General features: G+C 49.4%; 57 protein-coding genes, 2 tRNA genes, 2 pseudogenes and 1 other annotated feature (2 of these 62 only partly in view). Of the genes and pseudogenes, 39 read left to right on the top strand and 22 right to left on the bottom strand.

Going from position 1 to position 56,710, the window contains the following annotated elements; all coding sequences use genetic code 11:
• Positions 1-1,380, top strand: the 3' portion of a protein-coding gene (gene pdxR, locus DXA55_RS05585; protein ID WP_117813289.1) for a MocR-like pyridoxine biosynthesis transcription factor PdxR. Its footprint begins 27 nt before the window's first position; the window shows 1,380 of its 1,407 coding nt (coding positions 28-1,407); the start codon falls outside the window, past its left edge; it ends in the stop codon at positions 1,378-1,380.
• 243 nt (positions 1,381-1,623) lie between these two features.
• Here the strand turns inward: pdxR and pepF are convergent, their stop codons facing one another.
• From pepF to DXA55_RS05570, 3 genes are all read right to left on the bottom strand, one after another.
• The gene (gene pepF, locus DXA55_RS05580) at positions 1,624-3,279 is read right to left on the bottom strand and encodes an oligoendopeptidase F (RefSeq protein WP_242998369.1); all 1,656 of its coding nucleotides are present in this window, start codon (positions 3,277-3,279) and stop codon (positions 1,624-1,626) included.
• Positions 3,280-3,361: 82 nt separating this feature from the next.
• A complete protein-coding gene (locus tag DXA55_RS05575) occupies positions 3,362-3,733 on the bottom strand; it encodes a hypothetical protein (RefSeq protein WP_117509744.1) in 372 nt (123 codons plus the stop codon).
• Between the two features lie 143 nt (positions 3,734-3,876).
• Positions 3,877-4,698: a Cof-type HAD-IIB family hydrolase gene (locus DXA55_RS05570; RefSeq protein WP_117813287.1), complete on the bottom strand. Its 822-nt coding sequence runs from the start codon at positions 4,696-4,698 to the stop codon at positions 3,877-3,879.
• Positions 4,699-4,872: 174 nt separating this feature from the next.
• On the opposite strand from DXA55_RS05570, the gene DXA55_RS05565 reads away from it, so the two are divergent.
• From DXA55_RS05565 to DXA55_RS05555, 3 genes are read left to right on the top strand one after another with little or no spacing between them, the layout of a single operon-like run.
• Positions 4,873-5,541 carry an HAD family hydrolase gene (locus tag DXA55_RS05565; RefSeq protein WP_117813311.1) on the top strand — a complete coding sequence of 223 codons (669 nt, stop codon included), beginning with the start codon at positions 4,873-4,875 and terminating at the stop codon, positions 5,539-5,541.
• A 23-nt stretch (positions 5,542-5,564) separates the two neighbouring features.
• Positions 5,565-5,828 (top strand): hypothetical protein, encoded by a 264-nt coding sequence (locus DXA55_RS05560; protein WP_022463086.1) that lies wholly within the window; start codon positions 5,565-5,567, stop codon positions 5,826-5,828.
• Positions 5,829-5,852: 24 nt separating this feature from the next.
• A complete protein-coding gene (locus DXA55_RS05555) occupies positions 5,853-7,247 on the top strand; it encodes an NAD(P)/FAD-dependent oxidoreductase (RefSeq protein ID WP_117813285.1) in 1,395 nt (464 codons plus the stop codon).
• A 79-nt stretch (positions 7,248-7,326) separates the two neighbouring features.
• Here DXA55_RS05555 and DXA55_RS05550 read toward each other — a convergent pair whose 3' ends face one another.
• Both DXA55_RS05550 and DXA55_RS17570 read right to left on the bottom strand, forming a co-directional pair.
• On the bottom strand, positions 7,327-7,905 hold the full coding sequence (locus tag DXA55_RS05550) for a helix-turn-helix transcriptional regulator (RefSeq protein WP_242998368.1): 579 nt from the start codon (positions 7,903-7,905) through the stop codon (positions 7,327-7,329).
• Positions 7,884-8,147 carry an AraC family ligand binding domain-containing protein gene (locus DXA55_RS17570; protein WP_242998367.1) on the bottom strand — a complete coding sequence of 88 codons (264 nt, stop codon included), beginning with the start codon at positions 8,145-8,147 and terminating at the stop codon, positions 7,884-7,886. The genes DXA55_RS05550 and DXA55_RS17570 overlap by 22 nt, the downstream gene beginning before the upstream one ends.
• A 161-nt stretch (positions 8,148-8,308) precedes the next feature.
• Here DXA55_RS17570 and DXA55_RS05545 point away from each other — a divergent pair, with 161 nt between their 5' ends.
• Positions 8,309-10,324: a beta-galactosidase gene (locus DXA55_RS05545; protein ID WP_117813283.1), complete on the top strand. Its 2,016-nt coding sequence runs from the start codon at positions 8,309-8,311 to the stop codon at positions 10,322-10,324.
• Between the two features lie 89 nt (positions 10,325-10,413).
• On the opposite strand, the gene DXA55_RS05540 is transcribed toward DXA55_RS05545, so the two are convergent.
• Positions 10,414-11,535: a phosphotransferase enzyme family protein gene (locus DXA55_RS05540; RefSeq protein WP_117813281.1), complete on the bottom strand. Its 1,122-nt coding sequence runs from the start codon at positions 11,533-11,535 to the stop codon at positions 10,414-10,416.
• Positions 11,536-11,679: 144 nt separating this feature from the next.
• Positions 11,680-11,955, top strand: a binding site (T-box leader).
• 71 nt (positions 11,956-12,026) lie between these two features.
• Here DXA55_RS05540 and ilvB point away from each other — a divergent pair.
• The 3 genes and pseudogenes from ilvB to DXA55_RS17260 all read left to right on the top strand — a co-directional run bounded on the left by ilvB (position 12,027) and on the right by DXA55_RS17260 (position 14,488).
• Positions 12,027-13,744, top strand: a pseudogene (ilvB, locus tag DXA55_RS19200) (biosynthetic-type acetolactate synthase large subunit).
• 12 nt (positions 13,745-13,756) lie between these two features.
• A complete protein-coding gene (gene ilvN, locus DXA55_RS05530; RefSeq protein ID WP_022463092.1) occupies positions 13,757-14,266 on the top strand; it encodes an acetolactate synthase small subunit in 510 nt (169 codons plus the stop codon).
• Between the two features lie 18 nt (positions 14,267-14,284).
• Positions 14,285-14,488 carry a hypothetical protein gene (locus tag DXA55_RS17260; RefSeq protein ID WP_055227113.1) on the top strand — a complete coding sequence of 68 codons (204 nt, stop codon included), beginning with the start codon at positions 14,285-14,287 and terminating at the stop codon, positions 14,486-14,488.
• 125 nt (positions 14,489-14,613) lie between these two features.
• Here the strand turns inward: DXA55_RS17260 and DXA55_RS05520 are convergent, their stop codons facing one another.
• From DXA55_RS05520 to htpG, 5 genes are all read right to left on the bottom strand, one after another.
• Entirely contained in the window at positions 14,614-15,306 is a 693-nt protein-coding gene (locus DXA55_RS05520) for an LrgB family protein (RefSeq protein WP_022461985.1), read from the bottom strand.
• Positions 15,303-15,674 carry a CidA/LrgA family protein gene (locus DXA55_RS05515; RefSeq protein WP_117813279.1) on the bottom strand — a complete coding sequence of 124 codons (372 nt, stop codon included), beginning with the start codon at positions 15,672-15,674 and terminating at the stop codon, positions 15,303-15,305. The genes DXA55_RS05520 and DXA55_RS05515 overlap by 4 nt, the downstream gene beginning before the upstream one ends.
• 71 nt (positions 15,675-15,745) lie before the next feature.
• Positions 15,746-15,916, bottom strand: a complete 171-nt coding sequence (locus DXA55_RS17035; protein WP_158565040.1) for a hypothetical protein — start codon at positions 15,914-15,916, stop codon at positions 15,746-15,748.
• Positions 15,897-17,222 carry a Na+/H+ antiporter NhaC family protein gene (locus DXA55_RS05510; RefSeq protein ID WP_199605747.1) on the bottom strand — a complete coding sequence of 442 codons (1,326 nt, stop codon included), beginning with the start codon at positions 17,220-17,222 and terminating at the stop codon, positions 15,897-15,899. Before DXA55_RS05510 ends, DXA55_RS17035 begins: the two co-directional genes overlap by 20 nt.
• Positions 17,223-17,406: 184 nt before the next feature.
• On the bottom strand, positions 17,407-19,482 hold the full coding sequence (htpG, locus tag DXA55_RS05505) for a molecular chaperone HtpG (RefSeq protein ID WP_022461988.1): 2,076 nt from the start codon (positions 19,480-19,482) through the stop codon (positions 17,407-17,409).
• 343 nt (positions 19,483-19,825) lie between these two features.
• Here htpG and DXA55_RS05500 point away from each other — a divergent pair, with 343 nt between their 5' ends.
• On the top strand, positions 19,826-20,392 hold the full coding sequence (locus DXA55_RS05500; RefSeq protein ID WP_022461989.1) for a TetR-like C-terminal domain-containing protein: 567 nt from the start codon (positions 19,826-19,828) through the stop codon (positions 20,390-20,392).
• A 219-nt stretch (positions 20,393-20,611) separates the two neighbouring features.
• Complete coding sequence (locus tag DXA55_RS05495) at positions 20,612-22,591, top strand: oleate hydratase (protein WP_117509736.1); 1,980 nt, start codon at positions 20,612-20,614, stop codon at positions 22,589-22,591.
• An 88-nt stretch (positions 22,592-22,679) separates the two neighbouring features.
• Here DXA55_RS05495 and DXA55_RS05490 read toward each other — a convergent pair whose 3' ends face one another.
• From DXA55_RS05490 to DXA55_RS05480, 3 genes are read right to left on the bottom strand one after another with little or no spacing between them, the layout of a single operon-like run.
• Positions 22,680-23,747 (bottom strand): ethanolamine utilization protein EutH, encoded by a 1,068-nt coding sequence (locus DXA55_RS05490; protein WP_117813277.1) that lies wholly within the window; start codon positions 23,745-23,747, stop codon positions 22,680-22,682.
• Positions 23,748-23,781: 34 nt separating this feature from the next.
• Complete coding sequence (locus DXA55_RS05485; RefSeq protein ID WP_055221274.1) at positions 23,782-24,288, bottom strand: DUF5721 family protein; 507 nt, start codon at positions 24,286-24,288, stop codon at positions 23,782-23,784.
• Between the two features lie 6 nt (positions 24,289-24,294).
• Complete coding sequence (locus tag DXA55_RS05480; RefSeq protein WP_022461993.1) at positions 24,295-25,176, bottom strand: magnesium transporter CorA family protein; 882 nt, start codon at positions 25,174-25,176, stop codon at positions 24,295-24,297.
• Between the two features lie 326 nt (positions 25,177-25,502).
• On the opposite strand from DXA55_RS05480, the gene DXA55_RS05475 reads away from it, so the two are divergent.
• Positions 25,503-26,342: a DegV family protein gene (locus DXA55_RS05475; RefSeq protein WP_117813309.1), complete on the top strand. Its 840-nt coding sequence runs from the start codon at positions 25,503-25,505 to the stop codon at positions 26,340-26,342.
• 97 nt (positions 26,343-26,439) lie between these two features.
• Complete coding sequence (locus tag DXA55_RS05470) at positions 26,440-26,811, top strand: hypothetical protein (RefSeq protein ID WP_022461995.1); 372 nt, start codon at positions 26,440-26,442, stop codon at positions 26,809-26,811.
• Between the two features lie 231 nt (positions 26,812-27,042).
• On the opposite strand, the gene DXA55_RS05465 is transcribed toward DXA55_RS05470, so the two are convergent.
• Positions 27,043-27,243: a cold-shock protein gene (locus tag DXA55_RS05465; RefSeq protein ID WP_022461996.1), complete on the bottom strand. Its 201-nt coding sequence runs from the start codon at positions 27,241-27,243 to the stop codon at positions 27,043-27,045.
• Between the two features lie 314 nt (positions 27,244-27,557).
• Here DXA55_RS05465 and DXA55_RS05460 point away from each other — a divergent pair, with 314 nt between their 5' ends.
• From DXA55_RS05460 to DXA55_RS05350, 24 genes and pseudogenes are all read left to right on the top strand, one after another.
• Positions 27,558-28,838 (top strand): dihydroorotase, encoded by a 1,281-nt coding sequence (locus DXA55_RS05460; RefSeq protein ID WP_117813275.1) that lies wholly within the window; start codon positions 27,558-27,560, stop codon positions 28,836-28,838.
• 37 nt (positions 28,839-28,875) lie between these two features.
• Positions 28,876-29,805 (top strand): orotidine-5'-phosphate decarboxylase, encoded by a 930-nt coding sequence (gene pyrF, locus DXA55_RS05455; RefSeq protein ID WP_022461998.1) that lies wholly within the window; start codon positions 28,876-28,878, stop codon positions 29,803-29,805.
• 107 nt (positions 29,806-29,912) lie between these two features.
• Positions 29,913-30,683 (top strand): dihydroorotate dehydrogenase electron transfer subunit, encoded by a 771-nt coding sequence (locus DXA55_RS05450; RefSeq protein WP_022461999.1) that lies wholly within the window; start codon positions 29,913-29,915, stop codon positions 30,681-30,683.
• Between the two features lie 24 nt (positions 30,684-30,707).
• A complete protein-coding gene (locus DXA55_RS05445; protein WP_022462000.1) occupies positions 30,708-31,610 on the top strand; it encodes a dihydroorotate dehydrogenase in 903 nt (300 codons plus the stop codon).
• Between the two features lie 295 nt (positions 31,611-31,905).
• Positions 31,906-32,802 (top strand): C40 family peptidase, encoded by an 897-nt coding sequence (locus tag DXA55_RS05440; protein ID WP_117813273.1) that lies wholly within the window; start codon positions 31,906-31,908, stop codon positions 32,800-32,802.
• A gap of 367 nt (positions 32,803-33,169) precedes the next feature.
• Positions 33,170-34,387 carry an iron-containing alcohol dehydrogenase gene (locus DXA55_RS05435; protein WP_055227104.1) on the top strand — a complete coding sequence of 406 codons (1,218 nt, stop codon included), beginning with the start codon at positions 33,170-33,172 and terminating at the stop codon, positions 34,385-34,387.
• Positions 34,388-34,604: 217 nt separating this feature from the next.
• Positions 34,605-35,282: an orotate phosphoribosyltransferase gene (gene pyrE / locus DXA55_RS05430; RefSeq protein WP_117802627.1), complete on the top strand. Its 678-nt coding sequence runs from the start codon at positions 34,605-34,607 to the stop codon at positions 35,280-35,282.
• A 33-nt stretch (positions 35,283-35,315) separates the two neighbouring features.
• Positions 35,316-35,468, top strand: coding sequence for a hypothetical protein (locus tag DXA55_RS17255; protein WP_055221261.1), 153 nt, complete (start codon positions 35,316-35,318; stop codon positions 35,466-35,468).
• A gap of 114 nt (positions 35,469-35,582) precedes the next feature.
• On the top strand, positions 35,583-36,059 hold the full coding sequence (locus DXA55_RS05425; RefSeq protein ID WP_055221318.1) for a VanZ family protein: 477 nt from the start codon (positions 35,583-35,585) through the stop codon (positions 36,057-36,059).
• A complete protein-coding gene (locus DXA55_RS05420) occupies positions 36,040-36,357 on the top strand; it encodes a hypothetical protein (RefSeq protein ID WP_022462010.1) in 318 nt (105 codons plus the stop codon). The genes DXA55_RS05425 and DXA55_RS05420 overlap by 20 nt, the downstream gene beginning before the upstream one ends.
• 65 nt (positions 36,358-36,422) lie before the next feature.
• Complete coding sequence (locus tag DXA55_RS05415; RefSeq protein WP_117813271.1) at positions 36,423-37,034, top strand: HD domain-containing protein; 612 nt, start codon at positions 36,423-36,425, stop codon at positions 37,032-37,034.
• A 67-nt stretch (positions 37,035-37,101) separates the two neighbouring features.
• Positions 37,102-39,123, top strand: a complete 2,022-nt coding sequence (locus DXA55_RS05410) for an aminopeptidase (RefSeq protein WP_117813269.1) — start codon at positions 37,102-37,104, stop codon at positions 39,121-39,123.
• Between the two features lie 122 nt (positions 39,124-39,245).
• Entirely contained in the window at positions 39,246-39,752 is a 507-nt protein-coding gene (gene purE / locus DXA55_RS05405) for a 5-(carboxyamino)imidazole ribonucleotide mutase (RefSeq protein WP_022462013.1), read from the top strand.
• 25 nt (positions 39,753-39,777) lie between these two features.
• Positions 39,778-40,802: pseudogene (gene purM / locus DXA55_RS19195) on the top strand (phosphoribosylformylglycinamidine cyclo-ligase).
• Positions 40,796-41,422 (top strand): phosphoribosylglycinamide formyltransferase, encoded by a 627-nt coding sequence (purN, locus tag DXA55_RS05395; protein ID WP_022462015.1) that lies wholly within the window; start codon positions 40,796-40,798, stop codon positions 41,420-41,422. Before purM ends, purN begins: the two are co-directional and overlap by 7 nt.
• A 5-nt stretch (positions 41,423-41,427) precedes the next feature.
• Positions 41,428-42,699, top strand: coding sequence for a phosphoribosylamine--glycine ligase (purD, locus tag DXA55_RS05390; RefSeq protein WP_117813267.1), 1,272 nt, complete (start codon positions 41,428-41,430; stop codon positions 42,697-42,699).
• Between the two features lie 179 nt (positions 42,700-42,878).
• Entirely contained in the window at positions 42,879-43,040 is a 162-nt protein-coding gene (locus tag DXA55_RS17030; protein WP_022462017.1) for a hypothetical protein, read from the top strand.
• Positions 43,041-43,131: 91 nt separating this feature from the next.
• Positions 43,132-43,204, top strand: a tRNA-Val gene (locus tag DXA55_RS05380).
• Between the two features lie 33 nt (positions 43,205-43,237).
• Positions 43,238-43,311 (top strand) — tRNA-Met (locus DXA55_RS05375).
• Between the two features lie 189 nt (positions 43,312-43,500).
• A complete protein-coding gene (gene rffA, locus DXA55_RS05370; protein ID WP_055221248.1) occupies positions 43,501-44,634 on the top strand; it encodes a dTDP-4-amino-4,6-dideoxygalactose transaminase in 1,134 nt (377 codons plus the stop codon).
• A 6-nt stretch (positions 44,635-44,640) separates the two neighbouring features.
• The gene (locus DXA55_RS05365; RefSeq protein ID WP_022462019.1) at positions 44,641-45,249 is read left to right on the top strand and encodes a YdcF family protein; all 609 of its coding nucleotides are present in this window, start codon (positions 44,641-44,643) and stop codon (positions 45,247-45,249) included.
• A gap of 279 nt (positions 45,250-45,528) precedes the next feature.
• A complete protein-coding gene (locus tag DXA55_RS05360; protein WP_055227097.1) occupies positions 45,529-45,759 on the top strand; it encodes a hypothetical protein in 231 nt (76 codons plus the stop codon).
• A gap of 84 nt (positions 45,760-45,843) precedes the next feature.
• Positions 45,844-47,514 (top strand): 23S rRNA (uracil(1939)-C(5))-methyltransferase RlmD, encoded by a 1,671-nt coding sequence (gene rlmD, locus DXA55_RS05355; RefSeq protein WP_117813265.1) that lies wholly within the window; start codon positions 45,844-45,846, stop codon positions 47,512-47,514.
• Between the two features lie 24 nt (positions 47,515-47,538).
• Positions 47,539-47,772, top strand: a complete 234-nt coding sequence (locus DXA55_RS05350) for a DUF6061 family protein (RefSeq protein WP_055303613.1) — start codon at positions 47,539-47,541, stop codon at positions 47,770-47,772.
• A 156-nt stretch (positions 47,773-47,928) separates the two neighbouring features.
• Here DXA55_RS05350 and DXA55_RS05345 read toward each other — a convergent pair whose 3' ends face one another.
• The 7 genes from DXA55_RS05345 to DXA55_RS05315 form a co-directional block, all read right to left on the bottom strand.
• A complete protein-coding gene (locus DXA55_RS05345; protein ID WP_055303614.1) occupies positions 47,929-48,255 on the bottom strand; it encodes a hypothetical protein in 327 nt (108 codons plus the stop codon).
• 38 nt (positions 48,256-48,293) lie between these two features.
• Complete coding sequence (locus tag DXA55_RS05340) at positions 48,294-49,175, bottom strand: sensor histidine kinase (protein ID WP_117813263.1); 882 nt, start codon at positions 49,173-49,175, stop codon at positions 48,294-48,296.
• A gap of 12 nt (positions 49,176-49,187) precedes the next feature.
• Positions 49,188-50,024: an ABC transporter permease subunit gene (locus DXA55_RS05335; protein WP_158557451.1), complete on the bottom strand. Its 837-nt coding sequence runs from the start codon at positions 50,022-50,024 to the stop codon at positions 49,188-49,190.
• Positions 50,017-50,931, bottom strand: coding sequence for an ABC transporter ATP-binding protein (locus tag DXA55_RS05330; protein ID WP_055303617.1), 915 nt, complete (start codon positions 50,929-50,931; stop codon positions 50,017-50,019). The genes DXA55_RS05335 and DXA55_RS05330 overlap by 8 nt, the downstream gene beginning before the upstream one ends.
• Before the next feature lie 67 nt (positions 50,932-50,998).
• The gene (locus DXA55_RS05325) at positions 50,999-51,682 is read right to left on the bottom strand and encodes a response regulator transcription factor (protein WP_117813261.1); all 684 of its coding nucleotides are present in this window, start codon (positions 51,680-51,682) and stop codon (positions 50,999-51,001) included.
• A 23-nt stretch (positions 51,683-51,705) separates the two neighbouring features.
• Complete coding sequence (locus DXA55_RS05320; RefSeq protein ID WP_117767771.1) at positions 51,706-52,881, bottom strand: hypothetical protein; 1,176 nt, start codon at positions 52,879-52,881, stop codon at positions 51,706-51,708.
• A gap of 125 nt (positions 52,882-53,006) precedes the next feature.
• Positions 53,007-54,110 (bottom strand): DUF6076 domain-containing protein, encoded by a 1,104-nt coding sequence (locus DXA55_RS05315; protein WP_055303620.1) that lies wholly within the window; start codon positions 54,108-54,110, stop codon positions 53,007-53,009.
• 397 nt (positions 54,111-54,507) lie between these two features.
• On the opposite strand from DXA55_RS05315, the gene DXA55_RS05310 reads away from it, so the two are divergent.
• The 3 genes from DXA55_RS05310 to DXA55_RS05300 all read left to right on the top strand — a co-directional run.
• Positions 54,508-54,951: a DNA primase gene (locus tag DXA55_RS05310; RefSeq protein ID WP_330415126.1), complete on the top strand. Its 444-nt coding sequence runs from the start codon at positions 54,508-54,510 to the stop codon at positions 54,949-54,951.
• Entirely contained in the window at positions 54,926-56,299 is a 1,374-nt protein-coding gene (locus DXA55_RS05305; RefSeq protein ID WP_070100996.1) for a DNA primase family protein, read from the top strand. Before DXA55_RS05310 ends, DXA55_RS05305 begins: the two co-directional genes overlap by 26 nt.
• A gap of 400 nt (positions 56,300-56,699) precedes the next feature.
• Positions 56,700-56,710 carry the start of a hypothetical protein gene (locus DXA55_RS05300; RefSeq protein ID WP_031473406.1) on the top strand. 205 nt of this gene lie beyond the right edge of the window, so the window shows 11 of its 216 coding nt (coding positions 1-11); it begins with the start codon at positions 56,700-56,702; its stop codon lies off the right edge, out of view.

Below are 56,710 nucleotides of genomic sequence, written 5' to 3'. Positions count from 1 at the left end.
CCGCATCGGAAGACACCGCTCTATGAGCAGATTTACGGTTTTATCCGCGAGGAAATCCGCGGCGGACGGATCCGTGCAGGGGAGCGGCTGCCGTCGGCGCGGGCGCTTTCGGGCTATCTGTCGGTGAGCCGGAGTACCGTGGATCTGGCGTATGAGCAGCTGGTATCCGAAGGGTATCTGGAGAGTGTGCCGTGCAAAGGCTACTTTGTCTGTGAGATTGATGGGCTGTACCGCCTCGATGAAAAGAAAGAGGAGACAAAGGAGGATGATGCCGCGGAACAGACGCCGTTCCACTACGATTTTGCCGTGACCGGCACGGCGCCGGGCGGATTTCCGCAGAACAGCTGGAAGAAGATCTCGAAAGAAGTCCTGCTGGACGCAGATGACAGCCTGTTCCAGCTCGGGGATGCGAAGGGCGAGCACGGTCTTCAGGAGGCAATCCGCGACTATCTGCACCACGCACGCGGCGTGAACTGCCGCACAGAGCAGATCATCGTCGGAGCGGGAAATGATTATCTGCTGATGCTGCTTTCGGTGATCTTAGGGCGTGGCCATAAAGTGGCGATGGAAAATCCGACCTACATTAGTGCCTACCGCTGTTTTGCGAAGCTCGGCTATGCGATGTGTACGATTTCGATGGACGAAGCGGGCATGCGGCCGGCGGAGCTGGAAAAAAGCGGGGCGGATCTGGCGTACATCATGCCGTCGCACCAGTTCCCGATGGGCATGGTCATGCCGATGAAGCGGCGGATGCAGCTCCTTGCGTGGGCATCGAGGGAAAATGGGCGGTATCTGATTGAGGATGATTACGACAGTGAATTCCGCTACAAGGGCCGCCCGATCCCGGCACTGCAGGGCAATGACACAGAGGGAAAAGTGATCTATCTTGGAACGTTTTCGCGGGCGATTGCGCCGTCCATCCGCATCAGCTACATGGTGCTGCCGGAGACGCTGCTGCCTGCCTACGAGGAGAACGGAAGATGCTTTTCTGCGACAGTTTCGAAGACGGACCAGAAGATTCTGGAAGAGTTTATGCGGAGCGGCGCGTTCGAGCGCCATCTGAACCGGATGCGTGCACAGTATAAAGGGAAACACGACCTGCTGATCCGGCTTCTGAAGGAGTTTGGGCGGGAGTACACGGTGTCCGGCGAGAATGCGGGCGTCCATGTGCTGGTCCACCTGCCGAGAGGACTTTCCGAAGCGGAGGCGGTGCAGCGGGCAAAAGAGGATGGCGTGCGCGTGTACGGGCTGGAACGGTACTGCATCGGCGCTGCCGCAGATCCCGTACAGGGCGGCACAGTACTGCTTGGGTACGCCGGGCTTTCTGAGGAGGAGATTGCAGAGGCAGCTGCGATTCTGAAAAAGTGCTGGAATGCGTGAAAAAAGATATGAAAAAAACGGATTGCTTCGCCAGTAACAAAAACTGACGGAACAATCCGTTTTTACTGTTTGATAGAGAGTTACAATGCGGACAGGATCAGCAGCCCAGCTCTTCGGTCAGCTCGCAGATCTCATCGATGATCGATCCAATCGTCTCGATCGTATCGAGAAGCGGTGCATCCGTCGAGATATCAACGCCGGCCATTTTTGCCAGCTCTTCCGGTGTCTTCGTGCTTCCGGCGGTCAGTACCTTTTTCCAGTCATCGACAGCGGTCTGGCCTCGGTTTCGATGCGCCTGCAGACCTGTGTGGCAACGGTCAGTCCGGCGCTGTAGGTGTAGGAGTAAAGTCCCATATAGTAATGCGGCTGGCGCATCCAGGTGAGCGCTGCGTCATCGGAAATTTCCACATCATCGCTCCAGAACTTCTGCAGGGTCTCTTTCATAATGCTGCTTAACGTCTCAGCCTGTACGCTGTCGCCGGCATCGATGAGCTTGTAAACCTCGCGCTGGTAAGCAGCCTCCATCAGATGGGTGACGAAGTTATGATAATATGTGTTGCTGATCATACAGCTTAAAACCCAGCGGCGGAACCGTTTGTCCGGGGTCGTTTTCAGCAGATAATGAGCCATCAGAAGCTCGTTCATGGTAGACGGCGCCTCGACAAAATAAGAGGAAACCTCGGTATCGAGAATCGCCTGTGCGCCGTTGCAGAGACGGAAATGGCCGGCGTGGCCGAGTTCATGCGCCAGCGTGAAAACATCTGCCATGCGGTTATTCCAGCTTAAGAGAATAAAGGAACCTTTTCCGTACGGGCTGGCACAGAAGCCGCCGGTGGATTTTCCCTGGTTCTGTGCAAAGTCAACCCAGCGTTTTTTGTAGGCCTCCTGAATCATGGAAACGTAATCATCACCGAGAATGGCAAGGCCTTTTTCGATGTACTGTTTTGATTCCTCGATCGTGACAGACGGATCGTACTCCGGGTCGACGGCGATTTTCAGATCGGCGAAGGTCATGCGGTCAAGGTTGTGAACCTTTTTCAGCAGGCGGGCATATTTGCGCATATGCGGAGCCAGGCGGGTGGTGATGAGATCGATCTGGCGGTTGTACAGCTCACGGCTGACCTGCTGCGGGAACAGCAGAGAATCGATGACGGAATCGAAGCCGCGCAGCGTGGCCATGGTCTTTTCTGTCTGCAGCTGGGCATTGTAAGCAGCTGCCGTTACATTTTCGTACTGTCTGATTTTTGCAGAAAAGGCGGAGAATGCACTGCGGCGGATATCGGTGTCTTTTTCGTACTCGTAATTATCCTCAAACAGGGAGTAGCCGAGCGGATATTCTTTTCCGTTTACGGTGAAAGAATCAAATTTCATATCGGCAAGCTTTGCCATGTTGTAGATCTGGTACGGAGCCGAGAAGGTCTGGGACAGAGCGGAAATGGCACGCTCGGTTTCCGGGCTCAGGCGGTGTGCCTTGTTGCGGAGAATCTCGGCGAGATAGCAGCGGTTCGTATCTGACTGCTGCATGGCCTCGTTCAAAACATCCTCGGACTGTTCGGAAAGCTCGCTCTCGATAAAGGTGAGACGGCTGAAAATCTCAGAGATCAGGCTGTTGATGCGGTCGTTGCGCGTCTGGTTTGCACTGTTGTAATAGTCGACAGAGACGGCGAGATCGCAGTAGTTGGCGGTCAGTGTGATCAGACGGTAGACCTCCTGGTAATCGTCGAGGCAGTGGTTGATCGTGGCTGCATCGGTGAGGTTTCCTTTGTAGGATGCTTCCATAGAAAGACTTAATTCTTTCATTTTCTGCGCATCAGCCAGCATGGCCTCCTCGGTTGGATAAATTAAAGACAGGTCCCAGGTAAGTTCTACAGGAACGTCATCGCGTTTTGCAAGTTCCATAACAATCTCCTTTCCATAAAAAAGGGGAGGTTTCCCTCCCCAGGAATTACTTCCTTATGTTTCTATATTCTGTTTTTGGGTTTTATTCTGCGGTTACTTCGCTTTCTTCCTGTGGAGAAACTTCACGATCCGCACAGCTTTCTTTTTCAGCGTCTTCTTCTTCGGACTCTGCGGTTTCGCTTTCAGCTTCTGTATCAGCTGTTTCGGAACCTTTATTGCAAGCTGCAGATTCCGGATCCGGTGCAGCATCCTCCGCACCTTTCGTTTTCGGAAGGGTCGTATAAGTACGTTCAGCAGGAGCAGGCTCTTCCTCTTCAAATTCGTCTTTAAAATCGTCAAAATCTGTTTCAAGATCTGCTTTTCCTTTCCGGATAAAATAGACTGCCGCACCGCAGGCTGCGCCGACAGCGGCAGAAGCCAGAGTAAGCAGAATACGTTTTGATTTTCGTGACATCTCGATTCAAGTCTCCTTTCAAATGCCGTCCTTTGAAACTATTGTAATACAGTTTCAACAAAAAAGAAAGTAAAATCTTACAGAATTCGGAAAAAGTGCCAAAGAAAACAAGAAAAAGAAGGTTTCCTGACACAGAAACAGAATCAGACAAGGATAAATTTACGAAGAATCTCCGCCACGCCGCTGTGATTGCAGTCGTTTTCCGTGATATAATCGGCACTCGCCTTTACGGCATCGGTCGCATTTTTCATGGCGGCACCGACGGCAGCGGCCTCGATCATCGAAATATCATTTTCCTGATCTCCGGCAGCCACGGTGTTGGCAAGCGGAATCTGAAGAAGCTCGCAGAGTTTTTTCACGGCATGGCCCTTGGAAACGTGTTCCGGGACATGCTCGAGGTAATGCGGGCTGGAGTAGAACATCGAAATTTTTCCTTTTGCCCACGGCTCCATGGCAGCGCGGTAAGCGTCCATTTTTGCACGGTCGTGGAGATCAATCACGATCATCTTGCATGGTTCCTCGGCGAGGTGCTCCGGCAGAAGCGGATCTTCCACGACGGGAATGTGGATTGCCTGTGTGTAAACGCGCGTTTCCTCGCCTGCATGGCGGCAGAGAAGGGAGGTGTCGGAGTAGGTGTGGCAGTAGAGGCCTGCCTCCTGCGTTTTTTCAAAGATCACGCGTGCATATTCGAGCGGAATCGTGCGGCGGTACAGCGTTTTCTTTGCCGCGCAGTCGTAAATCAGTCCGCCGTTGAATGCGATGGCATAGCAGCCTTCGCGGTCGAGTCCGAGCTCTTTTAAGATCGGCAGAAAGCCGGAGAGCGGGCGGCCGGTGTTGAACACAATTTTGTGGCCGGCAGCAAGTGCCTCTGAAATGGCATCCATGTTTTCTTTTGTCACCTGCTTTTCGGAATTCAGCAGGGTATCATCCATATCGGTAAAAAATATTTTCACAGTCTGATTCATATTCTCTTTTTTTCCTTTCCAAGAATCTGAAAAACAGTTTCATTTTAGCATAAAGTGCCGGAAAAGAAAATATGGTTGCGCAGGGAAAAAATACAGGATATAATGATTGCGGACAAGAAGAGAGAGAAGAAAGAAAATCGAAGAACAAAAGAGACAAAGAAGGGAAGTCAGAATATGATAAAAGCTTGTATCTTTGACCTGGACGGCACCATCGCAGACACTGTAGAGTCGATTGCGCACGCAGTCAACCGCGTTCTGGAACATTTTGGACTTGTGCCGCGCCCGGTAGAAGCCTTCAACTTTTACGCCGGAGACGGTTTCGATCTGGCAGTGGAGCGCACTTTAAAAGACGCCGGAGATGCAGAACTCAACTATCTGCAGGAGGGCATCCGCCTTGGCCGCGCGTGGTTCAACGAGGACCCGCTGTATCACGTAAAACCGTATCCTAATATGCGGGAAACCCTGACCGCGCTGCGGGAAGAAGTTCCGATTGCCGTATGTTCCAACAAGCCGCACGAGGCGGCCATCCACGTCGTGGAGAGCGTGTACGGACCGGGCTTTTTCAACCGGATTCAGGGGCAGACCGCAGAAATCCCGAGAAAGCCGTCTCCGATCGGTGCGCTCGCGATTGCAGACGCACTCGGTGCCAGACCGGAAGAGTGCCTGTACTTTGGCGATACCAATACGGATATGCAGACCGGAAACGCCGCAGGCATGTTTACCGTTGGTGTGACGTGGGGATTCCGCCCGCGCCAGGAGCTGATCGACAACCATGCGATGGAGCTGCTCGACCGGCCGGAGGAAATCTTAACGCTTTTTCACAGAAAGAATCAGGAAAAATAAAACGAACAGAGGAGAAAACCAGAATGGGAGAATATACTGAAGAATGCATCAACACATTTTTAATGAATCAGGGCCAGTTATTCGACGAGCCGGTGGCTGAAAATTACGATGAGGCAGAGGCCTTTCTGGAGGACTGCTTTGCAGTCGTTGCCGACAATCTGGACGACGTGCGCGCCTACATGGAAGAAGAGGGCATGGACGTGGAAGAAATGTCGGATGCAGAATTAGAAGAGCAGAGCGAAGTCTTTGCCCTGCCGGACGGTCAGTATCTGATCGTGATGGGATAAAAAACAAGAGGAAATTAAAAAAGAATGAAATATGATGTCATTATTATCGGCGCAGGCCCGTCAGGTATTTTCTGTGCCTATGAACTGCTGAAAGAAAAACCGGATCTGAAGGTGCTGATGATCGAAAAAGGACGTTCGATCGAGAGCCGTCAGTGTCCAAAGAGAAAAACGAAAAAATGCGTGAACTGCAAACCGTGCTCGATCACAACGGGATTTGCCGGAGCAGGCGCATTCTCCGACGGAAAGCTTTCTCTTTCCCCGGATGTCGGTGGAAATCTGCCGGAGATTTTAGGATATGAAAAGACGGTTGAGCTGATCCATGAGTCCGACCAGATCTATCTGGATTTCGGCGCAGACAAGAATGTTTACGGTGTCGATAAAGAAAAAGAGATCCGTGAGATCCGCCGCAGAGCGATCAACGCCAACCTGAAGCTGATCGAATGTCCAATCCGCCATCTCGGAACTGAGGAGGGCTACAAGATTTACAGCCGCCTCGAGGATCACTTAAAAGAGATCGGCGTGGAAATGAAATTCAACACGATGGTCAATGATATTACGATCGAGGACGGCCGTGCGACAGCTGTAACACTTGAGGACGGAATGGTTTACGAGGCAGATGAGATTGTCTCCGCAGTAGGCCGCGAGGGAGCCGACTGGTTCTCACATATCTGCAACGGCCACGGCATCGAGACCGAGGTCGGAACCGTCGATATCGGTGTCCGCGTGGAAGTCCGCGACGAGGTCATGGAGTTCCTGAACAAGAACCTGTACGAGGCAAAACTCGTTTACTATACCCCGACTTTTGACGACAAAGTGCGTACCTTCTGTACGAACCCGTCCGGTGAGGTGGCAACTGAGTATTATGAAAACGGTCTGGCAGTTGTAAACGGCCACGCCTACAAATCCCAGGAGTTCAAGACAAACAACACGAACTTTGCCCTCCTGGTATCCAAGAACTTTACGAAACCATTTAAAACCCCGATCGAGTACGGCAAACAGATCGCACAGCTTTCCAACATGCTCTGCGACGGCAAGATCCTCGTTCAGACGTACGGCGATTTCAAACGCGGAAGAAGAACGACAGAAGAGCGTCTCTGCCGCAATAACCTGATCCCGACCTTAAAAGATGCCGTTCCGGGCGACCTTTCCCTGGTATTCCCGCACCGTATCATGGTCGACATTGCCGAGATGATCGAAGCCCTCGACAAAGTAACACCGGGTATCGCCAGCGATGAGACACTGCTGTACGGCGTAGAAGTCAAATTCTATTCCAACAAAGTTGTCGTAGACAAAGACTTCTGCACCAGCGTCAAAGGCCTCCGCGCCATCGGCGACGGCGCATCCGTAACCCGCGGCCTCCAGCAGGCAAGCGCAAACGGACTGTCGGTTGCGAGAAGCATTCTGAAAAGCATGAAATAAGAGAGAACGAAAAAAGATCCTTCGTCTGTGAAATGAGACGGAGGATCTTTTTTGGTGCCGGAAAGAGGGGTGTTTCAGATTATATGCCGTACAGCTTCCGGAACTGCTTCGGCGTTGTACCGGTCTGCTGGCGGAAAACCGAGATAAAGTAGCTGACATCGCGGTAGCCGCAGAGGGCGGCGATGCCGTCGAGCGTAGTGTAGGGACGGCTGATGAGAAGCTCCTTGGCGCGGCTGATGCGCAGAACGCTGATGTACGAGCGGACAGAGCTGCCGACAAAACGCTGGAACAGGCGTGTCAGATACTGCGGTGTGATATGGAGCTGTTCCGCGAGATCATCCACATTGAGCGGGTCGGAAAGATGACTTTCGATTTCCTGCATTGCCGGGCGGACATACTGGAGATACAGAGGGTGCTCCGTCCGGGAAAGGCCGGTGCGGAGCTGGGAAAGGCGTGTCAGGAACTCAAAGCATCCGACGGAGAGCGCAGCATCGTCGATGTCATTTTTCAGAAAATGTGAGTCGATTATGCGGTCAATCCATTCCTGAAACCACGCGCCCTCTGAGGCCGGAACGAAAAGATACGGCGAGACGGCACAGATTTTATAGAGATCATCGGAGAGCTTTCCGTCAAAGGTCAGAAAGGATGTAAACCACATCCCGCTGCCGTCGTTTTCGCGGTATTCATGCGGCACATGCGGAGCATCAGAACACCGTCACCTGGTTTCAGCAAAAGTTCCTGGCCTTCGAGGGTCAGCAGCCCTTCGCCGCGTTCCGTCTGGATCCAGTGATATAAGGGGAATCCGTTCGGGCGCACAACGGGCTCCTGCAGCCAGCGGTTGCCGATGCTGTCAGCGGAGAGGGAAAAATCGGAGGCGGATGGTTTAAAGAAAATAGGCATAACAGTCAGTTCCTTTCTGAAAGAAAAGTCTAAAATAAGATTCCGGAATGAGTTTCGAAAATTCATACTTTTTAGACAAGCATATCATACTTTTCTCACAAAGACCAGTATATAATAGAGCCATCAAAACGAGATATCCAAACACAGGAGGAATCAAAAAAATGCAGCCAAAATTCAAAAAAATGTTATACGGAGGAGACTACAACCCAAACCAGTGGCCAAAAGAGATCTGGGATGAGGATATGAAACTTTTCCATCAGGCCGGCATCAACAGCACCACGATCAACGTATTTTCCTGGGCAAAAATCCAGCCGTCCGAGAATGAGTACGACTTTACAGAACTCGATGAGATCGTAGACACCCTGACAAAAGAGGACGTTCAGATCGTCATGGCAACATCCACCGGCGCACTCCCGGCATGGATGGTACACCGTTATCCGGAAGTGGCAAGAACCGATTTCGAAGGACGCCATCACAAATTCGGTCATCGCCACAATGCCTGCCCGAACAGCCCGGTTTTCCAGAAATATGCAAAACGCCTGGCAGAAAAACTGGCAGAGCGTTACGGCGACAACAAAAACATCGTCTGTTGGCACATCAGCAATGAGTACGGCGGCGAGTGCTACTGCGAGAACTGTGCAAAAGCGTTCCGCGTATGGCTGAAAGAAAAATACAAAACACTCGATGAAGTCAACAAGGCATGGAACATGGAGTTCTGGGGCCACACCATCTACGACTGGGACGAGATTGTACCGCCGAACGATCTGGGAGACGGAATGCCATGGGGAAGCGGCACTGCATTTGCAGGAATGTCCCTCGACTACATGCGTTTCAACTCCGACGGCATGCTGAACAACTACAAAATGGAGCGTGACGCGATCCGCAAATACGACAAAGAAACCCCGATCACCACAAACCTGATGGGAACGTACAAAGGCCTCGACTACTTCAAGTGGGCAAAAGAAATGGATATCGTATCCTGGGACAACTACCCGAGCTACAATACACCATGGAGCCACGTAGCTATGACCCACGACCTGATGCGCGGCCTCAAAGACGCACCGTTCATGCTGATGGAGCAGACTCCGAGCCAGCAGAACTGGCAGCCGTACAACTCCTTAAAGAAACCGGGCCAGATGCGCGCACAGAGCTATCAGACCGTTGCACACGGCGCAGACACGATTCAGTTCTTCCAGCTGAGAAGAAGCGTCGGCGGATGCGAGAAATTCCATGGTGCTGTTATCGCACACGCAGGAACCGCAGATACCCGTGTCTTCCGTGAGGTAACCCAGCTCGGAAAAGAACTGGAGAAAATCGGAAGCCGTGTGATGGGCTCCGAGAACCACGCAAAAGTCGGCATCATCTTCGACTGGGAAAACTACTGGGCACTGGAGTACACCAGCGGACCGAACCGCGATTTACGTTACGTAGACAAGATCGAGCAGATGTACAATTACTTCTATAACAAGAACATCGCTGTCGATATGATCCCGATCGACGCGGACTTCTCCAAATATGACCTCGTTGCAGCACCGGTTCTCTACATGGTAAAAGACGGTGTGGCAGAGAGCCTGGAGGCTTATGTACAGGCAGGCGGAACCCTCATCACCACCTACATGAGCGGTATCGTCGGACAGTCGGACAACGTTCATCTCGGCGGATACCCGGGACCGCTCAGAAAAATGGCAGGCGTATGGGTAGAAGAGATCGACGCTCTTGCACCGGAGCAGAGAAACAAGATCCGTTTCGCAGACGGAACCGAGGAAGAGTGCCGTCTCGTATGCGACCTGATGCACCTCGAAGGAGCTGAAGAAATCGCACAGTATGAGAACGATTTCTATGCAGGCATGACTGCTGTTGCAAAAAATCAGTTCGGAAAAGGAACCGTATATTATGTCGGAACCGACCTTTCTGAGAGCGGCCTTGCAAAAGTTCTTGCTATGGCAGCAGACGGCGCAGCCATCCAGCCGGTGATTGGAGAAGCAACAGCACTCGAGATCGCAAAACGCCAGGCAGACGGCGAGGATCTGTACTTTATCATCAACTTCAAAGATGAGGAGATTCCGCTTCCGGCAGTCTTCGACGGAAAAGAAGATATCCTGACCGGCGAGAAAGTACAGGGCGGTGAGATGCTGAAGAAATACGATCTGCGGATTGTCAGCGTTCCGAGAGCATAATATAAAACATATTAACAAAAAAGACACAGCAGGAGGCAGAAAGATACTTCCAGCTGTGTCTTTTTGATGCTGTGAATTTATGCGGGTGCTTAGTGGGAAAACGAAGCCCGTGCGACGATGTTCTCCATCTCGCCCCATTTCTCCTCCATATCCGCTACAAGCGCGATCTGTGTCCGCGCCCGTACGAGGTTGTGCTCCGGGTAAGCGGTTTTGAAGTAGGTATCGCCCATCAGGTAATCGGCGAGAAAACGGATGCCGCATTCGAGGGTCATTAATTTTGCACCCATCGGCAGCATTTCGACTTCCGCGCGGGTCAAAGAGCCTGCGCAGCCTGCGAGAAAGCCCTTTGTATAGCTCTCAAAGAGAGGAAGGGAAAGAGACACCTTCGAGACATCCTGTTCGTCCTCAGCGGCCGTATTCGCGCCGAAGCGGATGGAATCTCCGAAGTCAAAGATCGACAGTCCCGGCATAATGGTGTCTAGATCGATGACGCAGATGCCCTCGCCGGTTTTGTCATCAATCATAATGTTGTTCAGCTTCGTATCGTTGTGCGTTACGCGGAGCGGCAGCTCGCCTGAGGCCTTCATGCGCTCGGCTACGCCGTAATCGTCTGCGTGGTCGAGGAAAAACGCCATCTCATCCGAAACGTTTTTCAGCCGTCCTTTCGGATCCGCCTGTACCGCCTGTAAAAGCGCCTGGTAGCGGAGCGGTGTGTTGTGGAAATCCGGGATCGTCTTGAAAAGAGAGGCGGACGGAAAATCGGAGAGCATCTGCTGGAAGCGGCCGAAAGCATTACCGGTCTCGTAAAACAGCTTTGGATCTGTCACGGCATCATAGCAGGACGCATCGGAAATAAAGAGAAATGCGCGCCAGAATTCTCCGCGCTCATCGACGAAAAACCAGGCATCGTCTGTCGTCGGAATCAGGTTCAGCGTCTCGCGGAATGGATCTCCTCCTGCGGCTGTGATTTTTTTCCGCAGAAATGATGTTACCTGTGCAATATTCTGCATCAGCTCCGTTGGATTGCGGAAAACGGTGCGGTTCATGCGCTGCAGAATCGATTTGCGGAGGACGCCGTTTTCGGTGGAGCGCACCAGAAACGTATCGTTGATATGGCCGTTCCCGTGCGGCGTCCAGTCTGTAATCGTTCCCGGGAAAGCAAATGCGTGGACAATGGAAGAGAGTTCTTCCTGTGTGTATGTAATCATCATGGGTATAAACTCCTTATTTTAATTAGACAAACCTGATTAAGTAAAGCACGCGCAGGGCGAAAAGTCAAGAAAAGGGCGCGAAACGATTGACAACGAGCGGCATTTCCGACTATAATAGACAGTAATTTAAGAAAAAACAAAACCTAAAATGCAGTGACAGGGAGGAGTACCTGGCGGCGCAAAGCAAAGAGAGGAGATGGCTGGTGAGAATCTCCGTGAGCGTGCCTGCGGAAGTAGCCCTCGAGCAGTGGACTGAACAGAAAAAGCGGACAGCAATGTTTTCCAAGTAGGCTACAACGTAGTTCCCACGTTACCGGGATGCCGTATCGGATGAAAAAAGTTAAATCCTGTACGGAATGAGCAGAAGTGTATTCTTCTGGAATTCAGGTGGTACCGTGGATGGAAACATTCTCCCTGAACGTAAGGCACAGAAAAGGTGTTTTATGTTCGGGGATTTTTTATGCAGCAAATTTAGAACAGGAGGTTTTCATATGAAACAGATTACAGGAAACAAACTTCTGGTAAAGGCTCTGAAGGAGGAGGGTGTCGAGTATCTCTTCGGTTATCCGGGAGCCTGCACCATTGATATCAGCGATGAGCTTTACAAACAGGATGAAATCAAAATCGTTCTGCCGCGCCACGAGCAGGCGCTGGTGCATGAGGCGGATGCCTATGCGAGAACGACAGGAAAAGTCGGCGTATGCCTCGTTACCAGCGGCCCTGGTGCAACCAACCTGGTCACCGGTCTTGCAACGGCAAACTACGACAGCGTTCCGCTTGTCTGCTTCACCGGACAGGTAGCCCGCCACCTCATCGGAAACGATGCATTCCAGGAGGTTGATATCGTCGGCATCACCCGCAGCATCACGAAATACGGCGTGACGGTAAGAAACCGTGAAGATCTCGGACGCATCATCAAAGAGGCCTTCTACATCGCACGCACCGGAAAACCGGGCCCGGTTCTCATTGACCTTCCAAAAGATGTCATGGCAGAGCTCGGCAGCGCAGAGTATCCGAAGAACGTCAACATCCGCGGCTACAAACCGAACACCAGCGTTCACATCGGCCAGTTAAAACGTGCGTTAAAGATGCTTTCGAAGCAAAACGCCCGCTGTTCCTTGCCGGCGGCGGCGTCAACATCGCACATGCGCAGGAAGTGTTCCGCGAAGTGGTCGAGAAAACACAGGTGCCGGTTGTCACAACCGTTATGGGACGCGGCGCGATCTCCACGAAACATCCGCTGTTCATCGGAAACCTTGGCATGCACGGCGCGTATGCGGCGAATATGGCAGTCAGCGAGTGCGATCTGCTGTTCTCGATCGGAACACGTTTCAATGACCGTATCACCGGAAAGCTGCATGAATTTGCCCCGCACGCGCAGATCGTCCACATCGACATAGACACCGCTTCGATCTCTCGAAACATCCATGTCGATATCCCGATCGTAGCCGATGCAAAAGAGGCGATCACGAAGATGGCAGAGTACGTAGAGCGATGCTCCACATCGAAATGGCTTGCCCAGATCGATGCCTGGAAGAACGAGCATCCGCTGACGATGCGCCAGAACGGCGTGATGGGACCGCTCGATATTTTCAACGCGATCAACGAGCAGTTTGACGATGCGATCATCGTCACCGACGTCGGACAGCACCAGATGCTGACAAGTCAGTACGTCGACATTACCGAAAACCGCCAGATCATCATGTCCGGCGGCCTTGGAACGATGGGATACGGCCTTCCGGGCGCGATCGGAGCAAAAATCGGCAACCCGGACAAACCGGTCATCGCGATTTCCGGTGACGGCGGTATGCAGATGAATATTCAGGAGCTGGCGACTGCCGTTCTCGAGGAGCTGCCGGTCATCCTGTGTATCTTCAATAATGAATACCTCGGCATGGTACGCCAGTGGCAGAAACTGTTTTACGGCAAACGGTACAGCATGACGAACCTGCGCGCCGGTGCACTTTCCCGCAGAACAGACGGAGAAGAGTACCCGGAATACACGCCGAATTTTATCAAATTGGCTGAGAGTTACGGCGCAAAAGGCATCCGTGTCATGAAGAAAGAGGATATCGCGGCTGCGTTTGAAGAGGCGAAGAAAAACACCAAGACTCCGACGATCATCGAATTTATCATCGATCCGGAGGAGATGGTTTACCCGATGATCAAGCCGGGCGGAACGCTCGAAGATATGATTATGGACTGTTAGGAGGAGAGCGCGATGAATAAGGGAATGAAAAAAAGATGGATTTCACTGTACGTAGAAAACCAGGTTGGTGTCCTTTCCAAGATTTCCGGGCTTTTTTCCGCAAAAAGCTATAACTTGGACAGCCTGACCGTCGGAACGACCGAGGACCCGACCGTATCGCGTATGACGATCGCCACGGTCAGTGACGATGAGACGTTTGAGCAGATCAAAAAACAGCTGAACCGCATGGTCGAGGTCATCAAAGTCATCGACTTTACCGACGTGTTTGTGCGCATGAAAGAGATTCTGTATATCAAGGTATTCAACTGCAGCGCAGCTGACAAAGTTGAGCTGTTCCAGATCGCTGAGACGTTCAAGGCGAAGGTCATCGACTACGGAAAAGACAGCCTGCTGCTCGAGTTTGTCCAGACGGCGACGAAAAACGATGCAGTTGTGAAGCTGATGAAAGAGGAATTCGGCAAGATCGAAGTCGTGCGCGGCGGAAGCGTCGGCATCGAGTCGATCAATGTGATGGAGCGGTAAAAGAGAGGACGTTTTTGCGTGAACGAAAAGAGTATTACCACAATTACGTTAAAAAAGATTAATAAGAAAAGTGTGTATCAGTACATCTATGAGCACCGCCAGACGGCGAAGCAGCAGATTGTGCAGGATCTGACGATGGGGCTTTCGATGCACAGCGGAACGCTCGAGCATATCTGCATTGACCCGGAAGGGCCGGAGTGCTACTGCGCTTCTTTTTATTGAAGAGTTTCTGCAGTCGGAATTTTAATTTTTAATTATAGAATTTCAGGGATAGAAAATCCGGGAACGGAAAGTTTTACATTGCTTTCCATTCCCGGATTTTTTCTGTTTTTTATCAGTGTTCGTTTTTAGATAAACATCGCATAAATCGACGCTCCGACCACAGTCAGAATACCTGCAACTGCAATCGAAAGGCTGCTCATCGCGCCCTCGACATCGCCCATCTCCATGGCCTTCGCCGTACCGATCGCATGGGAGGCCGATCCGATACTGATGCCCTTTGCAATCGGCTCCTCAATGTGAAACAGCTTGCAGAGCGTCTCCGCCAGCATATTTCCCAGCACACCCGTGATGATGATAACGGCAACCGTGATCGTCACCGCACCGCCGAGCTCTTCCGAAACACCCATGCCGATGGCTGTTGTGATGGATTTCGGCAGCAATGTTACATACATTTTATGATTCAGATTGAAGATCAGCGCCAGCGCGAGAACCACGGTAAGGCTCGTCAGCACGCCGGAGAGAATACCAGCGAGGATGGCTTTGATATTCTTTTTCAATGCCTCCATCTGCTCATACAGCGGAATCGCAAGGCAGACCGTTGCAGGAGTCAGCAGATAGCTCAAGTATTTTGCACCGTCATTATAATTCTGATAATCGATATCGAAAACAGCAAGGAATACAATGACGACTGCAATGGAAATTAGCAGCGGATTGAAAAGCGGAAGCCCAAATTTTTTCTTTAACAGCATGCCGAGCTCATACGCCAGAAGGCTGATGACAACGCCGAAAAATGCAGATTCACAGAGCATATTTGTCATTTTGCGTCCCCTCCTTTGTGTTTCCTTTCCAGCCGGATGACCGCCTGTGTCACGCGTCCGGACACAACCATAACGACGATGGTGCTGACGAGCGTAATCACGAGAACCGGAACGAGAACGGCTTTTAATTCACCCCAGGATTCCATCAGGCCGACGCCCGCCGGAATGAACATGACCGGCATGATCTCAATCATAAACTTGCCTGCGTCCTCGACGGCATCAAGTTTTAATGCCCCCGTCATCAGAAGCGCCAGCATCAGCACAAGGCCGTAGATACTTGCCGGAATCGGAAGCGGCAGCACGGCGTGCAGGATTTCTCCGATGAACGAAACCGCCATAATTACAAGGAACTGTCTTAATAATTTCACTTTGTCTGTTGTCCTTTCTCCCCATAACCCACATAACATCATTACTTCTCAATGTCACGACCCCGATTATACTACCCGCATAAAAGAATTTCAACCGTAAATGTTACTGCAATTTTGGCGATTTTTGCAAAAAAAGCAAAAAAATGCCCGCCAATCAAACGAAAAAGTGAAATCGGTGGGCATTTTAACATGATTTTTTGAGTTGATCCGATACGGAACTTTTTAAGCATTGCTTTCGGCATTTTTCCGATCCGGCAGAACGAAGATAAAGATCAGCGAACTGACAAGCAGCATGACCGGATAGAAGAGGTTTGCCATGATTTCAAAGGCGGAGAGCTCATATCCCAGTTCATGCACCGCGGAAATCGCCACGAGCATCTGCGCGCCGTACGGCAGGATGCCCTGTGAGATGCAGGAGAAGGTATCGAGGAGCGATGCCGTTTTCCGTGGGGTGATGCCGTAGTCCTCGGACATCTGCTTTGCGATCGGGTTTGCCATGACGATCGCGACGGTGTTGTTTGCGGTCGCAATGTCGAGCAGCGCGACGAGAATGCCGACACCGAGCTGGCCGCCCTTTTTTCCGCGGAAGATTTTGTGAATGGCACGAAGCAGGACAGTAAAGCCGCCGTTTTCCCGAATCAGCGCGCACATCGCAGCGACAAGAATCGCAACCATACATGTCTCAAACATACCCGAAGTGCCGCTTCCCATGCTGGAGAGCATATCCCAGAGCGTCGTCTGTCCCGTACCGAGCATGATAACGGCACCGGAAGCAATACCGATAAGGAGTACGACAAACACCTGAATGCCCGCGATGCCGCCGATCAGCACGAGTAGGTACGGAACCGTCTGCAGCAGATGGTATTCGTGGACGATCGGTGTGCCCGGCGCCTGTCGGAAGGAGATTACAAGGATCAGCGCCAGCGCGGCAAGAGCAGCCGGGAGAGCGATCCAGAAGTTTTCGCGGAACTTGTCTTTCATCTCGCAGCCCTGTCCGTTGCAGGCGGCGATTGTCGTGTCGGAGATGAAAGAGAGGTTGTCGCCGAACATGGATCCGCCCATGACGGAGGCGACGCAGAGCGCCAGCGAAAAGCCGGAGGTCTCGGCAACAGCAGAGGCGATCGGCACGAGAAGCGTGATCGTTCCGACGGAGGTTCCCATGGCCGTGGAGACGAAGCAGGCAACGACAAAGAGCACAGCGACGGCATACTTTGCCGGAATCCAGGAGAGCATGAAATAGGCAACGCTCTCTGCACTGCTCCTTCCGACAACGCCGACAAACGTGCCTGCGGCGAGGAAGATCAGCAGCATTGTGATGATGTTTTTGTCCCCGATGCCCTGTCCCATGAGGGCGAGCTTTTCTTCAAACGGGACACTGCGGTTCTGCAGACAGGCGACGAGGATCGCTGCCAGAAACGCGACGACGATGGGGATGTTGTAGAAGCCCATCGGAATTTTTAAAATATACTCGGAATAAATGCCGAGCCCCAGATAAAACACCAGAAAAACGGCGATCGGGAGCAGGGCGGATGGCTTTCCTTTTTTCATAGAAATAAATACCAGACCTTTCGTGTGATTTTCCTTATTTTTCAATAGGGCGAATAGAATTATTCTACCATCTGGATCAGAAATCGTAAAGTAAAAAAGCAGGAAAAAACACGCCGGACATCTGGTAAATTCCAGAAATCCGGCGTGTTTTATAAGAGGTGCGTTTTGCTGTGCCTGTGCTTTATCATTTTGCAAGGAGCATCATAATCTGATTGCTTCTGCTTACGAATTTTGTCATCTCGTCCGGAGAGAGCGGTTTGTGGCTGATCATTGCCAGATCATACAGCTGCTCGCAGAACAGGGATGTGTTGTCGTTCTCGCCATTCTTCAGAATATACTGAACGAGCGGATGTTTTGCATTCAGGATCAGGGTTTCCTGTCCGCCGAACATGGACGGATCCATGCCGGTCATGCCATACATCTTCATCATATCCTGCATCCGGCGGCTCTCCTCGGAAAGCGTTACCATGGAGGATACATTTTCGTCTTTCAGGTTCTCAACTTTGACGGTCAGATCTTTCTTGTCGAGGACTTTGCGGAAGAGATCGGTCAGAGTATTTGTAGCGTCGGTCAGATCCTCACCGGACTCGTCTTTCATATCGTTGGTCAGATCTGCATCGATGCGCTGGAAGGTTACATGCTCGTTGTAACGCTCTGCATGGGTGATGAAAGCGGAGTCGATGTTGTGTTTCAGGATGACAGCATCCATGCCCTGGCTGCGGAACATGTTGATGTACTGGCTCTGCTGAACTTCGTCGGTGACGTAGTAAACAGTCGTTTTTTCCGGCTCTTTCTTCTCGTCAGCGTTTTCCGTATTTTCGGTATTCTCCGTAGTTTCAGCCTTCTCCTCGGTGTTCTCTGCAGGAGCTTCTTCTTTCTTATTCTCGTTGATGCAGTCCTCAAGAGTCAGATATTTTCCGTCGATGTTCTTGAACAGAATATAGTCCATCATCTTCTTGGAGAATTTCTCGTCCTTGATGCATCCGTATTTGATGAATGGGTTGATATCATCCCAGTATTTCTCGTAATTCTCACGGTCGGTTTTGCACATGCCGGAGAGCTTGTCAGCGAATTTCTTGGAGATGTACTCGGAGATCTTCTTGACAAATCCATCGTTCTGCAGTGCGCTTCGGGATACGTTCAGCGGCAGATCCGGGCAGTCGATGACGCCTTTTAAGAGCATCAGGTATTCCGGAATGACTTCTTTGATGTTGTCGGCAATAAATACCTGGTTGTTGTACAGCTTGATGGTTCCCTCGATGGAATCGTACTCGGTGTTGATACGCGGGAAGTAGAGGATACCTTTGAGGTTGAACGGATAGTCCATGTTCAGGTGGATCCAGAACAGCGGCTCGCGGTAGTCGTTGAAGACTTTGCGGTAGAATTCTTTATAATCCTCATCGCTGCACTCGTTTGGATGTTTGGTCCACAGCGGGTGGATATCACTGATGGAAACCGGGCGTTTGTTGATTTTTACTTTCTCTTTGGCCGGGGAAACTTCAACCTGCTCTTTCGTTCCGTCTTCTTTTTCTTTCTCTTCGTATTTTGCGTCCTCGTGGATGTGCTCTACGACAACGTCGTCATCTTTTAATTCGCTTTCATCGATGGTCTCGTATTCCTGCGGCGCATTTGCTTTGGACAGGAAAATTTCAACCGGCATGAAGGAGCAGTATTTTTCCAGAACTTCGCGGACACGGTATTCGTTTGCGAATTCCAGGCAGTCCTCGTTCAGGAACAGAGTGATTTCGGTACCAACAGTTGTCTTGCTGCCCTCGGACATATCGTACTCGGTGCTTCCGTCACAGGTCCAGTGTACCGGGGTGGATCCTTCTTTATAGGAAAGAGAATCGATGTGAACTTCATCTGCTACCATGAAAGCAGAGTAGAAACCAAGACCGAAGTGGCCGATCATCTGATCTGAATTCGTTTTGTCTTTGTATTTCTCCAGAAATTCGGTAGCGCCGGAGAAGGCGATCTGGGTAATATATTCTTCGACTTCGTCTGCGGTCATACCGATACCGTTATCGATGAATTTTAAGGTTTTCTCATCCGGGTTTACAATCACCTGAATGGCTGCTTTGTAGTCATCCGGCAGAGTATATTCGCCCATGCCGTCCAGCTTTTTCAGTTTGGTGATGGCATCGCAGCCGTTGGAAACGAGCTCACGGACGAAGATATCGTGGTCGGAATACATCCATTTTTTGATAATCGGGAAAATATTGTCGCTGTTGATTGAAAGATTTCCATGTTTCGCACTCATGAGAAACACACTCCTTTTCTTATAAAAATATTTTGATCCAGCAAAGCGGGGATATCATGCTTTTTTAGATGTCTGCAGCTTTTTTACTGCTCTGATAGTTATAGTAATACTGGCACAGGGAAAAGTCAAGGGAAAATTAGCACTCGAGAAAAAAGAGTGCTAACAGAACAACGGAAAGTATTGAATTTACTGGTATTACGGTACTTTCTAAACTTTTTGTAAAGTCTGATCAGAAGGGCTGCGCAGTTGTTTCTGGAGAATGGATATGCTACAATGAAAAAGCATAGAAGCGTTTCGAACAGAAAGATTCCGAGGGTACATAAAAGAAAAATGGAGGAAATACATGACAAATGCGACAAAGGCGGCGCTGGAAGCGTCATTAAAAAAGCTGCTTTTGAAAAAGCCGCTGGACAAAATTACGATCAACGATCTGACGACAGACTGCGGCATCAGCCGGATGGCGTTTTATTATCATTTTAAGGATATCTACGATCTTGTCGAATGGTCGTGCCTGGAGGATGCGACGCAGGCGCTGCAGGGGAAGAAAACGTATGAGACATGGCAGGAAGGCCTGCAGCAGATTTTTGAGGCAGTGCTCGAGAATAAACCATTTATTATGAATGTCTATCACTCTGTAAGCCGGGAGCAGATCGAAACATATCTCTTTCATCTGACGCACGATCTGCTGTACGGTGTCGTACAGGAAAAAGCAAAGGGAACCGGCATCTCCGAGGCGGATCAGAGTTTTATCGCAGATTTCTATAAGTATAGCTTTACCGGTGTCATGCTCGACTGGATCAAAGACGGAATGAAAGTGGATTACCATATGATTGCGGAAAAAATGCACCGCACGATGGAAGGAAATGTCGTCAATTCCATCCGAAATTTTGAAAAAAGAAATAAAATATAGTTACACTTTACAAAACAGGGCGGATGATAAAAATTTAATCATCCGCCCTGTTTTGTAAATGGAAAAGCGGGGAAAAATGAAGTAAGATTCAAATTGTCAACAGACAATGGCAACACAAATAGAAACTTGTAAAACAAAGAAAGCAGCATAACCTATACAAACCGGAAATTCGAAAAAACATTCCGGCAGTCGTATTTAGAAAAGAAAGGATGAACGTCTATGTCAAAAAAAGGATTAAAATTCGGAATCGCATCAGCAGCAGTCATCGGAGCTGGAGCAGCAGTGCTGCAGGCAAAAAACAAGAGTGAAGCAAAAAAAGCAGCGGAGACAACCACTGTAACATCAGAACCAAAGAATGATTACCGCAACACCGAGCGCGGAAAAGATAAGAAAAACAGCAAAGGCATTTATTACACCAACGGAAACTACGAAGCCTTCGCAAGACCGGAAAAACCGGAAGGCGTCGATGAGAAGAGCGCATACCTCGTAGGAAGCGGCCTCGCAGCCCTCGCAGCAGCGTGCTTCCTTGTAAGAGACGGCCAGATGAAAGGCGATCACATCCACATTCTGGAAGCCATGGACATCGCCGGCGGTGCCTGCGACGGTATCTACGATCCGACCCGCGGCTACATCATGAGAGGCGGCCGTGAGATGGAAAACCACTTCGAGTGCCTGTGGGATCTGTTCCACAGCATCCCGTCAATTGAGACACCTGGTGTATCCGTTCTTGATGAGTATTACTGGCTGAACAAAAAAGACCCGAACTACTCCCTGTGCCGTGCAACGAAGAACCGCGGCGAGGATGCCCATACCGACGGAAAGTTCAACCTGAGCCAGAAAGGCTGCATGGAGATCATGAAACTCTTCATGACAAGAGACGAGGATCTGTACGACAAGACGATCGAGGATGTTTTCGATGATGAAGTCTTCAATTCCACCTTCTGGCTGTACTGGAGAACGATGTTCGCATTCGAAAACTGGCACAGTGCACTGGAGATGAAGCTGTACTTCCAGCGGTTCATTCATCACATCGGCGGACTGCCGGACTTCTCCGCACTGAAATTCACGAAGTACAACCAGTATGAATCCCTGATTCTTCCGATGAAGAAATACCTCGAGGATGCCGGCGTAGACTTCCAGTTCAATACCGAAGTAACCAACGTTATCTTTGAAATCAACGATGGAAAGAAAGTAGCAAAAGCCATTGAGTGCAAGGTAAACGGCGTCGAGAAAGGCATCGTTCTCACCGAGAATGACCTCGTCTTCGTTACCAACGGAAGCTGCACCGAAGGCACGATCTACGGCGATCAGAACCATGCACCGAACGGTGATGCAGAGGTCCGCACGAGCGGCTGCTGGAGCCTGTGGAAAAACATTGCAAAACAGGATCCGTCCTTTGGACATCCGGAGAAATTCTGCTCCGATATTGCAAAGACAAACTGGGAATCCGCAACAATTACCACTCTCGACAATAAGATCATTCCGTATATCACCAATATCTGCAAACGTGATCCGAGAACCGGAAAGGTTGTTACCGGCGGTATCGTAAGCTGCCAGGATTCCAAGTGGCTTTTAAGCTGGACCATCAACCGTCAGGGACAGTTCAAAGAGCAGGATAAAGATAAGGTATGTGTATGGGTTTACAGCCTGTTCACCGACGTACCTGGCGACTATGTGAAGAAACCGATGAAAGAGTGCACTGGTAAAGAGATCACCGAAGAGTGGCTGTACCACCTCGGCGTGCCGGTTGACCAGATTCCGGAGCTGGCAGAGAACAGCGCTGTCTGCGTACCGACCATGATGCCGTATATCACCGCATTCTTTATGCCACGAAGAAAGGGCGACCGCCCGGATGTCATCCCGGATGGCTGCGTCAACTTCGCATTCCTCGGACAGTTCGCTGAGACACCAAGAGATACCATCTTCACGACAGAGTATTCCGTTCGTACCGCAATGGAAGCTGTTTACGGACTCCTCGGCGTAGACCGCGGCGTGCCGGAAGTATGGGGCAGCGTTTACGATATCCGCGATCTGCTGGACAGCTCCGTGAAACTGATGGATGGAAAATCTCCGCTGGAAATCGAGCTTCCTGGACCGCTCAACCTGCTGAAAAAACCTCTGCTGAAACTGGTAGATGGAAATGTAGTTGGAGATCTCTTAAAAGAGCATGGAATTATCAAAGAGGATATGGTGAAATAAGAAATAGAAAATAAGTAAGAAATGCAATAAGACCTGCGCTTTCAAACGGCGCAGGTCTTATTGCGTTTCTATGCATGCTCTCAAACAATTAAGCAGAGTTCTTCGTGAAAAACAGCGCGGCACAGACGGCGGCGATGCCTCCAGCGAGCTTTGCAACGAGAAGCGGCACGACAAAATCAGGATCGGTGCCGAACGTAAATCCCATATGTGCGGCGATGGTCGATGCGGCGGAGACGAGGAAAGTTGCGTTTACAATCTTTCCGCGCTCGTCCATTTTTTCCATCATTGTGATCGCCGGAACAGGGCTGACAATGCCCATCAGAAGGCCGGCGGCACTGCTGTCGTTCATGCCGGTTTTTCTTCCAATAAAAGAGAGCGGCTTTTTGAGCACCCGCTGTAAAAGCTCCGCCGTCGGAAGGCTGCCGAGCAGTACAATGCCGATGGACGAGACGACCGCCATCGCGTCCTCCAGCGGCGCAAGGTCCGGGAGCAGCGAAAAGCCGGTCATATAGCAGAACGCGCCCGCGATGAGGCCGATCGTCGTCAGAAGCCGGATCACATCTGCAAATACCGTGAACGCGCGCACGGTCTGCTCCGGAAAACGCCAGATGCCGAACATCAGCAGAAAGCAGAAGAGGAGCACCGGGAGCGACTGAAGTACGATCTGCAGAAAAGAGAGTCCTGAGAGCAGTCCGCCGACGATCATCGTGACGGGAAGCGTGCCCGTGCCGATCAGCATGCCGCGGGAGAAAAAGAGGCGGTCGCCGCTTTTCAGCATTCCCATGCCGACCGGAATCGTAAAGGTGATGGTACAGCCAAGCGTCGCCGCAATCACAAGTCCTGCGTAGCGCACCATCTCCTGCGATGCCGAAAGCTCTCCGGCGAGCTGGTAGCCGCCCATGTCAATGGCGAGAATGCCGGCGAGAAGTCCCGCATCCAGCCCAAAAAAGTTCCAGATGGGAACGAGGGCGAAACGGAGAAAGCGGGAGAGCAGCGGGGTGAGGCAGATGATGCCCGACATGGAAAGTGCCGTCGGTCCAAGCAGCGTAAAGCCCTCCTCAAACCGTTTTCCAAGTCCGAAGCGATTGCCAGCGATCCGGTCGACACCGCCGAGTACCGCGCCGACGGCCATGATCCACATAATAATCTGATTCATAAAAAGAGAACCTTTCTAAATAAGTATTTTGTCTTTATATCTGTTCTTCAAATGCAATTTCATTTTTCAGCAGAAACTGGCGGACTTCCTCATCGAAGACGCGGTCGAGCGACTTGTCCATCGTAAAGATTTTGAGGGAAGTTCCGGTGGTAAGTAAGAGTTTTCCGTCCTTATACTGAAAATTCAGAAAGCATCCAAACACGTTCTCTATTTCCAGCGGCAGCGCATGGTCCGCGATCATTTTTTCGCACGCCGCCTGCGGAAGCTGAAACACAAATTTGAACTGCAGGGGTGTCCGTTTTCCTTTGATGACGGAATAGCAGAACGATTTCACATCTTTCCAGAGAAGCCGCGTCCGCCCTTTTTCTTTTAAGAGCTGCGCGTCATCGGGATCGAAAAAGTCCGTGTGAAGACTGCCGTCGATGGAGAACGTCGTAAACGTTGTGATCGACGCCTCGGAGACGGGAAAGCGGTCAAATGTCTCGAGACGGAGCAGAGTGTTCATAAAATTCTTTAACTGTGTAATCTGCAGGATAATCATCCGTAGTTAAAACCAGCCTTTCTTTTTAAAATACCAAATTTCAACAGCAACAATGAGAATACAGACGCCGATCAGGATGAAGTACGCATACGGGGCAGAAAGCTCAGGCATATGCGTAAAATTCATGCCGTACCAGCCGGCGATCAGGGAAAGCGGGAAAAAGATCGTCGAGACGACCGTCAGAATCCGCATCGTATCGTTCTGACGCAGGTCGATCTGCGCCTGCTGCATCTCGCGGATCTGCAGGGCGTACTCCCGCAGCATCTGGGTGTGGTCGTACAAACGGTCCACGCGGTTTCCAAGGCGCGAAAACTGACGGGCGCATTCCGGGGGAAGAAAGTGATTTTCGTCCTCGGAGAGTATTTCGCACATGTCGAGAAGCTGCTGGTAATAGGCATGGAACACGAGCAGCTCCCGACGGATCGTGATCAGGGTCCGCTGCAGCTCTTTTGGCAGAGTGTCGAGAAGAGACTCCTCGATTGTCGCGAGGCGCTTCTCAAAATTCTGCAGATAGAGCATATCCTCCTGGATCAGCGATTCCAGAAACGAGAAAAACAGGTGGAAGACATCGGAAGTATCGAGCGGTTCTTCCGGGAAGAGGAGGCTCTGCAAAGCCGGAAGTGTCTGTTCGTCGGCTGCCAGAATAAGCTGCCCCCGGTCGAGATAAAACGCAAGCGAGAATGCAAGGTGAAGCGGATGCGTCTTGTCCGGGACGGCAAGCGATCCGACCAGGCAGTCAGGCAGCAGCTCTGCGCGGCAGTATTCGATGCGCTCCGGCTGCAGACTGCGCCGGAAAAGAGAAAATCCGGGCAGCGCCGCGCAGGCTTTGGAAGCTTCCGAAAACGAAAGCAGGGAAAGCCGGACCGAATCCGAAAAAGTCCATTCCATACGTACCACCTCCTGAAAATAAGCAATGGAAAAATATCCATAAACAAAAAAGCCGTATGACCGTAGTATACCGCAAAAAGGGGAGTGCGACAAGAAAAGGAAAAAACTTTTAACGGAAAAACTTTTATTGGGAAAAAACTTTTTGCAATGGAGCACTAAGTGTGTTATGATAAAATGTAGTTATCAAAACTACATGACAAAATATCAAAAAATTCACTGTGTCGAATTCGTCCCTAGTTCAGGAAGGTTTGAAAAAGAGCGGTGATTGGAAATACGAAACGTCCGCAGTGAGAAAAAGCGGAATCAAGTTTGGAGGGACAAAATATATGAGTTTTCACATTGTTGCAGACAGCTGCTGTGAACTGACAGCAGATATGAAAAAAAGAGGAAATATTGAAATTGCACCGCTGACCCTGGAAGTCGGCGGAGAATCCATTCTGGATGACGAGACATTCGACCAGAAATATTTTTTAAAGAGAGTAGCGGAATGCCCGGAGTGCCCGAAATCCGCATGCCCGTCTCCGGAGTATTTCCGCACGGCATTTCTGAACGGGGCAAAGCACTGCTATGCGGTAACGCTTTCCGCACAGCTCAGCGGATCTTATAACAGTGCAGTGCTTGGAGCCAACCTGGCACAGGAAGAAGATGAGGACCTGAAAATTCATGTGTTTAATTCCAGAAGTGCATCCATCGGTGAGACACTGATTGTGAAAAAAATCGTGGAGTGTGAAGAAGCCGGTATGAGCTTTGAACGTGTAGTTGAGACAGTAGAACTCTACATCAGCACACAGCATACCTATTTTGTGCTGGAAAATCTCGAAACGTTGCGGAAAAACGGCCGCCTTTCCAAAACAAAAGCACTTGTTGCATCCGCGCTTAAGATCAAACCGGTTATGGGAGCCACATCGGAGGGCGATATCGTACAGCTCGATCAGGCGCGCGGCATCAACAAAGCACTGATGAAAATGGTCGATGCCATTGTAAATGACGCACAGCATGTAGAAAACAAAACGCTTGCCATCTCTCATTGCAACTGCCCGGAGCGCGCCGAGATGGTAAAAGAAGCCCTTCTGGAGCGCCTTGCGGTACAGGATGTCTTCGTACTCGATACCCAGGGCGTCAGCAGTATGTATGCAAATGACGGCGGAATTATCATTGCATTATAACTTTTCTCTTCCCTTTTTGTTGAAAATGTAGTATAATTTTCAACATGTTTGAAAGTGCCGCCGAGCACTTTTTAGAAATCAAAGGAGAAGTAGAACCATGAGTCAGGAAAAAGTTGACCGCTATAAAAAGGAAAAAGCGAACCGTGAGAAAATCATGAGACGTGAAAGATGGATCACGAGACTGGAAGTTACCGCTTTCGTCGTTGTTCTGGCTACCCTGATCGGCTGGTTCTCCGTTGCTGTTTACCAGAACTCGGTAGCAGAGAAAAAGGCGAACCGCACGAAAGAAACCACAACGATGAACGTGACGGATATTCAGAATTATCTGAGCGAGACTAACACATCCAGCGACAGCAGTGCAGATGACACCAGCGACAGCTCTGATGCTTCCGATACATCTTCGGACAGCACAGCAGATACGGCAAGTGACAGCACAGCAGATTCCATCAGCGAAAGTACAGCGGAATAAGCAGAATTGTTAAAGAAAGTAAAAGCGCTTACCACAGACGGGAAAATCCCGGAGTGATAAGCGCTTTTGTTATAGAGATTTAGAAAAAAACTATGAGAAACACGCTCCGCGAGTTTCTCAAGTTATCGCGGCAGTCGCCAAGGTCTCGTGCGGGCATGGACTTTGGCTCGTTGCCCGCGTAAATTAAAAAACCGGAGGACATACATCCCCCGGCCTTTCGCTTATGGTTAATTAGCATTTAACAACGTTGGAAGCCTGCATTCCGCGAGCACCCTCGGTAAGATCGTAAGTAACCGCCTGACCTTCGTCAAGAGTTTTGAATCCTTCACCCTGGATAGCGGAGAAATGTACGAATACATCGTTTCCGTCTTCGCCTGTGATGAAGCCATAGCCCTTCTCTGCGTTAAACCATTTCACTGTTCCCTTGTTCATTGTGAGTTACCTCCATAAAATTAAAAAATAAGCATGATGTGGGAATGCATATGTTCCCCCATAAGCGAGTGAACTTTTGGTAAAAAAATTCACTAGCTATTACAGATTATATTGAAGGTGAATGCTAATATAATCTCTAATAGCTAGTGACCACGTATTACATCTCAACATCTTCTCGATTGAGACTATTATAATCTTGCAAATCAAAAAAGTCAAGAAAAAACTCTTTATTTCAGGAAAGATTTCGTGTATTATAAAAAGGAATAAATGGTCGGACGACGGCCAGAAGAAAAGAAAGGATCAGAGAACGTAAGATGAGTATCTTAATCAAAAATGGACAGGTCATCGACCCGGCCACCCAAAAAGACGAAATCAGTGATGTTCTGATCGAAAACGGCGTTATTACACGGGTTGAAAAAGGAATCCGCGTAAAAGATGCGCAGGTAATAGATGCAAAAGGCTGCTATGTAATGCCTGGCATCATCGATATGCATGTACATCTCCGCGACCCGGGGCAGACATATAAAGAAGATATTGAAAGCGGTTCGAAAGCAGCAGCAAAAGGAGGCGTGACAACGCTGGTAGCGATGCCGAATACAAAACCGGTCATCGACAGCCCGGACCGCGTCAACTATGTAACGATCAAAGCAGACCGTTTTTCTCCGATTAATGTACTGCAGGCAGGCGCCATCACAGTAGGACAGAAGGGTGAAGAGCTCGCCGATATCGAGGGCATGGTAAAAGCCGGCATCCCGGCGATCAGCGAGGACGGAAAATCCGTTATGAACGCGCTGCTCTACAAAGAGGCCATGGAGATTGCCGCAGAGAAAAACATTCCGGTGCTGGCTCACTGCGAGGACAAGAACCTCGTAAACGGCGGCTGCATGAATGAGGATGCAAACTCGAGAGAGTGGCATCTGCCGGGCATCACAAACTCCGTAGAGAACACGATTGTTGCAAGAGATATCGTACTTGCCGCAGAGACAGGTGCACACCTGCATCTGTGCCACTGCTCGACCAAAGAGAGCGTGGATATGGTGCGTGAGGCGAGAAAGGCCGGCGTTTCGATTTCCGCCGAGGTCTGCCCGCATCACTTTACCCTCTGCAGCGACGACATCGTAAAGGGCGACACCAACTACAAGATGAATCCGCCGCTCCGTACGAAAGAGGATCTCGAGGCACTGCGCCAGGGTCTGAAAGACGATGTCTTCGATGTCATCAGCACCGATCATGCACCGCATGCGCTGACCGAGAAACAGGAGTCCTTCAAGAAAGCTCCGTTCGGCATCGTCGGACTGGAGACGAGCGTGGCTCTTACCATCACCGAACTTGTGGATACCGAGATCATCACCCCGATGCAGATGGCGGAGAAGATGAGCTACAATCCGGCAAAAATCCTGCACCTGGACAAGAAAGGTTCTCTTGCACCTGGCATGGACGCCGATGTGGTTGTCATCGATCCGGAAGCAGAGTATTTGATCGATCCGAAGGAGTTTGTTTCCAAGGGCAAAAACACTCCGTTCGGCGGCAAGAAAGTCAAAGGAAAAGTTATGGCTACCGTATGCGGCGGCAAGATTGTATACGAAGCTGAGTAATTTCTATAAGAAAAGAAAGAAGAGGGAGAGTAAGCAGATGATTAACAAACTGATTGCAAACATTAAAAAAACAAATGCACCGATCGTCGTAGGTCTGGACCCGATGCTGAACTATGTGCCGGAGCACGTACAGAAAAAGGCATTTGCCGAGTACGGAGAGACACTCGAAGGAGCTGCAGAGGCCGTTTGGCAGTTCAATAAAGCGATTGTCGACGCAACATACGATCTGATTCCGGCTGTAAAACCGCAGGTTGCCATGTATGAGCAGTTCGGCGTTCCGGGAATGGCAGCGTATGAGAAGACCGTTTCCTACTGCCAGGAAAAGGGTCTCGTTGTCATCGGCGATATCAAACGAGGCGATATCGGTTCTACTTCTGAGGCGTATGCAGTCGGCCACCTCGGCCACGTGCAGGTGGGAAGCAAATCCTACGCCGGATTCCATGAGGATTTTGCAACTGTCAATCCGTATCTTGGATCTGACGGCGTAAAACCGTTCATCAAGGTCTGCAAAGAGGAGAAAAAAGGTATCTTTGTTCTGGTAAAAACCTCGAACCCGTCCAGCGGCGAGTTCCAGGACCGCATCATCGACGGACGTCCGCTGTATGAGTGGGTCGGCGAGCAGGTTGCCGCGTGGGGCGAGGAGCACATGGGCGATGATTACAGTTATGTGGGAGCTGTTGTCGGCGCTACGTACCCGGAGATGGGCAAGGTGCTGCGTAAGGTAATGCCGAAATCCTACATCCTGGTACCGGGCTACGGTGCACAGGGTGGAAAGGGAAAAGACCTCGTTCACTTCTTCAATGAGGACGGACTGGGTGCAATCGTAAACTCTTCGAGAGGTATTATCGCTGCTTACAAACAGGAAAAATATGCCGAGTTTGGCACTGAGAACTTTGCGGATGCTTCGAGAGCAGCTGTAAAGGATATGGTTGAGGATATCAGCGGGGCGCTTGCTGCTGCAAAATAAGAATACAGGGTGAAAAGCTCAGAAGGTCTGCCGGGTAGATGTTATGTCTGCCGGAGGATATTTTGGGCTTTTCGCCGATTCAAGAAAATAAAAGGAGTGTTCAGCTTATGAAAATCAAGGAATGCTGTACTGTGGAAAGTCAGGAGTGCATTGCAAAAGGAATTTACAGTATGTGGATTTCCACGAAAGTGATTGCGAAAGAGGCGAAGGCCGGCCAGTTTATTTCTCTGTTTTCGAAAGATGGCAGCCGTCTTCTGCCGCGTCCGATTTCTCTTTGTGAGATCGACCGAGAGGGAGGAAGACTTCGGATTGTCTACCGTGTGGCAGGTGCAGGAACGGAGGAGTTTTCGCATCTGAAAGCGGGGGATGAGGTTGATATTTTAGGGCCGCTTGGAAATGGATTCCCGATCGAGGAAGGTAAGGGAAAACGTGTGATGCTGATGGGCGGCGGTATCGGTGTTCCGCCGATGCTGCAGACGGCGAAGGATCTTGGAACGGACACGATCATCTGTTGTGGTTACCGCGATGAGTTGTTCTTAAATGAGGAGTTTGCTGCGGCAGGCGATCTTCATATTGCAACGGAGGACGGAAGTGCCGGTGTGAAGGGCAATGTGATGGATGCGGTGCGCGAGGATCATCTGGAAGCAGATGTAATTTTTGCCTGCGGTCCGGCTCCGATGCTGCGTGCGATTAAGGCGTACGGTCTGGAAAAGGGAATTCCATGCTGGATTTCGATGGAAGAGAAGATGGCGTGCGGCGTTGGCGCATGTCTTGCGTGTGTCTGCCAGTCGACTGAGGTGGATGGTCATTCACATGTGCACAACAAGCGGATCTGCAAGGACGGACCGGTCTTTTTAAGTACGGAAATTGAGCTGTAAGTGACGCGAGGAGGAGAAAAAGCGATGAAGACAAGTGTGAATCTGGCGGGTGTGGAACTGAAGAATCCGGTTATGACGGCATCTGGTACGTTTGGCTCCGGCGCGGAGTACAGTGAGTTTGTGGATTTGAAGGAGCTTGGCGCGGTTGTGACAAAGGGTGTTGCGAATGTGCCGTGGCCGGGGAATCCGACGCCGCGTATTGCGGAGGTTTACGGCGGAATGCTGAATGCGATCGGACTGCAGAATCCTGGTATTGATGTGTTCTGTGAGAGGGATATTCCGTTTTTGAAACAGTTTGACACGAAGATTGTGGTGAATGTGTGTGGACGGACGACGGAGGATTACTGTGAGGTTGTGGAGCGATTGACTTCGGAGCCGGTGGATCTGCTGGAGATTAATATTTCGTGCCCGAATGTGAAGGAGGGCGGTATTGCGTTTGGACAGGATCCGAAAGCGGTGGAGGCGATCACCAGAGAAGTTAAAAAATATGCGAAGCAGCCGATTATTATGAAATTGAGCCCGAATGTGACGGATATTACGGAGATGGCGCGGGCTGCGGAAGCCGGCGGGGCGGATGTGCTGTCGCTGATCAATACGCTTACTGGGATGAAGATTGATATTGAACGGCAGAAGTTTGCGATTGCGAATAAGACTGGCGGTATGTCGGGGCCGGCGGTGAAGCCGATTGCGGTGCGGATGGTGTATCAGGTGGCGCAGGCAGTGAAAGTGCCGATTATTGGTATGGGCGGTATTGCGTCGGCGGAGGATGCGCTGGAGTTTATTCTGGCGGGGGCTACGGCGGTTTCGATTGGGACGGCGAATTTCTTTAATCCGTATGCGACTGTTGAAACGGTTCGCGGTATCGAAGAGTATATGAGAAGGCATAAGGTTGACGATATTAATTCGCTGATCGGGGCGGTGAGATAAGACGGACGGCCTCGAGCGGCTTCGCATCTGCGGTGCGGCGGGCGAGAAAAAGAGGGCGGAACTGTGGCTCAGAATAGGCACGGGGAAACGGGAAGCATCCCATTTTCCTGCACCTGTTCCGGGCTCACAGTTTCTGCCCTCTTTTTCTATGCCCGCCACACGGCAGGCGCAAATTCCAGTGAGGTCTGGTTGTGTGGAGCTGAAACGAAGTAGGTCTGGATCCGCCGGGGGCGGATCGGCGTGAGAGTGTTGTGGTGGGTGCATAGTATATAGAAAATGGAAGGTGGTATGTGAGATGAAGTATGGGATCATTAAAGTGAAGCGGGCGTTTTTGTATGAGAAGAATGTGGTTGATGTGGTGGATGAGGTGTTTTTTGGATGGAGCGTGATGTGGGAAGATGAGAGGGATTGGATTGAGGTTTGGACGCATTATGGGTATCGGGGGTGGATGGAGAGAAATTTGATTGAAGAGAAAAGCCGGGAGTGGATGGAGGAGAGGGAAAAGGCAGGGAATACGTATGTGGTGACACGCGGGTTTGCGGATGTGATGAGGGGAGCGCGGGTGCAGTCGCGGATGTTGGAGACGCTGGGACGGGGGTGTTTTGTGGAGAAAATGGAGGAGACGGAGAATGGGTATTGCAGGGTGAAACTGGCGAATGGGATCAGTGGGTTTGTGCCGGAGGTGGCATTAAGAAAAAGACTGGATTCGGATCGGTTTTTGTGGGGAAAATCGGAAGAGAGGTTTTTTGTGGAGCAGGGGATTCCGGAGGGGTGGTCGGAAGAGAAGTTTCGGAGGAAGGTTGTGGAGTGTGCGAAGGGGTATCTTGGATGCCAGTACCGGTGGGGCGGGAAGGCGGCGGATGGGATTGACTGTTCGGGTGTGGTGTTTATGGTGTATTTGATGAATGGGGTTTTGATTTGGCGGGATGCGGATATCAGGGAAGGGTATCCGATGAAAGCGATCTGGAGAGAAGGGGAGGAGATGTGTCTGGTGGAGGAACGGGCGAAGGCCGGGGATCTGCTGTTCTGGAGGGGGCATGTGGGGATGTATCTGGGGGACGGCAGGTATCTGCACTGTACGGGGCATGAGAGGGTGTTTGGGTGCAGGGTGAATAGTCTGCGGAGAGGGGATGAGGATTTTCGAAAGGATCTGGCGGAGGCGCTGAAAGTGGTTGGGAGTGTTTTTTCGTGAAATGTAAAATTAAATGTGATTGTGTGTGGTGAAATTTGACAGATTTTTCTGGGTGGGAGTATAAAGATAAACTGACGGGGCTTTACAACTGGAATTATCTGGAAACGGAAAGCTGGAGGAAAAGAGCGATGTACCGTGAAAAACAGGCATCGCGGGCGGCATGGGAGTAAATAAGACATATATAATTGACATCAGGAAATATCATTTTTGTATTGGAAATCCCTGAAAAAGTTTGTTATAATAATAACAAAGTCGAAAACAAAAGACAAAAGGCGGTTCAAACAGAGAGCAGGAAAAACAGAAATTCTGCTGATCTGATCTGCCGGAGCTGTCCATCAGAAGCAAAACAAGAAAGGGGTTCTGAACAATGGCAAGATTTACATTACCAAGAGATTTATACCACGGAAAAGGTGCTTTAGAGGCACTGAAAACATTTGAAGGAAAACGTGCAATCGTCTGTGTAGGCGGCGGCTCCATGAAACGTTTCGGTTTCCTGGATCGCGCAGTAGACTACCTGAAAGAAGCCGGCATGGAAGTACAGCTTTTTGAGGGAATCGAGTCTGACCCGTCAGTCGAGACTGTTATGCGCGGAGCAAAAGCGATGGAAGAGTTCCAGCCGGACTGGATCGTAGCAATGGGCGGCGGATCTCCGATCGACGCAGCAAAAGCAATGTGGATCAAATACGAGTATCCAGACATCACCTTCGAAGAAATGTGCAAGGTATTCGGAATGCCGAAACTCCGCAGAAAAGCTCATTTCTGTGCAATTTCTTCTACATCCGGAACAGCAACCGAGGTAACCGCGTTCGCAGTTATCACAGACTATGAAAAAGGTATCAAATACCCGCTGGCAGACTTCGAAATCACGCCGGACGTTGCAATCGTAGATCCGGATCTGGCAGAGACGATGCCGCAAAAGTTAGTTGCTCACACCGGTATGGACGCTATGACCCATGCAATCGAGGCATACGTTTCCACAGCGAACTGTGACTTCACCGATCCGCTGGCACTGTATGCAATCAAGATGATTCAGGCAGACCTGGTAGATTCCTACAACGGAGATATGGCAAAACGTGACAGCATGCACAACGCACAGTGCCTCGCTGGTATGGCATTCTCCAATGCACTTCTTGGTATTGTTCACTCCATGGCACATAAAACAGGCGCAGCATTCGCTGATTATGGCGCTCACCTGATCCACGGCGCAGCAAACGCTATGTACCTGCCGAAGGTTATCGCGTTCAACGCAAAAGACGAGACTGCAGCAAAACGTTATGCAGTGATCGCTGACGAGATGAAACTTGGCGGCGAGACAACGGAAGAGAAAGTAAAACTCCTCATTGACTATCTGCGCGGCATGAACGACAAACTGAACATTCCGCACTGCATCAAGAACTACGGAAAAGACAGCTATCCGACCGAGCAGGGCTTCGTTCCGGAAGACGTATTCCTGGAGAGACTGCACGACATCGCTGTAAATGCCATCGCCGATGCCTGCACCGGATCCAACCCGAGACAGCCATCTGTTGAAGAGATGGAAAAACTGCTGAAATGCTGCTACTATGATACAGAAGTAGATTTCTAAAAAGAAAACATATCAAAATCCCTCCGTTCTCTGGGCGGAGGGATTTTTTGCGTCAGAGAATGAAATTTATTTGTGTGGATTTTATGTTTTTTATGCGAAATCCTGTGTCTGGACTGGAAAAACAGAGGCGTTTATGGTAGTATAGAACAGAATAGAAGTAAAAACGGGCGGCATGCGAGAACCGATGCCTTCCCCTGAAAATATGGAGGAAAATAAAATGGAACAGTATAAGAAAGAGTTCATTGAATTCATGGTCGAGAGCCAGGTATTAAAATTTGGAGAGTTCACCCTGAAAAGCGGAAGAAAATCCCCGTTCTTTATGAATGCAGGCGCTTACGTAACCGGCAGCCAGTTAAAACGTCTCGGCGAGTATTATGCAAAAGCAATCCATGACAATTATGGACTGGATTTCGACGTTCTGTTTGGACCGGCCTACAAAGGAATCCCGCTCAGCGTTGTAACCGCCATTGCGATTCATGATCTCTACGGTGTGGAAGTACGTTACTGCTCCAACCGGAAAGAAGCCAAAGACCACGGTGGAGATGCAGGACTGCTGCTTGGAAGCAAAATTAAAGACGGCGACCGCGTTGTCATCATCGAGGATGTTACCACCTCCGGAAAATCCATCGAGGAGACGTTCCCGATCATCCAGGCACAGGGCAATGTGGAGATCAAAGGTCTGATGGTATCCTTAAACCGTATGGAGCGCGGAAAAGGCGATAAGAGCGCACTCGAGGAAATCCAGGAAACCTATGGCTTCCCGGCAAATGCCATTGTAACCATGGAGGACGTTATCACGTATCTGTACAACCGTCCATGCCAGGGCAAAATTCAGATCGATGACAAGATGAAGGCTGCCATTGATGCATATTATGAGGAGTACGGCGTGAAATAAGATGCGGTACACCGGGAAAGGGAGTTTTGCGCTATGAATGAAAAGATTTATAAAACCATGGGACGTGTCGGCGGCGGAAATATCGCTATGGGCGCCGTACTGGTTGTTGTTGGCGTGGCAACCGGTGTTCTGATGATCGTAAGCGGGGCAGGCCTGCTGAAACGACGCGGGGAAATCATGTTCTAAAAGCGCCTTTCAAAAAGAAAAAATGCCGGGATATTTCGGAAGCGCGTGCGCCGATGAGGTATGCCGGCGTTTCTGATAGCAGAGGGGAGAACAACGCAGAAAGGGGAAACGAAGATGAAGCAGGAGACGAAAGCCAGAATCCGCGTTGTGGGACGGATTTTATTTCTGGTGTATCTTCTTGCGCTCGTTTATTTTCTGTTTTTTGCAGAAGAATACGGGAGAAGAAACTTTTTTGAACTGGATTACCGTTACAATCTGGTGCCGTTTCAGGAAATCAGACGGTTCTGGATTTACCGCGAAAAGGTGGGATTCCTTGCCGCATTTTTAAATCTGGCGGGCAATGTGATCGGTTTTCTGCCGTTCGGCTTTATCGTTCCGGTGATGCACAAAAAAATGGAGAGTTTCTGGAAAGTATCGCTTCTTGGTTTTATGTTCAGCCTCTGCGTGGAGACGATTCAGCTCATCACGAAGGTGGGCTGCTTTGATGTAGATGATCTGATGCTGAATACGCTTGGAGCCATGATCGGCTGCGGCGCATTCCTGATCTGCAATAAATTCAGGAGATGGAAATATGGCGAGGAAGAAGTATAATTACAATTTTGTCCGGAAGCCGTCGGAAGGCGGAAAGGAAGCTCTCTATATGGCAGGTGCTTCGGTCTTTCTGTTTCTGCTGGCTTCGGTCGTATCGTTTGCATTCCGCGGAAACGGAGGCATTTTTCTCGGAGCAGCGGGACTGTTCTCATTCCTTCTGTCGGGATACGGCTTCTATGTGGGAATGAAGAGCTTTAAAGAAGAACAGGTCAGCCACAGAATGTCGGTTCTCGGCTCGATTACGAGCGGCGGCATGCTGGTCGCATGGCTGGCACTGTTTCTGATCGGTGTGAGATAAATGTACTCTCGTAAAATCAAGCACAGAAAGACTCCGGGAGTACATATAAAGAAAAGGGGAAAAAGATGGATCGCGAACGTTTTGAAAAACAGCTGAATTTTATTCTGGAGATTGATAAAGAAAAACAGATCCTGCGCCAGACGCACATCCGCGGCTATTCGCGCCAGGAGGACGACGCGGAGCACGCATGGCACATGGCGGTGATGGCATTTCTGCTGCAGGAATATTCGAGTGAGAAAATCGACATCGGCAGAACGATGCTCATGCTGCTGATTCACGACCTCGTGGAGATTGATGCAGGCGACACGTATGCGTACGACGCGGAGGCAAACAAAACAAAAGACGAGAGAGAACACAAAGCGGCCGAGCGCATCTACGGCCTGCTGCCGGAGGATCAGGGAAGAATGTTGATGGATCTCTGGCTCGAGTTCGAAGCGTATGAGACACCGGAAGCGCGCTTTGCCCATGTGATGGACAATTTTCAGCCGCTGCTTTTAAATCATGAGAACGATGGAAAAGACTGGACCAGCCACAATGTGCGGATTTCCCAGCCGTTAAAACGAAACGAGAAGACGGCGACCGGCTCCGAGGAGATCTGGAGTTATATGGAAGAGATTCTCGAACAGAGTATCCGGGATGGAAAAATTATTGACGACCGGGAAGAAAAACAGGAATAAGTTAAGAAGAATGAGGGGCAGATCTGCCCCTCGTAACAGTTAAAGAGAAACAGAAAGGGATTTTTTTATGACGGATGAATTATTAAACGAGCGGTATGCGCTTGCAATTGAGCGGATCCGCCAGATTCCGGCGGAAAAAAGCGTTCCGCAGCCGTACCGCGATTTTTTTGCACAGATGGCACAGTACCTCTGCAAAATGGACCAGATCCGGAGCAGAATCGCAGAAGGATATCTAAAAACAGCATCCGAGGAAGAGCTGGCTGTTTTTAACCGCGAGCCGTATGAAGATGTGATCGGGGAGCGGTATGAGACCTCCTACGGAAACCCGGCGTTTGCCGTGCGGGCACTTGGTGAAACGCATGGAAGGAGCCTCTGCTGCCTGTACCGGGAGCTGGGAAATGCTGTTGTCTGGGTCTATGAGGACCGCCTGCTGGAGCTGACTGCGGCGATGGAGCTGTATCTCGAGTTGTATGCGATGTTCGAGGAGGAGACGCTGCCGTCCGCGCAGTATGTAAAAGAGAGCATTTACTGGTATGTGAGCGATTACGCCGAGGAGCGCCAGGAATACCAGGTGCGCGAAATCGTCGACCCGTCGCTGCACTTTGTGAAGGATATTGTGATGGAATCTGATCTGACGGATCTGCGGTATCTGTACCAGTACGGCGAATATATCACCGAAAATGAGAAGGGTACAGCCCGCTTTTTAAATACGTTCAGCCAGGAAGAAATCGACGCGATGGCACGCACCTACACAGAAGGCTTCCGCAAGTGCTTTCTCGTGGCGCGAAAAGATCTGTCGAAAAAGAAGACAGTCAGCATCCGCTTCCATATCGGTTTTGAGCGCATGATCCGTGCGGCAATATTACAGTTCCGCGAGATGGGACTCGAGCCGGTGATTTCCCGCGGCGCGCGGAGAACGTGGGTTGCCGGTGCGTCTGCGAATAAGCAGTATGACTACGATCACCGGAACGATGAGGCGCTGTATCTCAACGAGGATCTCGTGAAGAGACGGCTCCGCGCGATGCAGGTGAAATACGACGAGTACAAAGAACTGGCGGACGGCTATGCCGGCCCTGCCGTGGTGGAAACCTTCGGCGAAGTTCCGTTTGAGCCAGTAAATAAAAAACAGGCACTACACTTAAACGAGCGCCAGCAAAAGCTCCGTGTCGGTTTCCAGAACGAGGCGGGCCAGATTGTAAACCGCTATATCAAGGATGACGAGTACGGCTACACGATCATCGCCTACCCGATGCCGGAGATCGATCCTCGCTACGAAAAAATTTTCCGTGAGATCGTAAAGATCAACACGCTCGATTACGAAAAATACCAGCGCATCCAGCAGTACCTGATCGATGCGCTCGACGAGGGTGTTTCCGTGCATGTGCTTGGAAAAGGAGAGAACAGAACGGATCTGCGCGTGATGCTGCATCATCTGAACGATCCTGCGAAAGAGACGAATTTCGAGAACTGTGTTGCCGACTGCAATATTCCGGTCGGAGAGGTCTTTACTTCCCCGAGTCTTACCGGCACGACAGGCGTGCTCCATGTGACGGGAGTCTACCTGAACGAGCTGTATTACCGCGATCTCTGCCTGACGCTGACTGACGGCATGATCACCGCGTATGACTGCGCAAACTTCGAAAAAGAAGAGGACAATCGTACTTATATAGAAGAAAACCTGCTGTATCACCACAGGACGCTGCCGATCGGTGAGTTTGCCATCGGAACGAACACGACGGCGTACGTGATGGCAGAGCAGTACGGCATCGCCGGAAAACTGCCGATCCTGATCGCAGAGAAGATGGGCCCGCATTTTGCGATGGGCGACACCTGCTACGCCTGGGCGGAGGACAGCCCGATGTACAACCCGGACGGAAAAGAAGTAATCGCGCGCGAGAACGAGGTTTCGGCAAAACGGAAAGAAGATCCGTCGAAAGCATACTTCGGATGCCACACGGACATCACGATTCCGTACCGCGAACTGCAGTCGGTTGCGGTCGAAAAAGCAGACGGAACGACGATCCCTCTCATTGAGGACGGACGCTTCGTCCTGCCGGGAACGGAAGAATTAAATGAACCTTTTGGCTGATTATGGGTTGACATTTCTGCGCCTGCTTAGTATATTATAAGCAGAACTGAATGATTAAAACATAAATATAAGCATAACTAATGAATAACGCTTAGAACAGTTAATCAGAAAAGGAGAACAACATGGCTAAAGTAGGAATTGTGATGGGCAGCGACTCTGATATGCCGGTAATGAGCAAAGCAGCCGACATGCTGGAAAAATTTGGAATTGAGTACGAGATGAAAATCATCTCCGCACACCGCGAGCCGGATGTATTTTTCGAATATGCAAAAACCGCAGAGGAGAAAGGCTTCAAGGTTATCATTGCAGGCGCAGGTATGGCAGCTCATCTGCCGGGTATGTGCGCAGCTATTTTCCCAATGCCGGTCATCGGAATTCCGATGCATACCACATCGCTTGGAGGTCGTGATTCCCTGTACTCCATCGTACAGATGCCGAGCGGCATTCCGGTAGCAACCGTTGCCATCAATGGCGGTGCCAATGCCGGAATCCTGGCAGCAAAGATTCTTGCAACTTCCGATCCGGAACTGCTTGCAAAACTGAAAGCATATACACAGGAAATGAAAGAGCAGGTTGAGGCAAAAGACGCAAAACTGCAGGAAACAGGATACCGTAACTACAGTAAATAAAAACAAAGGACAAGGGAGGTTCACCATGGATTACAAGAACGCAGGAGTAGATATTGAAGCTGGATACAAATCAGTAGAATTAATGAAAGAGCATGTAAAGAAAACCATGCGCCCGGAGGTATTAGGCGGCCTTGGCGGTTTTTCAGGCGCTTTTTCCCTGGCAAAAATCAAAGAAATGGAAGAGCCGGTGCTGCTTTCCGGTACAGACGGATGCGGAACCAAGGTGAAGCTCGCCATGATTCTTGATAAACACGACACCATCGGCATTGATGCCGTTGCCATGTGTGTGAACGATATCGCATGTGCCGGCGGAGAACCGCTGTTCTTCCTCGACTACATCGCATGCGGAAAGAACTATCCGGAGAAGATAGCTTCGATCGTAAAAGGCGTTGCAGAAGGCTGTCTGCAGTCCGATGCGGCACTGATCGGCGGTGAGACCGCAGAGCATCCGGCCTGATGCCGGAGGATGAGTACGATCTGGCAGGTTTTGCTGTCGGCGTATGTGACAAGAAAGACATGATTACCGGTGAAAATCTGGCAGCCGGAGACGTACTGATCGGCATGGCTTCCACCGGCGTTCACAGCAACGGATTTTCTCTTGTCCGCAAAGTTTTCGATATGACAAAAGATTCTTTAAATACATACTATGATGAGCTCGGCGCAACCCTCGGCGAGACCCTGCTTGCACCGACCCGTATCTACGTAAAAGCACTCCGCGCCATCAAAGATGCCGGTGTAACCGTAAAAGCATGCAGCCACATCACCGGAGGCGGCTTCTACGAGAACATTCCGCGTATGCTCAAAGACAATACCGTAGCCGTTGTACAGAAAGACAGCTACACCGTACCGCCGATCTTTGATCTGATGGCAAAGAAAGGCAATATCGACGAGCAGATGATGTACAACACCTTCAATATGGGTATCGGTATGGTACTGGCTGTTGATCCGGAAGATGTAGACGCAGCGATGAAAGCCATCCGTTCCACAGGAGATACGCCATATGTGATCGGCCACATTGAAAACGGAGAAAAAGGAGTACAGTTATGCTAAGATTAGCAGTTCTCGTCTCCGGCGGCGGCACGAACCTGCAGGCGATTCTGGATGCGATTGACGAGGGAACCATCACAAACGCGGAGGTTTCCGTTGTCATCAGCAACAATGCAGGAGCGTATGCGCTGGAGCGTGCGAAAAAGAAGGAGATTGATGCGGTATGCCTTTCCCCGAAGACCTTTGCATCGAGAGAAGCATTCAACGAGGCACTGCTGGCGAAACTGCAGTCGTACAACGTCGATCTCGTTGTGCTCGCAGGATGCCTGGTTGTGATCCCGCAGAGCATTGTGGATGCTTATCCGAATAAGATCATCAACATTCATCCGTCCCTCATTCCGTCGTTCTGCGGAACGGGCTATTACGGACTGAAAGTGCACGAGGGCGTATTATCCCGCGGCGTCAAAGTGACGGGAGCGACGGTTCATTTTGTGGACGGCGGAACAGACACCGGCCCGATTATTCTGCAGAAGGCAGTCGAAGTGCACGAGGGCGATACACCGAAGGCACTGCAGCAGCGCGTCATGGAAGAGGCCGAGTGGGTCATCATGCCGCGTGCGATTGATCTGATTGCAAACGGAAAAGTAACGGTAGAAGACGGACACGTAAAGATAAAGGAGTAAGAGCGATGAAAGTACTGATTGTAGGAAGCGGCGGAAGAGAGCATGCGATTGCCTGGAAGGTGGCGCAGAGCCCGAAGGTAGACAAGATTTACTGCGCTCCTGGAAACGCAGGAATTGCGGAGTACGCAGAGTGTGTCGATATTGCAGCGATGGAGTTTGACAAGCTCGTTGCTTTTGCGAAAGAAAAAGAGATTGACCTGACCGTCATCGGCATGGATGATCCGCTGGTCGGCGGTGTTGTCGATGTGTTTGAGGCAGAGGGACTGCGCGTATTCGGACCAAGAAAGAATGCGGCAATCCTGGAAGGATCGAAAGCGTTCTCCAAAGACCTGATGAAAAAATACCATATCCCGACGGCGGCATACGAGACATTCTCCGATCCGGAAGCGGCAGAGAAATATCTCGAGACTGCAAAATTCCCGATCGTGCTGAAAGCCGACGGTCTGGCTCTTGGAAAAGGCGTTCTGATCTGCAATACCTTAGAGGAAGCAAAAGAGGGCGTCAAGACGATCATGCTCGACAAGAAATTCGGCAGTGCCGGAAACGAGATGGTCATCGAGGAGTTTATGACGGGACGTGAGGTTTCCGTTCTCTCCTTTGTGGATGGAAAGACGATCAAGACGATGAGTTCCGCACAGGACCACAAGAGAGCAGGAGACGGCGACACCGGCCTGAACACTGGCGGTATGGGCAACTTCTCCCCGAGTCCGTTTTATACCGAAGAAGTGGATAAGTTCTGTAAGAAATATATCTATCAGCCGACCGTAGATGCGATGGCAGCCGAGGGAAGACCGTTTAAGGGAGTTATCTTCTTCGGACTGATGCTGACACCGGACGGACCGAAGGTGCTCGAGTACAATGCCCGCTTCGGCGATCCGGAGGCACAGGTTGTGCTTCCTCGTATGAAGACAGACATCATTGATGTATTTGAAGCCTGCATCAACGGAACTCTCGACCAGATCGACCTGCAGTTTGCAGATAATGCGTGTGTCTGCATCGTACTGGCTTCGAACGGTTATCCGGTTTCCTACGAAAAAGGATTCCCGATCCGCGGACTCGAGACGTTCAAAGAGCATGAGGGCTATTACTGCTTCCATGCAGGAACGAAGTTCAAAGACGGCGAGATCGTGACAAACGGAGGCCGTGTCCTCGGCGTGACAGCACTTGGCGATACCCTGAAAGAGGCACGTGCGAATGCATATAAGGCTGTTGACTGGGTTGACTTTGACAATAAATATTACCGCCATGATATTGGAAAAGCGATTGACGAAGCGTAACGTGAATGTGAATTTTAATTTTGAGTAAAATGGAGCCGCCAGAATCCCGGTGAAAGGGAAATCTGGCGGCTTTGTCTTTTTATTCTGAAAAGGGAATAAAGCGCCGCCGTTCCGGATACAATAGTAAGGAGATCCTTTGGTTTTTAGCAGAATCAGAACAGGAAAGGCGGTCGGAAAAGATGGGAATCGTTTGTCTGGCGGGGATTTTTGCCGTATTTCTTCTGCTTGCATGGACGCTCTGCCGGGCGGCAGGATGGGAGAAAGAACGGGAAGATCTGGAACAGGAGCAGTACCTGAAAGAGTGGCGGGAGAAAAAGTTGAAAAAAATCGAAAAAATTTGAAAATTAGTGTTGACATTTGGCGGGTGGAATGCTATACTAACAAAGTCGGTTGGTGATACAGATAAAAAGCCAACAGACAAAACACCGATGTGGGGTCTTAGCTCAGCTGGGAGAGCATCTGCCTTACAAGCAGAGGGTCATAGGTTCGAGCCCTATAGGCCCCATATTTTATGAAAAACGATGTTGAAAATGAATATGGCGAGATAGCTCAGTTGGCTAGAGCACGCGGTTCATACCCGCGGTGTCGAGGGTTCGAATCCCCCTCTCGCTACTTATGGAACCCTTGAGAAATCAAGGGTTCTTTTGGCTTTATGGACAGTATGATGATATGGCTGTCATGTCAAAATCGTGTCTTGAAATCCACAGGGATTTGTGAGAAAATAAGACTACCTAAGAGCTTGTTTTGGGCTCTGAAAGTAAATAAAACAGTAATGGATAGAAGAAAGATAAGGAAAAAACAATGATAGAGTTTAATAAACCACCTTTTATTGGAACAGAACTGGAATACATCCGCCAGGCGGCAGAGGAAAACAACAAGCTGTGCGGCGACGGTCCTTTTACGAAGAAATGTTCTGCCTGGATGCAGGACAATTTCAACGTAAAACATGCGATGCTTACGACATCCTGCACCCATGCACTGGAAATGGCAGCTTACCTGTCTGAGATTCAGCCGGGCGACGAAGTGATCATGCCGTCCTACACGTTTGTTTCCACTGCAGATGCCTTCGTTCTGCGCGGAGCAAAAATCGTCTACGTGGATATCCGTCCGGATACGATGAACATCGACGAGACCAAGATTGAGGATGCTATCACCGAAAAAACAAAAGCGATTGTTCCGGTTCACTATGCGGGCGTTGCCTGTGAAATGGATACCATCATGGATATTGCAAAACGCCATAACCTGAAGGTTGTAGAGGATGCGGCACAGGGCGTGAGCGCGTACTACAAGGGAAAAGCCCTTGGAACGATCGGCGATTTTGGCTGCTACAGCTTCCATGAGACGAAAAACTATACGATGGGAGAGGGCGGCGCGCTGCTGTTCCAGGATGAGAATTATCTGGAAAAAGCAGAGATCCTTCGTGAAAAGGGAACGAACCGCAGCAAGTTTTTCCGCGGACAGATCGACAAATATACCTGGATCGACTACGGTTCCTCCTATCTGCCGAGCGATATGAATGCGGCTTACCTGCTTGCAGAACTCGAGGAACATGAGAAAATCGACAGAAAGCGGATGGCCATCTACAACTATTACCATGAGCAGCTCCGTCCGCTGGCTGAGGCCGGAAAGATCGAGCAGCCGGTTGTGCCGGAAGGCTGTGTACATAATGCACATATGTACTTCATCAAGGCAAGAAATCTGGAAGTGCGTACAAAACTGATCAACTATATGAAAGAGCGCGGTGTGATGTGTGTCTTCCATTACGTTCCGCTCCATACCTCCCCGGCCGGACAGAAGTTCGGTGTTTTCCACGGAGAGGACAAATACACAACAAAAGAGAGCGAGCGCCTGATGCGTCTGCCGATGTTCTACAGCCTGTCTGAACAGGATATGGCATATGTCGTAGAGTGCCTCATGGACTTTAAAGAGTGGTAACATTTCATGTATGAGAAGTTTTTAAACTACTTTACGGACTATATTTTCGTGAAGGATGAGCCGCAGAAAGCCGATGTGATTTTTGTGCCGGGAAACGGATATCCGCAGATGGCGGCGCACGCGGCAGAACTCTGGAAAGAAGGATTTGCGCCGTATGTGCTTCCGTCGGGAAGATACAGTACTGTGCTCGGGCATTTTGCCGGTGTACAGGATCTTGCGGAGCAGTACGGCGGGAACTATGAAACCGAGTGGGAGTTTCTGCGGACGGTACTGCAGAAAAACGGCGTGCCGGAGAAAGCGATTCTGCGCGAAGACAAGGCGACGTATACGTATGAAAATGCACTGCGGTCACGGGAAGTGACAGATGCGGCGGGCATCGAGGTAAAAAAAGCGATCCTCTGCTGCCGGAATCTCCATGCGAGACGGTGTATTCTGTATTACCAGCTTGTCTACCCGGAGACAGAGTTTTTTGTCTGTCCTTCGGATATTGAGTTCACCAGAGAAAACTGGCATACAAAGGGTGAATGGATCGACCAGGTGTTAGGAGAAATGGAGCGCTGCGGCGGTCAGTTCCACAAGATTCTGCGGGAACTGCCGGCGGATTCTGAATTTTAACACCAGTAGACAAGAAGTCCCCCGCTTCTAAAGCGGTGGGATGAATTGTTAAAAGAAACATAACGGCAGTGGTAGGCGGAGAGAAATCGGTATCCTCCACTGACATGAGGAAAGTCACAGTCGAACTATTCTCGACATGTCAGACTCCGTGAAAATACCGACTGTAAGTGAAACGAAAAGATTTATAAAAAAGAGCGGAAATTGTGGTAAAATTGCGGCTCGTATGGTATACTATCGTTAAGTTAAGTTTCTAATCTAAAGCAAAGGTTGGTGGACAGTATGAATAAGATTGATGAAGTATTAGAGCTTTTAAAACAGAGAGAACGTGAGAGCGAAAAACCGAAAAACGTGATTTTATGGGTCCTTGCCATTGTCGGAGCGGTAGCGGCAGTTGCAGGAATCGCATACGCAGTATACCGGTTTGTAACTCCGGATTATCTGGAAGACTTCGAAGATGATTTCGATGACGATTTCGACGATTACTTCGAGGATGAAGACGAAGATAAGTAGGATGGAAAAAAGAAACTCCGGTGCCGGAACGTGGTACCGGAGTTTTTCTGTCCGGAAATCAGTTTGACATAGAAGGAGAAGAGAATGAAAAAAGGAGAAATTTACGAGGGAGTCGTGGAAAGAATCGATTTCCCGAATAAAGGACGTGTACATGTGGAGGGCGAGACGGTTACCGTGAAAAATGCAATTCCGGGACAGAAGATCCGCTTTCAGATCAACAAAAAAAGAAAGAACCGCATGGAGGGCCGCCTGCTCGAAGTAACAGAAAAATCCCCGATGGAAAAGCGCGATCCGGTCTGCAGTATTTTCCCGTCCTGCGGCGGATGCATGTACCAGACGATGAGTTATGAGGATCAGCTTGCAATGAAGGCCGGTCAGGTGAAAAAACTGCTCGACGATGCCCTCGTGGAGGCCGGCCAGGTCAATGAGGCGGGGGAGGCCGATTATCCGTTCCTTGGAATCAAGGGAAGTCCGAAGGAGTTTGCATACCGGAATAAAATGGAGTTTTCCTTCGGCGATGAATACAAGGACGGCCCGTTGTCTCTCGGACTTCATAAAAAGGGAAGCACCTACGATGTCCTGACCGCGTGCGACTGCAAAATCGTACATGAGGATTTCACAAAGATTCTGACCTGCGTGCTGGCGTACTTTAAAGAGCGGAACGCAAGTTACTACCACAAGATAAGCCACGAGGGTTACCTGCGCCACCTGCTGGTGCGAAGAGCCGAGAATACCGGAGAAATCCTGGTAAATCTCGTCACCACAAGCCAGGAAGAGTGGGATCTGATGCCGCTCGTGCAGGAAGTGCTTGGTCTGCCGCTGGAAGGAAAGGTTGTCGGATTCCTCCATATCATAAATGATTCCCTGGCAGATGTTGTAAAGAGCGATGAGACAAAAGTGCTCTACGGACAGGACTACTTCTATGAAGAACTCCTCGGACTGAAATTCAAGATCACCCCGTTCTCCTTCTTCCAGACCAATTCCCTTGGCGCGGAAGTTCTCTACAGCACCGCCCGCGAGTTCGTCGGCGAGACGAAAGACCGCACGATCTTCGACCTCTACAGCGGAACCGGAACCATCGCCCAGATCCTTGCACCGGTCGCAAAAGAAGTGATCGGCGTGGAAATCGTGGAAGAAGCTGTTACAGCTGCAAAAGAGAACGCAGAGGCAAACGGCCTTACCAACTGCAGTTTCCTCGCCGGAGACGTGCTGAAGGTGATCGATGAAATCGAAGAAAAACCGGACTTCATCGTTCTTGATCCACCGCGCGAAGGAATCCATCCGAAGGCTCTGCCGAAGATAGTTGATTTATATAGGTGTGAAAAAATGCTTTACATCTCCTGCAAGCCGACTTCTCTTGCGCGGGATCTGGTAGAGTTTGCAAAATATGGATACCGTGTAGAAAAAGTCTGCTGTGTTGATATGTTTCCGGGAACGGTGCACTGCGAGACGGTTGTTTTGCTTTCCAAGGGTGAGGTCGACTCGAAAAAGATTCGGGTTGAGTTCTCTTTAGAAGATATGGATATGTCCGAATTTCAAGATGGGGCAACCTACACGCAGATCAAGGACTATGTACTGGAACATAGCGGATTAAAGGTATCAAACCTGTATATCTCACAGATTAAGCGGAAATGTGGGATTGAGGTTGGTAAGAACTACAATCTGCCGAAGTCCGAAGATTCCAGACAGCCTCTGTGTCCACCGGAAAAAGAGAAAGCAATCCGAGAAGCATTCAAATATTTTGGGATGATATAACATCCCGTAAAATGGAGGTTTCTTATGGATAGATTGATTTCTTGTAAGTTTAACATGGATACCGCTTGTGTGGAACTGAAATTCTTTGATGGTAGTATGATTGCGATTGATACGATTGCGGTTGAGAACGAGGTTGCCGACAATATGTATCAGAGGTCGGAACTGGATTATCTGATTTACAATGACCCGATTGGATATGCTGATTTGATATTGAACGGAGATTCCAAAACCTATTTGAAAAACTGTTACAGAGTATAAATCTGTGGATACGGCGATTGGAGCGATTTGCCTGGCTCACTAAACCTCTAAGCCATAGTTATTGGCTAAGGCAGATATTCAACTTTAATTTTAGAAAACATAAATAAAGGCTATCCAATCTTTTTGACTGGGTAGCCTTTGAAAGTTTTGCTCTTTCTACTTTTTAAGAATCAATTTATGAATGACCATGCCGATTATCAAACCAAAGGATGATACTGCCAAATACCAAAGCGAATGTATCAATGCTGTCTCGTTATAGTATATAAACACAGATGGCACAAATGTAATTGCTATGATTATTGGATACAAGTACTTTACTTTCAGATTTGAAATGCTGCCAATTAGAATTGAAAGCAATAATGTTGCTAAAATAAGCAAAACTATCATTCCCATAACGTCTGTTGGTCCTGCAAATAATGGAAATACATAAAACATAAATAATTGAATTAAGAGTATTAGTATCTCCTTCAAGTATTTCTTCATAATCAAAACACCTCCGTTCATATAAACTTTTTTTTATTTCATTTTGCAAAGATTATCTTGATTTGCAGTTTGTCATTGTTGTAGATTGCTCCAATACTTCCGCCCATACGCTCAATCAGCAGCTTGGCGATGGACAATCCCAAACCGGTTGAATTGCGACTGGCTTCTACTGTATAGAAACGGTCAAACAATCTGCCGACCGTCACATAATTCAGATTGTGCGCCGTGTTGCTGAATGTAACACAGCCGTTCTTATCCATGACTACGGACAGATCGCCGTCAGAGTATTTCAGCGCATTGCTGATAATGTTGGAAAAGATACGGTTGACCGCACCTGCATCCAGTTCACGGAAAACCGGTTTCTCCGGCAATTCGATTTCCGGTTGGATGCCTTTTTCCTGCATGACCGCATAGAAAGACAGCAGACTTTCCTCCAATGCCCGGACAACATCCATACGTTCTGGTTTCAGTTCCTGAAAAGAAGTAACCACACTATATCTGAATAGTTCTTCGGTTAGATTTTTTAAAACATCTGTTCTGTTTTGGATTTGAGAAAGATAGCAGTGTACCGTTTCGCTTTTTTCCTCTCGTTCCAATAGGTCAAGATAACCGTTTATCGCCGTAAGCGGAGTTCTCAGGTCATGGGAAATATTGGTGATAGCTTCTTTCAGTTCCAGATCGCCCTGTTGGTAACGATGGCGTTCCTTGCGGAGCAATCGAAGCTGGATATTAATCTCCGAAGCCAGTTTTCTCAGATGAGGGTCGCTGGAAGAAATATCAATCAGAGTGTTTGTGTCGGAGGAAAGACGTTCCTGGAATTCTGTATGAATTTCATCAATACTTTTTTCTATAAAAATAATCTTTGTGATTAGAAAAAATACAACAATTAGCAAAATACAACACAAAATCCAAGGGAACATCTTTCTACCTCCTTACTTTAGGTTCTTTTTCTTAAAGGAACGACTTCCTATAAGAGATGTTGAAAAAATTACAAACGCAGAGCACAATGGAAGAAAAATCAGGTGTTCCACCCCTTCTTCGCAAAGAATTACACCTTGTCCTCCAGGTGTCAGACAGATAAGAAATTCCAGCAGGATACGAAATGTTCCACCGATGAATTTGATATTTTGGGGATGCCATCGCACAGTTGGGTCTGTATCACTCCACATCCATCCATCCAATAACTCTGGTTCTGCAAAACGATCATAAAGGAGCATCCCGATTATGACCATTGCAGCTACAGCTCCCAGACAAAGAAGTGTCGCTGAGTTTTTGTTCTCCGCCAGACTTGCCAACAGACAACATACGCTGGAGAGTGCAACGACCATCAAAAGGCTTGAAAAAATATAAAATGCCATCTCTCCCAAAGAGAGGTTCAGGCTTGCCGTACCCAGTAGCGGAATACCCAGCATCCCATTAACTATCAACCAGATTAGTGCAGTACTCAGTCCAGCACATATGGTCAGGAGAAGATTGGAAAAATAAACTTCTTCACGAGTGTGTCCGCAGATTAGTTTATTGCGCAGAGTTCCATATTCATAGTCTGTTCCCCACAAATATGCGGCAAATACGGCGATAAATGGTCCCATCAGGGGTGAATATCCAAAAAAACGGGCGACCAGCTTATAGATGTATGCATTAGTCAAATTCGTCTGGAAGTAACCGTTGAGGATGATGAATGCGGAAAGCAATACAGCAATCACTAATTCTATTCGAATCATTTTTTTATTCTCTGTACGGTAAAAGGCTGCTCGAAAAAGTTTACGCATTATTATCACCTCCAACCAGAGAGATGTAATAACTCTCCAAACTTTCATCTTTTTCCTGCATAGACAGCACTTCGCAGTTTTCCTTTGCCAGTACAACGGTCAGCTGTGTCACATTGATCTTTGCGAACACATCGGCTGTTGTTGCGGAGATAATTTTATATTCCAGATTCATGGAATCCAGCACACGAGCCAGAGTAGAAGTATCGGTCACTTCCATGCGGACACACTTGCGGCAAACTGTGTCCAGTTCTTCTGCACTCAGTTCCTTCACCATGCGACCATTATCAATGATACCGTAATGAGTAGCCAGACGGGAAAGTTCATCCAGAATGTGACTGGAAATAAGAACTGTAATCTGTTTTTCTCGGTTCAACTTCAAAATCAGTTCTCGCATTTCCACAATACCCTGAGGGTCGAGACCATTTACAGGCTCATCAAGAACAAGAAAGTCGGGATCACCGGCTAATGCGATAGCGATGCCCAGACGCTGCTTCATACCGAGGGAGAAGTTCTTCGCTTTTTTCTCTCCCGTGTTGTCGAGACCTACCAGCTTCAACAATTCCTGAATACAATCAAATGATGGCAGACCAAGAATGAGATACTGGTGCTTCAGATTTTCCTCCGCAGTCATATCCATGTAGATGGACGGTGTTTCCACCACAGCACCCATGCGACGGCGGGATTTGATAATATCCTTGCTGTCATTGCGGATGCCGTACAGAGAAAAGCTACCGGAAGTCGGTTCCTGCAATCCGCAGATCAAGCGGATCAGGGTTGTCTTACCAGCGCCGTTCTTTCCCACAAAGCCATAGATGGAACCTTTGGGAACATTCATAGTAAGACCATTCAATGCCTGAAAGTTTTTATACTTTTTTGTCAGGCTGTTTGTTTGCAAAATATAGTTCATATTGTATTACCTCCTTTGCTGACCTAAGTTTACAAAACAAAAGTCAAGAAAGTGGTCAAGAAAAACGTCAAGATTTGGTCAAGATTTTTTGTTCTGCCAATTTGAAACCAATTCCCCAGACTGTTTCGATATAGTCTACACCGCTGACATCCTGCATCTTTTTACGAAGATTGCTGATGTGCTGCTTCAAAGAACGCTCGGTGCAGTCGGGTGTGTCCAGACTGATTCTGTCAAGCAGGACACTCTTTGAAATTACCTGTTTGGGATTTTCCATCAGCAGTTTTAAGATGGCATACTCCGTTCGGGTCGGCTTCACAGGCTGCTCCTGTACTGTCAGAGAAAGGGAAACCATATCCAAAACCAAATCGCCAACGGAAAGAGATTTGGTTTCGCCATGTTGTTCTGCCTTGCGGAGCTGAACAGTGATACGGGCAAGAAGCTCCTTTGTATCAAAAGGCTTGGTCATGTAATCTGCCGCACCGCCCAGCAGAAGATTTACCTTGTCTTGCACATCTACTTTTGCGCTGAGAACGATAACAGGAATGTTCTCAATGTGGGGCAGAACTTCCTCGCCAGACAATCCCGGCAACATCAGATCCAGCAGCACCAAATCGGGCTTGTTTTGTGAAAGAAGATATAACGCTTCTGTGCCGGAGTATGCACGAAGAACAGAATAGCCCTCTTGCACCAGCACTTCTCTCAGCATATCTCCAATATGAATATCATCATCTATGATTGCGATTGTTTTCATTCTCGTTCCTCGTCAATTTCCTTTTATAGTTCAAACGCTACTATCGTTTCCTTTGGCAACTTCTCGTTTTCGCAGTTTAGAAGGTAGGCTATTGCCTTGTTCGCAAAGCGGTTTGTTTTCATTGTATCCCAATCGGCAAGTCGGACTATTTCTGATGTGCCGTTCTCAAAATCAAATGAAATCTGGCCCCATTCGCCGTCGCAGTCTGCTTGGTATTCGTAGATTGCGGTGGCGATTTTCTTTTTTCGTTTGGTCTTGGATTTCTGTTTCAAGCGGACAGCATGGATTGCGCCCTCGGCAACCAACAATTCTGTCAGTTTGTCCACTGCTCTGCGGTAGGCTCGCTCCGCACCGCTGGCAGTGCTGCCCTCAAACATTACAGCCAGTTCCTCAAAGGTGGGACGGCCTTTCCATGAGCCGACATGCCCGCAGGTCATGCAGATTGCCAGCCGCTTTTCAAGCAAGGTCTGTTCCCGGTAGTTCAGCTTATCAAAAGCTCGCTGCACCTTTTCTGCCTGTATGCCGTTCCAGAGGATGTCGGAGTAGTTCCAAGTATCATCAAGAGCAACATCTTCGCCCGTTTCCTCGCCGTCCTCATCTGTCACATAGAATGGTTGCTGATTGCGGATACCTCGAACAACTCTCAGATATTCTTCCGCAAGGGCAAAGTCACAGTTATACTTTTTGGAAAACTCGCTGACCGCATCCTTGGTGTTATGGTACAGCCAAGCCATTGACCGCACCATTTTATAATTGGTCAGAGAGGATACCGACCATTTTTCTTCGCCCATGCGGAAGCGGAGCATAGCATCCCGGATGAACGGGAAAATGTATGTAGCATACTCCGCACCCTTGGCAGGATCATAGTCCATCAGCTTTTGGAGCATTTGTTCCCTGCAGGAGAGCTTTATATCTATAAAACGGTCTGTATCGTACAGATCGCCGCCATCCACACCCCAAAAGCCTTTGATGCGCTTATTGAGCTGTGGCTCATAATGGTGGAGGAAGAACGAGAAATATATCAAATTCTTTTCCCGCAAGGCAGACAGGATATATTCATTCAGACTGCCCACCGCTGGCGGCTCCGGTTCCAGTTGGAAGATGCGCTCTGCCATATAGGGAATGATACCATCACCGTGCGGATTGACAGCGTATTTTGGTATGTATCCGGTCATATTCCATGTAAAATCACTTAGCATAGCGCACCTCCTTTCAACGTCCAATTTCAAATTTATTTCTTTTTCTTACTCGCAAAAATTGCAATTATACAGAAAACCAAGAAAAACAAAAATCCTATTTTCATTGACTGTTCCTCCTAACAAATTCAAATGCACTTTTGGGCTTCTTTCTTCAAAGCAACCTGTTCCATTTCTTTCTCATAAGTTCCCTTGGCATAAGCGACATTACTTTTTGCCCGGAGCATCTTATCTTTCGCCAGTTTCTTCATAACCTCTGCTAAATCCTCATCCAGTTTGCCACGCTTGATATAGCGGTTTATGGTATTCAGCCGCTTTTCGTATATCTGGATAACAGGATGATCGTCTGCAAGCTCCCGTTGTTCTCTGCCTTTCAGATTGCCGATCTGTCGGCAGGTGCGGTGTAGCTTGTCCCCCGGCGCATAGCCGCCGCAGTATTTGGTGTGCCTTGCGTTGGTTGTCAGAAACCATTTGCCGCAAATTTTACATTTCTTCGGTGCATGACCGACACACAAGCCCTCAAAGAGATCAGACCGGAACATCCCCACAAAGGATACATAATGGATTCGCTTGACGAGCTTTGCAACTTTTTCGCCGGGACGGATGACCGATACATACTGAACGGAATTGTTCAGGGTAGACATCCAGGCATTGCCCTCCGTGATAGAGAACTCCGGCGGGAAATAGCTGCCGAACATTCTGGCGAAGCCCTCTGCGGTACGGTCTGCTTCATTTCCGTCTGATTTTTCCGCAAAATCAAGCATTGCGGTTTGGTATTCCCCAAGGGAGTATGCCAGATGCCCGAATACAGCAGTATATCGTTGGAGCATCATTGCATCGGCATAGTTCGGGATTTCTTCAAACTGCAAGGAATTAGTTGCGGCTTTTATGGCAAACTCCATATATTTCAGCGCATTGTCCGCAGTAAAGACTTTTTCAATCCGTTCTCTATGTTTTGGAATATTCATATTGGAGAACGGCGGCGTTTCGCTGAGAATATCCACCATTGTCAGCACAGCTTCCTTTGCCATAGGAAAGAGTGCGGAAGCATCCTGTCCGGCGTTTAACATTCCAAGCAGTAGATTGATTTTCTCGCATTGCTCGTTCATTCTTGCGAGGGTATCCGCAGGAACATTCAGCGCATCACAGGCAAGAGTACCGATAGGAAATATTTTGCCCTCATATATGACCGTATCCTGCCAAAAATCCAATGTCATCAGTTCTTGATTCATGCTTGCCCTCCTGTCCTGTTTTTTCACTTTTCTAATTATACCATGCAAATGTGAAGAAATCTACATCATCAGATAAGTTGTCCTGTTTTTTGAAATGAGGTTGTCCTGCTTTTAGCCTGCTTTTTTTCAAATCCGTCATAACCATAGTAGAAAGGGCGAAGCACCTGCCAATCACGGCGGGTGCTTCGTGCTTTCCAGACTATTATGAACGGAGGTTTTTCTATGACAATCTATGAAAACATCAAGGCGGCGATCAGCGTGAAGCAAGCTGCCGAGCACTATGGCTGAAAGTCAACCGCAGCGGTATGACTTGCTGCCCATTCCACAATGACCGGCATCCGAGCTTGAAGCTGAATGAAGATTATTCTTCTGCTTCGGTTGCGGAGCCAAGGGAGACGTGATCGACCTTGTGGCAAAGCTGTTCAATCTGAGTAACCATGAAGCAGTGCAAAAGCTGGCTGCGGACTTTGGGCTTGACCCGAAACCGCCCACTGCCGCAGCTATGGTCAAGCCAAAGCGTCCCTATATCCGTCAGTTCCGGGAGGATGAAATGCTGTGTTTCCGGGTGCTGACGGATTATCTGCATCTGTTGGAGGATTGGAAAGTGCGCTATGCACCAAAGACACCGGACGAGCCTTATGATGACCGTTTTGTGGAAGCCTGCCAGATGCACTGCCATATCGAATATATGGCAGATGTGCTGACCGTGGGCGAATTGGAACAGCGTGTAGCTGTTGTGGACAAACTGATGAAGGACGGGTATATCGACTTTCTGAAAGAGTACACTGCACGAAAGAAAAAGGAGGTGGCACACCATGGCGAAGAACCGGAAAACGCCTGATATGAATTTGCCTGTCTGGTTTGATGGGCAGAATATCAATGAAGCTCTGTTTTGTGAAGAATTTCTGCAAGAGAGCAGAATCATCTTTGCAAACAGGGCTTTCTTTACGCCCAATGGACGGGTAACGGATGATATTGTCCTGCGGGGCGAGGTCTACGAAAAGCTGAAAAGCTACACCATCAGCAGCGTACCGCAGAAGATCAAAAACATCATGGAATTGCTGAAACTGGAAGCCATGGTTGAGGATCTTCCTCCCCAGCCTGACCGCATCCATGTTGCCAACGGAACGCTCATGCTGGATGGAAGATTTATCGAGGGGAAAAAGGAAATCGTACAGAGCCGCTTGCCTGTTTCCTACAATCCAAACGCTGCTGCACCTGCTCTGTGGCTGAACTTTTTGGACGGTTTGCTCTATGAAGAAGATATTCCCACCTTGCAGGAGTTTATCGGCTACTGCCTGATTCCCTCCAACAAGGGGCAGCGCATGATGGTGATTAAGGGCAACGGCGGCGAGGGCAAATCTCAAATCGGTGCAGTGCTGTCCACCATATTCGGCACGAATATGAAAGACGGCAGTATCGGTAAAATTTCCGAAAACCGCTTCGCCCGTGCCGATCTGGAACACATCCTGCTGTGCGTGGATGATGATATGCGGATGGAAGCTCTGCGCCAGACCAACTATGTAAAATCCATTGTAACCGCACAGGGCAAGATGGATTTGGAACGCAAAGGTAAACAGAGCTATCAGGGCTGGATGTTCGCCCGGTTGATGGCATTCAGCAATGGCGATCTGCAAGCCCTGTATGACCGTAGCGATGGTTTTTACCGTAGACAGCTTGTGCTGACTACCAAGGAAAAGCCCGTGGACAGAGCCGACGATCCCGATCTTGCAGAGAAGATGAAAGCCGAAGCCGAGGGGATTTTCCTCTGGGCATTTGAAGGCTTGCAGCGGCTTGTTGCCAACAACTTTAAGTTTACGGAGAGCGACCGCATCCGTGAAAACCGGGAAGCGGTCAAGCGTGACAATAACAACATTTTTGACTTCATGGATTCCGAGGGATATATCCGGCGCAAGGCGGATGCGTCCATCAGTTCCAAGGACTTTTACGCTATCTATCGCCTGTGGTGTGAGGAAAACTCCCTTGCCCCTCTGAAATCCCGCAGCTTCAGCGATGCCATGGTTGCCAATGCAAAGAAATTTAATTTGGAGCATTGCAACAACATCACCAACTCAGCCGGACGGCGGGTATGGGGATTTATGGGTGTGGAAGCTGTGGCACGACCTAATATAAACGGGTTTTACGACGTTTCGCCATGTACGTACGTACCGGAGGAATGGCAGGACTGATTCCTGTCTTTCGTTTTCTGTATGTATGTACACAGCGTTTTACCTGTTTTCCTTTTTTATAGGAATAATCAGCTGTCAGAACTGACCTGTTTTCGGGCATTGAAAATCAATGGTAATGGAAACAGCAAAGTTCTTGACCGCAGGACGAAACCATTTCACCAAATCGTGCTTCTCCAAACCATGCACCCAGTTTACGAAACAATGGGTGTTTTCACTGTTTCAGACAAAATCCCACGGAACAGCAAAGTGGAATATATGCCTGTATGGACAGAGTATCGCACTCACAAAATGAAAGCGATTTTGGAGAAAGCAGATTTTTCACTGTTCGGTGCATCTGCTCCGCTTTGGGGAGTAGCCTTTGCACCGAATTGTAAATCAAAAATATGGAGGAATTTACAATATGAATGTACG

This window comes from Blautia sp. OF03-13 (genome assembly GCF_003460685.1).
Lineage (GTDB): Bacteria > Bacillota > Clostridia > Lachnospirales > Lachnospiraceae > Fusicatenibacter > Fusicatenibacter saccharivorans.
This window is presented reverse-complemented; position numbering and strand designations above follow the sequence as displayed.

Coding starts and splice junctions, on each gene's coding strand:
- pepF (WP_242998369.1), bottom strand. CDS start 3,279: ATGGAACTTGCAAAACGCGATGACGTTCCTGTAGAACTTACCTGGGAC.
- DXA55_RS05575 (WP_117509744.1), bottom strand. CDS start 3,733: ATGTCACGAAAATCAAAACGTATTCTGCTTACTCTGGCTTCTGCCGCT.
- DXA55_RS05570 (WP_117813287.1), bottom strand. CDS start 4,698: ATGAATCAGACTGTGAAAATATTTTTTACCGATATGGATGATACCCTG.
- DXA55_RS05565 (WP_117813311.1), top strand. CDS start 4,873: ATGATAAAAGCTTGTATCTTTGACCTGGACGGCACCATCGCAGACACT.
- DXA55_RS05560 (WP_022463086.1), top strand. CDS start 5,565: ATGGGAGAATATACTGAAGAATGCATCAACACATTTTTAATGAATCAG.
- DXA55_RS05555 (WP_117813285.1), top strand. CDS start 5,853: ATGAAATATGATGTCATTATTATCGGCGCAGGCCCGTCAGGTATTTTC.
- DXA55_RS05550 (WP_242998368.1), bottom strand. CDS start 7,905: ATGTGGTTTACATCCTTTCTGACCTTTGACGGAAAGCTCTCCGATGAT.
- DXA55_RS17570 (WP_242998367.1), bottom strand. CDS start 8,147: ATGCCTATTTTCTTTAAACCATCCGCCTCCGATTTTTCCCTCTCCGCT.
- DXA55_RS05545 (WP_117813283.1), top strand. CDS start 8,309: ATGCAGCCAAAATTCAAAAAAATGTTATACGGAGGAGACTACAACCCA.
- DXA55_RS05540 (WP_117813281.1), bottom strand. CDS start 11,535: ATGATGATTACATACACACAGGAAGAACTCTCTTCCATTGTCCACGCA.
- ilvN (WP_022463092.1), top strand. CDS start 13,757: ATGAATAAGGGAATGAAAAAAAGATGGATTTCACTGTACGTAGAAAAC.
- DXA55_RS05520 (WP_022461985.1), bottom strand. CDS start 15,306: ATGACAAATATGCTCTGTGAATCTGCATTTTTCGGCGTTGTCATCAGC.
- DXA55_RS17035 (WP_158565040.1), bottom strand. CDS start 15,916: ATGCCGAAAGCAATGCTTAAAAAGTTCCGTATCGGATCAACTCAAAAA.
- DXA55_RS05510 (WP_199605747.1), bottom strand. CDS start 17,222: ATGAAAAAAGGAAAGCCATCCGCCCTGCTCCCGATCGCCGTTTTTCTG.
- htpG (WP_022461988.1), bottom strand. CDS start 19,482: ATGAGTGCGAAACATGGAAATCTTTCAATCAACAGCGACAATATTTTC.
- DXA55_RS05500 (WP_022461989.1), top strand. CDS start 19,826: ATGACAAATGCGACAAAGGCGGCGCTGGAAGCGTCATTAAAAAAGCTG.
- DXA55_RS05495 (WP_117509736.1), top strand. CDS start 20,612: ATGTCAAAAAAAGGATTAAAATTCGGAATCGCATCAGCAGCAGTCATC.
- DXA55_RS05490 (WP_117813277.1), bottom strand. CDS start 23,747: ATGAATCAGATTATTATGTGGATCATGGCCGTCGGCGCGGTACTCGGC.
- DXA55_RS05485 (WP_055221274.1), bottom strand. CDS start 24,288: ATGATTATCCTGCAGATTACACAGTTAAAGAATTTTATGAACACTCTG.
- DXA55_RS05480 (WP_022461993.1), bottom strand. CDS start 25,176: ATGGAATGGACTTTTTCGGATTCGGTCCGGCTTTCCCTGCTTTCGTTT.
- DXA55_RS05475 (WP_117813309.1), top strand. CDS start 25,503: ATGAGTTTTCACATTGTTGCAGACAGCTGCTGTGAACTGACAGCAGAT.
- DXA55_RS05470 (WP_022461995.1), top strand. CDS start 26,440: ATGAGTCAGGAAAAAGTTGACCGCTATAAAAAGGAAAAAGCGAACCGT.
- DXA55_RS05465 (WP_022461996.1), bottom strand. CDS start 27,243: ATGAACAAGGGAACAGTGAAATGGTTTAACGCAGAGAAGGGCTATGGC.
- DXA55_RS05460 (WP_117813275.1), top strand. CDS start 27,558: ATGAGTATCTTAATCAAAAATGGACAGGTCATCGACCCGGCCACCCAA.
- pyrF (WP_022461998.1), top strand. CDS start 28,876: ATGATTAACAAACTGATTGCAAACATTAAAAAAACAAATGCACCGATC.
- DXA55_RS05450 (WP_022461999.1), top strand. CDS start 29,913: ATGAAAATCAAGGAATGCTGTACTGTGGAAAGTCAGGAGTGCATTGCA.
- DXA55_RS05445 (WP_022462000.1), top strand. CDS start 30,708: ATGAAGACAAGTGTGAATCTGGCGGGTGTGGAACTGAAGAATCCGGTT.
- DXA55_RS05440 (WP_117813273.1), top strand. CDS start 31,906: ATGAAGTATGGGATCATTAAAGTGAAGCGGGCGTTTTTGTATGAGAAG.
- DXA55_RS05435 (WP_055227104.1), top strand. CDS start 33,170: ATGGCAAGATTTACATTACCAAGAGATTTATACCACGGAAAAGGTGCT.
- pyrE (WP_117802627.1), top strand. CDS start 34,605: ATGGAACAGTATAAGAAAGAGTTCATTGAATTCATGGTCGAGAGCCAG.
- DXA55_RS17255 (WP_055221261.1), top strand. CDS start 35,316: ATGAATGAAAAGATTTATAAAACCATGGGACGTGTCGGCGGCGGAAAT.
- DXA55_RS05425 (WP_055221318.1), top strand. CDS start 35,583: ATGAAGCAGGAGACGAAAGCCAGAATCCGCGTTGTGGGACGGATTTTA.
- DXA55_RS05420 (WP_022462010.1), top strand. CDS start 36,040: ATGGCGAGGAAGAAGTATAATTACAATTTTGTCCGGAAGCCGTCGGAA.
- DXA55_RS05415 (WP_117813271.1), top strand. CDS start 36,423: ATGGATCGCGAACGTTTTGAAAAACAGCTGAATTTTATTCTGGAGATT.
- DXA55_RS05410 (WP_117813269.1), top strand. CDS start 37,102: ATGACGGATGAATTATTAAACGAGCGGTATGCGCTTGCAATTGAGCGG.
- purE (WP_022462013.1), top strand. CDS start 39,246: ATGGCTAAAGTAGGAATTGTGATGGGCAGCGACTCTGATATGCCGGTA.
- purN (WP_022462015.1), top strand. CDS start 40,796: ATGCTAAGATTAGCAGTTCTCGTCTCCGGCGGCGGCACGAACCTGCAG.
- purD (WP_117813267.1), top strand. CDS start 41,428: ATGAAAGTACTGATTGTAGGAAGCGGCGGAAGAGAGCATGCGATTGCC.
- DXA55_RS17030 (WP_022462017.1), top strand. CDS start 42,879: ATGGGAATCGTTTGTCTGGCGGGGATTTTTGCCGTATTTCTTCTGCTT.
- rffA (WP_055221248.1), top strand. CDS start 43,501: ATGATAGAGTTTAATAAACCACCTTTTATTGGAACAGAACTGGAATAC.
- DXA55_RS05365 (WP_022462019.1), top strand. CDS start 44,641: ATGTATGAGAAGTTTTTAAACTACTTTACGGACTATATTTTCGTGAAG.
- DXA55_RS05360 (WP_055227097.1), top strand. CDS start 45,529: ATGAATAAGATTGATGAAGTATTAGAGCTTTTAAAACAGAGAGAACGT.
- rlmD (WP_117813265.1), top strand. CDS start 45,844: ATGAAAAAAGGAGAAATTTACGAGGGAGTCGTGGAAAGAATCGATTTC.
- DXA55_RS05350 (WP_055303613.1), top strand. CDS start 47,539: ATGGATAGATTGATTTCTTGTAAGTTTAACATGGATACCGCTTGTGTG.
- DXA55_RS05345 (WP_055303614.1), bottom strand. CDS start 48,255: ATGAAGAAATACTTGAAGGAGATACTAATACTCTTAATTCAATTATTT.
- DXA55_RS05340 (WP_117813263.1), bottom strand. CDS start 49,175: ATGTTCCCTTGGATTTTGTGTTGTATTTTGCTAATTGTTGTATTTTTT.
- DXA55_RS05335 (WP_158557451.1), bottom strand. CDS start 50,024: ATGCGTAAACTTTTTCGAGCAGCCTTTTACCGTACAGAGAATAAAAAA.
- DXA55_RS05330 (WP_055303617.1), bottom strand. CDS start 50,931: ATGAACTATATTTTGCAAACAAACAGCCTGACAAAAAAGTATAAAAAC.
- DXA55_RS05325 (WP_117813261.1), bottom strand. CDS start 51,682: ATGAAAACAATCGCAATCATAGATGATGATATTCATATTGGAGATATG.
- DXA55_RS05320 (WP_117767771.1), bottom strand. CDS start 52,881: ATGCTAAGTGATTTTACATGGAATATGACCGGATACATACCAAAATAC.
- DXA55_RS05315 (WP_055303620.1), bottom strand. CDS start 54,110: ATGAATCAAGAACTGATGACATTGGATTTTTGGCAGGATACGGTCATA.
- DXA55_RS05305 (WP_070100996.1), top strand. CDS start 54,926: ATGGCGAAGAACCGGAAAACGCCTGATATGAATTTGCCTGTCTGGTTT.